Consider the following 57,671-nt stretch of genomic DNA (forward strand, 5'->3'; position numbering starts at 1 on the left):
ATGGAGTCCAGACGGAAGCACATTGACCGTAAAACAACAACAGCGGTTGTTCAAGGAGCATAAAAACAAAAATCCCAAAATACAATACAGCAGGCCCAATTAGACCAGATGGCATCAAGCTGCATACCGCCAATTACCTTCGAAATCAGATACCTATAGGCTGTCATCCTAGTTGTTTCATAACAAATACGAACGATTATATGGTGTTAACCGATCGGAAATAGCTGATCGGTCTATATACAATTCCATCAAAAAAGGACCCTACACCAGTCTGTAAAAAAGAAAGACTACTTTTTATTGACTTTACTTTTCTTAAGCATGAACTCCTTTTTCTGTAGTTTCATGTTCAAAAACTCCACAAGAAGGGAAAATGCAATCGCAAAATAGAGGTACCCCTTAGGAATGGCCCCGATTTCCTGACCAAAGAATTTGGTATGACTCAAATGGGCAGCCTCGGCAATCAACATAAAACCGATGAGAATCAAAAAGGAAAGTGCCAATAATTGCATCGAAGGATGTTTATTGATGAATTCCCTAATGGGGTTTGCGAATACCATCATGATTATTATTGAAATTACCACGGCAATGACCATTAAAACCAAGGCATCCCCCGGTTTTTGACCTATACCGTTGGTCATCCCAACTGCCGTTAAAATGGAATCAATGGAAAATATGAAATCAATAACGATGATTTGCATGATCGCCTTGGATAAACTCGTAATGCTCTTTGCCTCTATAACATCCTTGTCGTGCTCCGGAAGCTCCACTTTTTCATGGATTTCCGAAGTACTTTTATACAACAGAAAGAGGCCTCCTGTAAAAAGGATAATGGCCTGCCCACTTATTTCCGAGGTAAACCACGAAAACTGGATATGATAAAATGAATTCTTCAACCCTATTAAAAAAGAAACAGCGAACAGAAGGGCGATACGCTGTACCATAGCCAACAACAACCCGATATTAGTGGCTTTCTGTTGACTTTTCTGCGGTAGTTTATTGGCAACGATCGATATGAATACGATGTTGTCGATACCCAAAACGATTTCCAAAAATGTGAGTGTCAACAATGCCACCCAGGCATCCGGACTTGTTAAAATTTCGAACATGGTTAGTTGGTTTTTATAGCTGTTCCCCTAGATTTTTTAGCGCTACCTACAATATTATATTCAAAGGTATAGGAATTATCGGTGGTAGTCAATATTTTCATGTGCACTGATTTTTCTTCCGCTTTATTTTTAGGATGCAACTTTTTTACGATGTATTCACAATCATTGATCCAACGTACCGAAGAGCTATCTACCTTGCCCTGAAAATAATCGACTTCCAAATCACCCTGTCGCACAAAAACCGTACTTACCTCTTGGTCGCCAATGGTCGATGTAAAAGTGAATTTACCATCTTTAAAGACCTTACAATCCCTTTGTGGTTGATAACAGGACGAAAGAAACAATAAGATCACCAGTGATGGGATAAGTCGTTTTTGCATGACCACAAATTAATGAATTTAGAATCAAAAAAACACCCCTACGAACGAATTAATATCGTTTTTTCCGATGGGTTTTACCCTTGATAGGATTTAAAACTACCGTCCTTATAAAAAATCACGATCCGATCAATGGCCTCTTCGGTCATAGGGGTTGGCGCCTCGACCTTTTCATCAGGAACAACAGATGCTGAAGCAGGAACAACTACTTTAGGGACAGGGGCAGCCACTTTAATCGATGATTTTTTAGACGCAGGGAATCTTCCTTCGCCTTTCAATACCCAATACAGATCTACTTCGGGAAAGGTATCGACCAACTTCATCACAAACTCCAAACTCGGTTTATTTCTACCCGATAATAAATGGGAAATACTAGAGCGCTGTACTTTGATACGATCGGCAAAACCGGATGCCGATAGGTCGTAATAGCGAAGAATTTCCTCCAACCGTTCAATAAAATTCTCAGAGTTTACCATTGTAATTAAATAGGGTTCAAAGGTACGTAAAAGCTGGCTGTTTCAATTACAATTGACATTTTTCTTTCTATAAAATATTAAATATTTACTTTATAAAAAGTTGTTTATAGTTTTGGTTTATAGGGTTTTAAAATAATTTCTAATAATTAATATCATTTAACCCCAATTCAGTTTACAATCGTATACAAACATATTACCTTTCTTTAAAAAATGAAGTTACAAATGTAAATTATATGTTTACAATTGTAAATTGTAAGGGTGTTACATTTGCACTCTTTCAAGAAGATAGCAATGAATGTATTTCAGATAGATTTTGATTCCATTAAAGAAGACGCCTTAAACGGAAGGTACATAACATACGACCATATAGCCCCTATCCTTAATTCGATTCCCACCGATTTTAAAGTCGAGAAAATTGGTGAATCGGTCAACAACCTTCCGATACACACCATCACATTCGGTAAGGGCCCCATTAAGATTTTGATGTGGTCCCAGATGCATGGAAATGAATCGACGACCACAAAGGCAATTTTCGATCTTATCAATTTTATCGATAAACATCCAACATACAGCGAGCCTATTTTGACATCGTGTACGATAAAGATCATTCCGATCCTGAATCCGGATGGGGCAAAATCCTATACCCGAATCAATGCCAACCAAGTTGACCTTAATAGGGATGCCCAAAATAGAACCCAGCCCGAAAGTAGGATCTTGCGTGGCTGTTACGATCAATTTAATCCTGATTTTTGTTTTAACCTACATGGGCAACGAACCATATTCAATGTCGGAAACACATCGAAACCGGCAACCGTTTCATTTTTGGCCCCCGCTTTTGATGAACAAAGGAATATATCCCCAACCCGGGAACAGAGTATGCGTTTGATTGCAGCCATGAACCAAGAGTTACAGGAATTGATTCCGGGACAGGTAGGGCGTTATGATGATGGCTTCAATAGCAACTGCGTTGGTGATACTTTTCAAATGCTCAATGTTCCTACAATTTTGTTCGAAGCCGGTCATTATAAAGATGATTATGCACGTGAAAAAACACGAAAATTTATTTTTATCGCCCTTTTAAAGGCCATAAATGTAATTTCAAGCGACACCGTGGGGGATTATGATCGGGAAGCCTATTTTGAAATTCCGGATAACAACAAGTTGTTTTATGATATCCTCATTTCCAATGCACACCTCCTCAACCCCGACAAATATGAAATTGGGGATTCCATAGGCATCCTTTACAAGGAAGTTCTTAATAATGAGACGGTTAATTTTATCCCCAGCGTAGAAAAGATTGGGAAAATCGAAAATTATTTTGGCCATAAAACCTATGATTGTGCCTCTAAAATTGACTTTTCCGACTTAAAATCGCAAAATTTCACAGCCCTACTTTAACCAAAATATTTAAACATAAGTTCCATAAAAGAATGTATAATTACATTTTTGTTAAAAAAAACCAACTTTTATTATGTTTAATTCCTTAATTACTTATTTTTGCATCAAATATTAAACAGCAATGACAAAAGTTAAGTTAGACGAAATAGACCACCAGATTTTGGATATGTTGATCGACAACACGAGAACCCCGTTCACCGATATAGCCAAAAAATTATTAATCTCGGCAGGTACTGTTCATGTGCGGGTAAAGAAAATGGAAGAAGCTGGCATTATACGCGGTTCCTCTTTGACTTTGGATTATGTTAAATTGGGATACGCCTTTATTGCTTACGTAGGGGTCTTCTTGGAAAAAACACATCAGACCAAATTTGTATTGGAGCGTTTGGAGCAAATTCCAAATGTAACCGTTGCCCATATAACGACGGGTAAGTTCAATATCTTTTGCAAGATAAGGGCCAAGGATACCACCCACGCCAAAAATATTATTTTCAAGATTGATGATATCGATGGAATCAGTAGGACTGAGACCATGATTTCACTTGAGGAAAGCATCAATGACAAAAGACGTTTGATGCATACCATTTTTAACGAATTGTAAAAACAGCATTGTTGAACGAATACGAATCCCAAAGACCATGGTTTTTGGGATTTTTTATTTTGCACCTATGAGAGTCAGTGAATTAAATCCAAAAGAGTACGGTTCTTTTTACAAAGTTTATTTAGATACCTTGGGCGATGTTGAATTGTACGATATCATGCAAAGTCAACTTTTGAACTTTCCTAAGTTCATGGAAAGTATTCCTACTGTAAAATTGGATTATGCCTATGCACCCGGTAAATGGACCATTAAGGAGGCGTTAGTGCATATTATGGATACCGAAAGGGTAATGCAATATAGGGCTTTGCGTTTTATGAGGGGAGACAGGACGCCACTGCCGGGTTTTGATCAGGATATCTTCGTTCCCAACTCCTTCGCAGCGCCACGGACGATTCAAGATATTATCCAGGAATATTCATGCATTCGCCAATCGACCATTGCCCTGTATACCAATATGGACAAAAAAGCGCTTAGCAATATCGGTACCGCAAGTAACGCCCCTATGAGCGTAGCGGCCTTGGGGTTTATAATCTGTGGACATCAAAAACACCACAGAAATGTTATCAGGGAAAGATACTTGAGCACCTTCGATTAGAGGTCTTCACTTAATTCTTCCTCGGAATGCAATCTCATTTCGCTGTCACCCATTTCATCTTCCACAATGGGCTCTTCCTTGGCATCAAGTTCTTTTTCCATGGTTTCGTCAAAGTTTGAAATGAAATGGGCAAGACTCTTACTTATTTTCACCAAATAAACGGCATCTTCCGTTTTCAATTCCACCGTTTCGATAATTTCTCCCCGAACGTTTTTAAAGGTTATGATATCTTCATCACCATAACCATCGGAATACGTTTGAATGAGTTTAGCGGTTAAATCGTGATCGAGTTTTTTGTAATCTATGAGTTTTCGTATCATAACAGTTTGGTTTATCGGTTCTACTTGCAATCAAATAATAACGTTACATCCAAACTATACAATAATTCAATGTGATCTACTAAAGAGTTGTAAACCAATCAATTTAGTATATGAATCTTTCAATCTTTGTAGTAAGCGAAAGCCGCATTGTACAAATCATTGGGGATTTTAACATCGATCACCGGTTCCCCGATCGATTTCAATAACACAAAATTGATATTACCGTGTGTATTTTTCTTGTCGAATTTCAACATGGAAAGAATGGCCTTTATGTCTTCACCCGTAAAATCGACCTTTGGATATCTTTTTAAGAACGTCTTTTTGATATCTGCCAGATCTTCCAATGGCAATCCAGACAATTGATGGGAAAGATAAGCTTCCAAAATCATCCCAATAGCGATGGCTTCCCCATGCAATAAGGTTTTCTTAGCATCGTTTTCAAGAAAATACGACTCAACGGCATGACCAAGGGTATGGCCAAAATTCAAGATTTTTCTCAAATGTTGTTCCGTTGGATCCTTAAGCACCACTTCATTCTTAATAGAAACCGAAGTAACGATATCCTCATCGATATCTTCAAAGGTCTCCATAACCTTTAGTTCCTCCCAATAAGATATATCTTTAATGAGTCCGTGTTTCAACATTTCGGCAAAACCACTATGCAGCTGCCGCTCTTCCAAGGTTTTCAAAAACAAACTGGCGACCAAAACCATTTTCGGCTGATTGATTACGCCTATCTGGTTTTTCAAAGAACCCAAATCAACTCCGGTCTTGCCACCCACCGAAGCATCCACCATGGCCAATAATGTTGTTGGGATATTTATGAAATCGATCCCTCTTTTATACGTGGAAGCCACAAATCCCCCCAAATCGGTAACAACACCGCCACCGAGATTTATCAAAAGACTTTTTCGATCTGCATCCATCTCGGATAGGGCCAACCAAACCTGATTACAGGTCTCGATATTTTTATTTTCCTCCCCCGCTTTTATCGTAATCACATCAAAGGAGAACGCATCTGCCATCAGCTCTTTAAACACCGGCAAACAGTGAATTTCAGTGTTTTCGTCCACTAACACGAAAACCTTGGAATAGGTATTGACGGCCAGGTATTTATTTAACTCGGTAAACGCATTATCGTTAAAATGTACTGCATACGAAGTGGTGGTGATCGATTCCATAATGTTTATATCTAAAGCACAAAATAAACGTTATTTTTAATCATAGGAATACAAAATCTGTGATTATATTTGATCAGTTAAATTATTATATTAAATGGAGCGGATTTTTGAGGATACTTCAACGGCATTTGCCTTAAAATCGGATTCTGAATTAGAGAGAGCCTACTTTTTATTTAAGATGATTGCCAATGAACCCCTTGTTCGTATTGGTACCGCAATGACGAATTTTGCCATAAAAGCCCATCTGCCTGTTGACGGATTGATCCGTGCTACGGTGTTCGATCACTTTTGCGGCGGCGTAAACGAGCGCGATTGCATGCCTGTCGTCGATAAAATGTACGAAAAAGGTGTTTCTTCGGTACTTGATTATTCGGTTGAAGGTCAAGACGATGAAGACCCCTTGGATAATGCATTGAATAAAATTTTGGAAATCCTGGATTTCGTCAAACAAAAGGAGAGCATACCTTTTGCCGTATTCAAACCCACCGGCTACGGGCGTTTGGCTTTGTTCACCAAGATCACTGAAGGAAAAACATTGACCGGGAAGGAACAAGCGGAATGGGAAAGGGTCATCAATCGTTTTGACAAAACCTGTAAAAAGGCATACGATCTTGGGGTTTCCCTATTGATCGATGCGGAGGAAAGTTGGATGCAAGGTGCAGCGGACCAATTGGTCGAAGAAATGATGCGCAAATACAATAAGGAAAAAGCCATTGTTTACAATACATTGCAATTGTACCGTTGGGACCGAATGGATTACCTCAAAGCGCTTTATTCCCAAGCCCAAGAGGAAGGATTCAAAATCGGGGTAAAAACCGTTCGCGGGGCCTATCTGGAGAAGGAAAACGAACGTGCCGAGGAAATGGGGTACACATCCCCAATATGCCCGACCAAAAGTGCTACCGATGAAAATTACGATGCCTGTACCAAGTATATCGTAGATCGTTTGGATACCATCTCCCTATTTGCGGGTACCCATAACGAAGAAAGCAGTTATTACCTTATGGATTTAATGAAAAATAAGGGATTGGCGGTAAATGACGATAGGATTTGGTTTGGACAATTATATGGAATGAGTGACCATATCTCATTCAATTTGGCCGCTAAGGGCTATAATGTTGCCAAATACCTTCCGTTTGGACCTGTAAGGGATGTAATGCCCTACCTGATCCGCAGGGCAGAGGAGAATACTTCTGTGGCCGGACAGACCAGTCGCGAACTCAGCCTATTGAAAAAAGAACGAAAGCGTCGTAAAATCTGATCAAAAACGATTTAATATTCCACCTTTTCAATAATGGCACTATCGGTGCAATTACGCACCGTCATTTTTGAAGTTTTATCCTGTAGCTTCTGCTCAATGATATACGTCTTACAAGGTGTTGATTTGGTATCACTGTTTTTGAAGTCAACATCACCATGAAGCAGGAAATCCGAAATGGACAGCGAATCCAGCGCTTTATCTTTGATCATTCGTTCAACGTCCTTTGAATAGGAAATTTTTTTGGAGCGAATATCCTTTAAGGTCCTGCAGTTGGGTAAATAACAAAATTCAACTCCGGTTTCCTCCGATTTCTTCTTAAGGAAAAGGGTTAAAAAAACCAATCCGATAGAAAGCCCTATAAGATAGAAGCCCAAACGTTTTAAAAATGCCATGCTAATTCCCAATGGTTTTGAATAAGGCCGCAAGATAGGCTTTTGTTCATTTTTAATGCCGGTATCCCTTTAAAAGATCAAGAAATTAATGTCACTATATTGCAGGTCGAACCATTCGCCCACGGCCTTACTGGTAAGGATGCCATGATAAATATAGAGTCCGTTCCTCAATCCTTTATTAAAACGAAGTGAATTCTCCAATCCACCATCTTCGCCTAATTTCAACAGATAGGGGGTAAAAATATTACTGATTGAAATGGAGGCCGTCTTGGGGTAACGAGAGGGTATATTGGGAACACCGTAATGGATAACGCCATATTTTTCAATCGTCGGCCTATAGTGATCGGTGACCTCACTGGATTCGAAACAACCTCCCATATCAATACTCACATCTATAATGACCGCCCCTTTCTTCATATGTTCGACCATGGTATTGGATACGACGACCGGAGCCCTCTCTTTGCCACGTACCGCCCCTATGGCCACATCGCATCTTTTTAACGATTTTAAAAGATTTTTGGGTTGAATGGTAGATGTGTAGACGGTTTGACCCAGATTGGTCTGAATGTTACGGAGCTTCGTAATGGAATTATCAAATACCTTTACATTGGCTCCCAAGCCTATGGCCGATCTCGCAGCGAACTCGCCTACGGTCCCCGCACCGATAATCACCACTTCCACAGGGGGCACACCACTGATATTCCCGAACATGAGACCATTACCTTTGTTGGTCGCGGCCATCAGCTCAGCAGCTATCAAAACAGAGGAAATACCGGCAATTTCACTCAAGGAACGTACGGCGGGGTATTTCCCATCTTCATCCCTGATAAACTCAAAAGCAATGGCGGTTAACCGCTTTTTTGCCAATTCCTCAAAATAGGACTTCTGTTGTGTTTTTATCTGAAGGGCTGAAATTATCGTAGTCTGCGGATTCAGCATATCGATTTCTGAAAGGGTAGGGGGCTCCACCTTGAGTATAAGGGGACAACCAAATACTTTTTTTGCATCACTGGTTACCTCTGCCCCTGCATTGGTATAATCCATATCCGTAAAATTCGCCCCATTGCCTGCTCCTGACTCAATGAGCACACGATGACCATGGGCCGTTATGGCATTTACCGCATCGGGGGTTAGGCAAATCCGTTTTTCCTGGTATTGGTTTTCCTTGGGGATTCCAATAAAAAGTTCCCCTTTTTGTTTCAATACCTCCAAAGTCTCCTCCTGTGGTAGTAATTGTTGCTTGCTAAATGGAGAGGTGGGTTGATTCATATAATTTACTTCTTACCGCAAAAAAATGACGATTAAAGTAAATTTACAACTTTAAAATTAAAATAGTAACGGTTTTTATCGTGCGGATCGGCTTTAAGGCAATCATAGCCAACGACTTTGCCCTGCTTTTTTTCGGTGCATTTTCATGTTATCCATAATCGCGGTAAGGACCCTTTAAATTTGGCTCGTGTCCATAGTTTTGATTTCAATCTGTTTTTCCGCATCCACGGCCTTATGGACCTTTCTGTTTTCTTTTTCCTCCTGTTTCTTCTTTAAACTTTTGAGTTCGGCTTCCATGGCCTCTAAATCGATACCATGCACATATTTGTCATATAGCTTGATCCGTATAAAATAAACAATGGGAATAATGATCATCAAAATAGGGATCAACCACCAGATATTATCGGATTCCACAGTGTCATCGGAATCGAATAGCACTTCAAAAAGTTGAAAGGCATACATGGCTATCGGTATCAAGATGATATGATACCACCAGTTTTTGGCCGTCATAAACCAAATAATCATTAAATAAAGGGGGATGACCTTACTTGTAATAAACCAGACATACATGGAAACATCCCCAAATCCACCATCATCTATAGTGAATCCCAAAAACGAAATTGTCGCATCGGGTTCTTCAGGCAGAAAATCATAAATCTTGTAGAGAAATGGAGCTATTGCTATGAATAAAACAAAGATGGATTCAATGATTATTTTCTTTTTCGCCCGTTGTTTTGCCTTCAATTCTTTCATCATTTTTAAACAATCTATATGCCGCTAACGTAAAAATCCCTTAGATAGTATAAAAAAAGGGACAATCTACATTGTCCCTCGATAAACGGTTAAAAATCCGTATTAAATTTTCTTTGGAATTTTGGTTTTGTCTAAACCTTGTTCCATTCCAGGACCTTGATCGGCACTGGAACTTAATTCAACGGTAAAGGCAAGTAGTGCTACACAAGCCATCAAAGCGAAAAGTAGATTTCTCATTTTCATTTTAAAGGGTTTTTTAGTTAGGAACTTTTTTTAACAACAGATGCAATGTAGGAAAAAAAAACCAACCATGAAGTATTTCATCGTAAAAATCTTACATTTTACCCTAAAAAATGATCACTTTATCGAATACCCTGTCGTTTATCGAAAAATTACACTAAAAATTCGCCCCCTACGTTAGGAGCCTTTTTTAGTCGGGAAATGTGATCTTTCTGGTCCTTTCATCAACGAAATCAATGGTGACTTCGACCGTATCGGAGGGCAGAATGGAAGCTATTTTTTCGGCCCATTCCATAAAAACCCATACGTCTTGGTTCAAATAGTCCTCAATCCCCAGGTCATAGGCTTCATTTTCATCGTTTAAACGATAAAAATCAAAATGATAGGCCAATACCGCATCTTTGTCATCGTGATATTCATTGACGATCCCAAAGGTAGGACTGCTCGCTTCGCCCACACCGCCCAGTTCCTTTACAATGGCCTTTATCAACGTGGTTTTGCCGGCACCCATTTCCCCATGAAAACAAACGATTTTAGAAGGTAAGGATGCAATCAATTTTTTGGCAACTTCGTGAATTTGGTCTTCGGTATATGTTCGATTCATGTATGGGAATTATTTTGGTTCGAAAACAACAAAAGGAATAATCATTTCGTCTAATGACACTCCACCATGCTGATATGTATTGCGATAATAACTTACATAGTGGTTATAATTGTTGGGATAGGCAAAGAAGAGATCGTTTTTCGCAAATATGAACGAACTGCTCATATTGATACTGGGCAAATGTATATCAGCGGGGTTCTTGGCCTGCAGGACATCCTTATGCTCGTACGTTAAACTACGTCCTGTTTTATACCTAAGGTTTAAACTGGTCTCTTTATCCCCGATCACTTTGGAAGGTTGCTTTACATTAATGGTACCGTGATCGGTTGTTATAATCAATTTAAGTCCCATTTGCTGGGCTTGCTGTATAATTTCCAAAAGGGGGGAATTTTTAAACCAGCTATGTGTCAGGGAACGATAGGCCTTATTGTTCGAAGCCAATTCCTTGATCACTTCCATTTCCGTTTTTGAATGGGAAAGCATGTCCACGAAATTATAAACTATGACGGTGAGGTCATTATCTTTTTGGGATTTGAAGTTTTGTGACAATTGTTTGCCTTGTTTTAAACTACTTATCTTATGGTATTCCCATTTAAGATCCAATCCCAAGCGCTTTAACTGCGCTTCCAAAAACTTGTCCTCATAAAGGTTTTTACCGCCTTCCTCGGTATCGTTTTTCCACCATTCGGGAAATTTCTTTTCCATGGCCAACGGGGTAAGTCCGGAAAAAATCGCATTTCGGGCATATTGGGTAGCGGTAGGGAGTATGCTGGTGTAGGATGCTTCTTTGGTCTTTTTATAGAATGGGGTCACCGATCCTTCAAAAGCCAACCATTGGTCGTACCTTAAATTGTCTATGACCACCACTAAAGTAGGGGTGTCGATTATCTCGGGTTTGATCCATTTTCTAAACAGGCTATGGGACATTACCGGTCCGTCATCATCATTTAACCAATCCTCATAATGGCGATCGACAAATTTCCCGAATTGATTGTTGGCTTCGTTTTTTTGCGATTCCAAAATTTCGATCAACCCGGTATCCTCGATATTTTCCAGTCTCAGCTCCCAGTGGATCAATTTTCTATAAAGATCGACCCATTCCTCATACGAATTGACCATCGAAAGGTCCATGGCGATTTTCCTGAATTCCTGTTGGTAATCGGCCGTGGTGCGTTCAGAGACCAATCGGGAATGGTCCAAATTCTTCTTTAGGGATAATAATATTTGATTGGGGTTCACCGGTTTTATCAAATAATCGGCGATTTTGGAACCAATGGCTTCTTCCATGATAAGTTCTTCCTCGCTCTTGGTGATCATAACTACCGGAATTGAGGAATTGATCATTTTTATCTCGCTCAAGGTTTCCAAACCCGAGAGTCCCGGCATATGCTCATCCAAAAAGATAATATTTACAGGGGTGTTCCGTATCTCTTCCAAAGCCTCCTGTCCGCTTCTGCAAGTAACAACCTCATAATTCTTCTTTTCAAGAAATAGGATATGGGGTTTTAAAAGGTCGATTTCATCATCGACCCAAAGGATTGTTATCTTGTTCATAATTGGTTAACCGTATTTTTTGGCCAAAAAGAGTTTTTATCGAACACAACCAAGACCAACTTTGTTCTTAGCATCGGGCCATCCCCATTATATGCTGGGGTTATCATTTCAATTGTATAACTTTGATCTTTATTTAAAAAAAGCCATTTTGACAAATTCAAACAAGCTTAAAATTTTCAATGATCCAATTTACGGATTTATTAGAATTCCGAGTACCCTTATTTTCAATCTCATTGAAGAACCCTATTTTCAAAGGTTACGCAGAATATCCCAAATGGGCCTGTCGTATTTGGTCTACCCCGGAGCACACCATACGCGATTTCATCATGCGTTGGGCTGTATGCATTTAATGCAGCATGCCATTCAAGTACTTCGTTTTAAAGGTATTGAAATCACCAAAGAGGAAGAAGAGGGCTTACTGGTCGCCATTTTATTGCACGATATCGGCCACGGGCCTTTTTCACATGCTATGGAAAACAGTATCGCGGAAGGTATTTCCCATGAAGAGATTTCATTGCTTTTCATGAAGGAACTCAACCATAAGTTTAACGGAAGTTTAACGCTGGCCATTGCTATTTTCAAAGGGGATTATCACAAAAACTTTTTCCATCAATTAATGTCCAGCCAATTGGATATGGATCGAATGGACTATTTAAAACGGGATAGTTTTTATACCGGGGTAGCCGAAGGAAGTATCAATGCGGAACGATTGATCAGCATGCTCAATGTCGTTGACAATGAACTCGTCGTAGAGGAAAAAGGCATTTATTCCGTGGAAAAATTCCTTATGGCAAGGCGCTTTATGTATTGGCAGGTGTACTTACATAAAACGGGTTTGGCGGCAGAACAGCTCTTGATCCGTATTTTGAAAAGGGCCAAAGAGTTGTTGATACAAGGACAACGATTGGATTGCAGTGGGCCACTTTTGTATTTTATGGAAAACAAAGTGGATATGGAGGGTTTCACGGCAAAGAATTTACATCAATTTTCCCAACTTGATGATAGCGATATCCTTTCGGCCTTAAAACAATGGCAACACCATGAGGATTTCGTGCTTTCAAAATTAAGCGGAATGATCATCCATCGAAGGTTGCTGACCATCAAACTGAAAAACAAACCAATTGGCCCAAAAAAAATGCAGGAACAATTCGATAAAATCAAAAAGAATTGGGGGCTTTCGGATCATGAGACCACCTATTTCGTGTTTAACGGGGAAATTACGAACAGGGCCTATAATATAGACAAACAAAACATCAATATCCTTCGTAAAGACGGGAAACTCAAGGATGTCGCCAAAGCCTCGGATCACCTGAACCTTAAAACCCTCTCTAAAAAAGTAACAAAATATTATATCTGTTACCCCAAAGAATCAGTTTAACTATTTTTCTTACTTTTGTGCCCATGGTATTTACAGCAGGTCAGATTGCGGGAATTTTGGAGGGTGAGGTCGAAGGTAACCCCGAGATTTCCGTTCATAAACTGGCAAAGATAGAAGAGGGTGAGATAGGATCGTTGACGTTTTTGGCCAACCCAAAATACACGTCCTATATTTACACCACAAAAGCTTCGGTAACTATTGTGAACAAGGATTTTGTTCCTGAACAACAGATCGCGACCACCATGATCAAGGTGGATGATGCCTATGAATCCTTTTCTAGGCTGTTACAGTATTACAACGAGGTGAAAAACAACAAAATTGGCATAGAATCGCCTGTATACAAAGGGGATGACGTTACGTACGGAGCGGATTTTTATCTGGGTGCCTTTGCATATCTCGGCAATAATGTAACGATTGGCAACAACGTTAAAATCTACCCCAATGCCTTTATCGGCGATAATGTAAAGATCGATGACAATGTTACCATCTTTGCAGGGGCCAGGATATATTCCGAAACGGTAATCGGCAAAAATTGTATGATCCATAGCGGTGCAATCATCGGTGCCGACGGTTTTGGATATTCCCCGAACAAGGATGGGGAGTTCATCAGGGTTCCGCAAACAGGGAATGTTGTTTTAGAGGACAATGTCGATGTAGGTGCCGGCACCACCATTGACAGGGCCACTTTGGGGTCTACCCTTATACGAAAAGGAGTGAAATTGGATAATCAGATACAGATTGCCCATAATGTCGAAATTGGCGAAAATACGGTCATTGCTGCCCAAACGGGAATTGCGGGTTCTGCCAAAATCGGTAAAAATTGCATGATCGGTGGCCAAGTAGGTATTGTTGGCCATATCACCATCGGTAATAACGTAAAAATCCAGGCCCAGTCAGGTATCGGAAGAAACATTAAAGACAATGAGGTCTTGCAAGGGTCTCCATCATTGGCCTATGCCGATTTCAACAAGTCCTATGTCCATTTTAAGAACTTACCAAAGATTATAAAGAAAATTGAAAAACTCGAAAAAAAGATTGACGGTGATCACAACAACGAATAAACAAAGAACCATTGCAAAAGAGGTTACCCTAACCGGTGTCGGACTTCATACAGGAGAAGATGTTACTTTGAAGTTCGTTCCTGCACCTGAAAACCACGGTTATGCCTTTAAGCGGGTCGATTTAGAGGGGGAGCCTACGATAGAAGCCGATGCCAATTACGTCGTAAATACCCAAAGAGGCACCAATTTGGAAAAACGTGGTGTCAGGATCCAAACCTCAGAGCATGTATTGGCCGCTTTGGTGGGATTGGAAATCGATAATGTGCTGATAGAGCTTAACTCTCCCGAACCCCCTATTATGGACGGTTCTTCCAAATTTTTTGTCGAAGCCTTGGAAGAGGCCGGTATCGTTGAACAGGAAGCGGAAAGGGAGGAATACATCGTAAAGGATGTCATTTCCTATAAGGATGATGCCACCGGAAGCGAAATAACCATCATACCCTCCGACACCTATCAAATCACCGCTATGGTCGATTTTGGGACAAAGGTATTAGGTACGCAAAATGCCTATCTGCAGAAGCTATCCGATTTCAAGACCGAAATAGCCGATGCCCGTACCTTTAGTTTTCTGCATGAGTTGGAGGCACTTTTGGAACACGGATTGATCAAAGGGGGAGACCTTAATAATGCCATTGTCTATGTGGATAAGGAGATTTCGCCCGAAACCATGCATAAATTGGAGAAAGCCTTCAACAAGAAGAAACTTTCCGTAAAACCGAACGGAATCCTCGACAACCTTACCCTTCACCATCCGAATGAGGCTGCACGCCATAAATTACTCGATGTCATCGGGGATTTGGCATTGGCCGGTATCAGGATCCGGGGCAAGGTCATAGCGAACAAACCCGGCCATTTTGTGAATACCCAATTTGCGAAGAAATTGGCGAAAATCATAAAAATGGAAAAAAGGAACAATATCCCTAAATACGACCTTAGTCAGCCCCCTTTGATGGATATCCATCAGATTATGGCGATGCTGCCCCATAGACCTCCATTTTTATTGATCGATAGGATATTGGAATTATCCGATACGCATGTCGTGGGGATGAAGAACGTAACCATGAACGAACCTTTCTTCGTTGGTCATTTCCCGGGTGCGCCCGTAATGCCCGGCGTACTTCAGGTTGAAGCAATGGCCCAAACAGGAGGTATTCTGGTATTGAGTACGGTCCCGGACCCTGAGAATTACTTAACCTTGTTTATGAAAATAGACAAAGTCAAGTTCAAACAAAAAGTACTTCCCGGAGACACCCTTATTTTCCATTGTAGTTTAATAACCCCCATACGTAGGGGCATATGCCATATGCAAGCGTATGCTTATGCCAATGACAAATTGGTGTGTGAAGCAGAAATGATGGCTCAAATCGTAAAAAAGAGTTAATATGAACCAACCGCTTGCCTATATCCATCCCGGGGCGAAAATTGCTAAAAATGTAGTAGTCGAACCTTTTACCACAATACACAATAACGTGACCATAGGGGATGGAACCTGGATCGGATCCAATGTTACCATTATGGAAGGGGCACGAATCGGGAAAAATTGCAATATTTTTCCGGGTGCCGTCATCTCCGCCGCTCCCCAAGATTTGAAATATGAAGGGGAAGATACCGAAGTGATCATCGGTGACAATACAACGATCAGGGAATGTGCCACCATACACAAAGGCACTTCGGATAGAATGAAAACGGTCATCGGCAAGAATTGCCTGATAATGGCCTATTGCCATGTTGCCCATGACTGTATTGTTGGCGATAATTGCATATTTTCCAACAACTCCACTTTAGCCGGACATGTAACCATAGGGGACAATGTTATTTTAGCAGGCCTTGTGGCCGTGCATCAATTTGTTTCCATAGGCAGTCACGCTTTTGTAACCGGAGGTTCCTTGGTTCGTAAAGACGTACCTCCTTATGTTAAGGCGGCAAGGGAACCTTTGTCATATGTTGGCATCAATTCCGTAGGGCTGCGTAGAAGGGGGTATACCTCCGAAAAAATACGGGAAATCCAGAATATATATAGAATCCTATATCAAAAACATTACAATAATACCCAGGCCGTACAGATTATCGAGGCTGAAATGGAAGCAACCCCTGAAAGGGACGAGATCCTACAATTCATTAGGGATTCCCAACGAGGTATTATGAAAGGTTATTTCAGTACTAATTAATTTACAATATGGCATCTACATCAGATATTAGAAAAGGACTTTGTATAAAATACAATAACGATATATACAAGGTCATAGAGTTTTTACACGTAAAACCGGGAAAAGGTCCCGCTTTCGTAAGAACCAAACTCAAAAGTGTTACGACCGGAAAAGTAGTGGACAATACTTTTTCTGCAGGTCACAAGATCGAGGATGTTCGCGTTGAAACCCGATCTTATCAATATTTATATGCAGAAGGGGATACCTTCCACTTCATGAACACGGACGATTATAATCAGATCACTTTGGAAAAAAGTACCCTGGACGCCCCCGATTTATTGAAAGAAGGTGAAGTCGTCACCATTTTGTTCAATACCGAGGACAGCATGCCATTATCTGTGGATATGCCGACCAGCGTTATATTGGAAGTGACCCATGCTGAGCCAGGGGTTAAGGGCAATACCGCTACCAATGCCACGAAACCGGCAACGGTGGAAACCGGTGCAAGGGTGAATGTACCCCTGTTCATCAATGAAGGCGATAAGATCAAGATCGATACTGAAAAGGGTAATTACATGGAAAGGGTCAAGGAATAATCCCCATACCCATAACAACATATACCAAATCGTATGAGATTCCCTACGCCCCATTCCTTAGAACAAATTGCCACTATCATAGATATGCCCTTTGTCGGGGATGCCGATTTTCAGGTATTGGGCATGAATGAGATCCATGTGGTTCAACAAGGGGAAATTGTCTTTGTAGATCACCCAAAATATTACGATAAGGCTTTAAATTCAAAGGCTTCGGTCATTTTGATCAATAAAGATGTCGAATGCCCCAAAGGGAAAGCCCTATTGATTTCCGATGATCCTTTTCGGGATTTCAATAAATTATCGAAGTTTTTCAGACCGTTTATAAAAAGTTCTTCTTCCATATCAAAATCCGCCGAAATTGGTGAAGGTACCATTGTACAGCCCAATGTGTTCATCGGAAACAATGTGGTTATCGGTAAAAATTGCCTGATCCATTCCAATGTCAGTATTTATGATAATTGTATCATAGGGGACAATGTCTGTATCCATGCAGGTACCGTATTGGGGGCAGACGCTTTTTACTATAAAAATAGACCGGAAGGATTCGATAAATTGATTTCCTGTGGGCGTGTGGTCCTGGAAGACCATGTAGATATAGGGGCTCTTTGCACCATAGATAAAGGCGTAACCGGCGACACTACGATAGGAAAAGGCTCAAAACTCGACAACCAAGTCCATGTAGGCCATGATACCGTAATCGGAAAAAAATGTCTCATTGCCTCCCAAACCGGTATTGCCGGTTGTGTCATCATAGAGGATGAAGTCACCTTATGGGGCCAAGTAGGGACGAACAGTGGGATAACCATTGGGGCCAAGGCCGTTATCATGGGACAGACCGGAGTGACCAAGTCGGTCCCAGGAGGAAAGAGTTATTTTGGGACCCCTATTGAGGAATCAAGGGAAAAGCTGAAGCAATTGGCCTATGTGAAAAAAATTCCCGAAATAATAGAGAAATTAAAAGAATAACCATTGTATGGCTTTCTAAATAATTAACAAAGACATATTTTTGTTTGTATAATTTTAAAATAAATACTTAAATGAGCGTTCTAGTCAACAAAAACTCCAAAATTATAGTTCAAGGATTTACCGGAAGCGAAGGTACCTTCCACGCAGAACAGATGATAGCGTATGGCACAAATATCGTTGGCGGTGTAACTCCAGGTAAAGGAGGGCAAGAACACTTGGGAAAACCGGTTTTCAATACGGTACATGAGGCGGTCGAGAAGGTCAATGCCGACACGACCATCATATTCGTACCACCGGCTTTTGCCGCTGATGCGATCATGGAAGCGGCCAACGCCGGGATCAAGGTCATCATTACGATTACCGAAGGGATACCGGTAGCCGATATGGTAAAAGCCGCTGATTACATCAAGGATAAAGATTGCCGATTGGTAGGTCCTAACTGTCCTGGGGTAATCACACCGGAAGAAGCCAAAGTAGGTATCATGCCTGGTTTCGTATTCAAAAAAGGAAACATCGGTATTGTTTCCAAATCGGGAACATTAACTTATGAAGCTGCCGACCAGGTAGTTCGCCAAGGCTTGGGTATTACCACGGCCATCGGCATAGGCGGAGATCCCATTATCGGAACGACCACAAAAGAAGCCGTTGAATTATTGATCAACGATCCGGAAACGGAATGCGTTGTCATGATCGGTGAAATAGGGGGGCAATTAGAGGGTGATGCCGCAAAATGGTATAAAGAAAGTGGTAGTAAAAAACCCATCGTTGGTTTTATAGCCGGTGAAACGGCGCCTGCGGGAAGAACCATGGGCCATGCCGGTGCGATCGTAGGAGGAAGCGATGATACCGCCCAAGCCAAAAAAAGAATCATGAGGGAATGCGGGATCCATGTGGTCGATTCCCCAGCCGAAATCGGTATCAAGGTCAAGGAAGTAATGGCATAACCCTATTCAAAAGTCACCAAAAATACTAATGGTATACTCCCGATTATCCTGAAGTTCGTTCAGGATTATCGGGTTTTTTTTCGACTTTGGATAAACATAACCTATATTTGAAAATCAACAGCATAAAGAGAAATACCAAATGAAATTGTTAGACGGAAAAAACGTAATAATTACCGGGGCCAGTAGAGGAATTGGAAAAGGAATAGCACAAACCCTAGCCGATCATGGTGCCAATATAGCCTTTACTTTCAGTTCAAGTGAGGCACCGGCCTTGGAATTGGAGAAAGAATTGAACGCCAAAGGCGTAAAGGCCAAAGCGTACAAGAGTGATGCGGCAAGTTTTAAGGCTGCGGAAGAATTGGTTGCCCATGTTTTGGAAGATTTTGGTGGTATCGATGTTTTGATAAACAATGCAGGGATCACCAAAGACAATCTTTTGATTCGAATGGGTGAGGCCGATTTCGATGCCGTCCTGGAAACAAACCTAAAATCGGTCTTTAATATGACAAAGGCGGTACAGCGGACTTTTCTAAAACAAAGAAAAGGTTCCATCATCAACATGAGCAGTGTCGTAGGGGTCAAGGGAAATGCCGGACAATCGAATTATGCGGCGTCCAAAGCGGGCATGATCGGCTTTACGAAATCAATAGCTTTGGAATTGGGCTCTAGAAATATTCGTTGCAATGCAATTGCTCCGGGGTTCATTGAAACTGAAATGACCGAAAAATTGGATGAAAAAGTAGTTCAATCTTGGCGCGATGACATTCCTTTAAAAAGAGGAGGAACCCCTGAAGATATTGCAAATGCATGTTTGTTCCTTGCTTCAGACCTATCTTCTTACATAACCGGGGAGGTCTTACACGTAAATGGGGGAATGTTGACCTAAGAAAGGGTTGGCCATTTACCTGATATTTGCAAGAAATTTAAATTGATCGAAAATCATTGCACTGAACAACTTCTAGTGACGGAATAAATGCTTAAAACAACGGTACTTGCGATTATATTGGCTGCAGTAGCTGCTTTATTACTGGTATTTTTTCAATATTATCACAAATCAAAATTAAAAGGAAAGCTACGTTTAGGGCTTTCCTTTTTTCGTTTTTTAACTATATTCTGCACGTTCTTGCTTTTGGTGAATCCGAAATTTGTAAAAAAACGGCTATTCCTTGAAAAGTCAAACCTGATCGTTTTAGTCGATAATTCATCCTCCATCAAGAATACTTCGGGTATGGACCAGGTAGAGGCCACCTTAAAGGAACTGAAGGAATCGGAAGGATTGGCAGATAAATTCAATCTGACCTATTACATGTTCGGTAAAGAACCCCGCCTGTTAGACACCCTGGACTATAATGATAACGCTACCGACATTACCAAGGGAATCAAAACCTTACATACCATATACGGTCATTCAGAAAGTGCCGTAATTCTGTTAAGTGACGGCAACGCCACCTTGGGTGAGGATTACGAATACTATGGGGTAAAACAAAAATTCCCCGTTTTTCCGGTTGTTTTAGGGGATACTACCCAGTACGAAGATGTAAAGGTCGTTCAGGTCAACAGTAACAGATATGCTTTTTTAAAGAATAAGTTTCCTGTAGAGATCTTTGTTTCCTATGATGGGGATCGTGAGATGGATTCACGATTAAGGATAACCATGGATGGGGAAGCGGTCCATTCCCGGGAACTTACCCTTTCGAGCAGTAAAAATACCGAATCCCTTACGGTTTTACTGAATGCCGATTCCGTGGGTCCAAAGACCATTCAGGTGAGGTTAGATCCCTTGGAAAATGAAAAAAACGTAGTCAATAACAACAAAAATATCGTTGTTGAAGTCATTGATGAGAAAACCAATGTTACCATCGTCTCAGAGATTCTACATCCCGACATAGGCGCATTGAAAAAATCGATCGAAAGCAATGAACAGCGATCCGTGACGATCGTTAAGCCCAGTATCGATACAAAAAAGTTGAACGATTCCGACATACTGATACTTTACCAACCAACATCCTCATTCAGGGCAATCTATGATTATATTTCCAAAACCAACATTGCCATTTTCACGATAACAGGTCCCAAAACCAATTGGAATTTTCTTAATCGCGTTCAAAATGCGTATTCTAAAAATAGTTATGGACAATCCGAGGATATTTTCCCCTTGGTCAACAAAAGTTTCGTAAAATTCAGCGTCCCCGATCTTTCCTTTGAAAATTACCCTCCATTGGAAACCTACCTAGGGGAAACTATGATCATCAAAAACCACGACGTGTTACTCACCCAAAAAATCAAGGGAAACGATATCGGTGAACCTTTACTTGCCGTCTTGGACGATGGGAAAAGCAGGGAAGCCTTATTGTTCGGTGAAAACCTATGGAAATGGAGGGTGCAGGATTATCGGGATCACCAGAATTTCAACGATTTTGATGAATTGATGGGTAAGATTGTACTATACCTCTCCATGAACGAGACGAAGAACAGGCTCATTTTGAATTATGAGCCTTTTTACGATTATAGTACCAGTGCAAAAATTTCCGCCAATTATTTTGATGAGTCTTTTACGTTTGACCCCAATGCACGAATCACCTTAAAACTGACCTACAAAGAGGATGGGACAACCCAGGAATATCCTATGTTGCTCAAAGGAGGATACTACGAAGCCGATCTAAGCAATATGCCATCTGGGGAGTATGCCTTTACGGTCACGGTCATCGATGGGAACTTAACCAAATTAGGTAGTTTCAGTATCTTGGATTTTGATCTGGAACAACAGTTTACTTCAAGTGACCACCACAAGCTGATAAGACTGGCAAACGGTACGGGAGGAAAATCCTTTTACCCCTCGCAAACAAAGGCACTGATCGATGATTTATTAGGGGATGATAAATTCAATCCTATCCAAAAAAGCGATCAAAATGTCGTATCTTTGGTTGATTTCCGGTTTATACTGGCGATTCTGATTGCAGCGTTGGCTGCAGAATGGTTTATTAGAAAATATAACGGATTAACTTAAACAAACACAAATGGATAAATTACCTAAAATAGCGCTACCAGCGGTTTTTATATTGATCGTTTTGGTCATACTCATTTCAAAATCGGCCATCACCATTGACTCTGGGGAAGCGGGGGTCCTCTATAAGACTTTTGGAGGTGGTGTAGTCACCGATGAACCACCGTTGGGAGAAGGTTTTCATATTGTCGCGCCTTGGAACAAGGTATTTGTTTACGAAGTAAGACAGCAAGAAGTATATGAAAAAATGAAAGTGCTCTCAAGTAACGGTCTTGATATTCAATTGGAGGCCTCTACATGGTTTCAACCCAAATATGAATCATTGGGTAAATTGCACCAAGAAAAGAGCGAGATGTACAAAGAGCGTATCTTGCTACCTGCCATCCGGTCTGCAGCCCGTAGTGTGGTTGGTCGCTATACACCCGAACAACTTTACTCAAGTAAGCGTGATGCCATACAGGCTGAAATATATGAAGAAACCAAAAAAATCGTGGACGGACAATATATTCAGTTGAACGAAATTTTGGTGCGGGATGTAACCTTGCCTGCAACCATCAAGGAAGCCATTGAACGCAAACTAAAACAAGAACAAGAGTCCTTGGAATATGAGTTTAGATTGGTAACCGCTACAAAGGAAGCTGAAAAAGTACGGATCGAAGCCCAAGGTAAGGCCGATGCGAACAGGATCCTCAGCGCTTCATTAACCGATAAGATTTTGGAGGACAAGGGTATTGATGCCACTGTGGAGCTTGCTAAATCGCCCAATACAAAAATTGTTGTCGTTGGAAGTGGGGATAGAGGGCTGCCTTTGATTTTGGGCAATAATTGATATTTTGTTCCCAAATTCCCATAAGCCAAAAGAATTGTTGAAAATCGAACATTTCTTTTTGAGAATTGAAAATAAGTTATAATTTTACCACCGTAATGAAGAACAATAATACACATCATCATTTTTTCACTTGCTCTCAAGCGAGGTAAAGATGTATTGTAGTATTACAAAATATTTTAAAACCCGTTTGAGCAATCAAACGGGTTTTATTTTTAGAGCCTTTTTGATGGCTTGGACTTAACAAAAGAAAAAATGACAAAAATTAGAATCGCTATTCAAAAATCGGGTCGTTTAAATGAGGATTCCTTATTGATCCTAAAAAATTGTGGAATCTCCATAGACAATGGAAAAGACCAGCTAAAGGCATCCTCACGGAACTTTCCTATGGAAGTTTTTTACTTGAGAAACGGGGATATCCCCCAATACCTCAGGGATGGAGTGGTCGACATTGCCATAATCGGCGAGAATGTTCTGATAGAAAAAGGACATGATATTGATATTGCCACCAAATTGGGCTTTTCCAAATGCCGGGTGTCCTTGGCCGTACCAAAATCGGTCAAGTACGAATCCGTGAAAGATTTCGAAGGTAAACGTATCGCGACTTCATACCCCAATACCGTTCAAAAATACTTGGATGAAAAAGGCGTGAAAGCTGATTTACACATCATTAATGGCTCCGTTGAAATAGCCCCCAATATAGGTTTGGCCGATGGCATCTGCGATATTGTATCCAGTGGAAGTACCCTTTTTAAAAATAACCTGAAAGAGGTTGAGGTCATGCTGAAGAGTGAAGCCGTACTTGCAGTTTCCCAAAAGATCAGCGAGGAAAGAAAGGCCATATTGGAAAAATTACAATTTAGGATAAAATCCGTCTTACAGGCCCGGCAATCAAAATACGTCTTGTTGAACGCCCCCAACGACAATTTGGATGCCATTTTGGAATTGTTACCTGGAATGAGGAGTCCAACCGTATTGCCCCTTGCCGAAAAGGGGTGGAGCTCGGTGCACACCGTGATCAATAAGGATAAGTTTTGGGAGGTTATCGATGAATTGAAGCTCGCCGGGGCCGAAGGCATTTTAGTCTGCCCCATAGAGAAAATGGTGCTTTAACCTTTTGTATCAAAGGATCTTTCAAAAAGAAAAAAATGAACAAAAAATATAATCCCATTCGCAAAGATTGGAAGGAACTTCTAAAACGTCCTACACATACGGTTTCCGATATCGAAAGTACGGTCGATGAAATTTTCGCTGAAGTCCGTACTTCAGGGGATACGGTTCTTAAAAAGTACACCGATAAATTCGATAAGGTGTCCGTTGATACCCTGAAAGTCACCCAAGATGAAATTGATGGGGCAAGTTCCTTGGTCGAGGAAGATTTAAAACTCGCCATATCCATGGCAAAAAAGAACATTGAAACCTTTCACAAAGCCCAGAAAACCTCACGGGTAGAGGTAACCACGGCAAAAGGAGTGCGTTGCTGGCAAGAAAAAAGACCCATTCAAAAGGTGGGCCTATATATTCCAGGGGGATCTGCCCCTTTGTTTTCTACAATTTTGATGTTGGCAGTTCCTGCCAATATTGCCGGATGTCAGGAAATCGTTTTATGTACCCCGCCCAATGCGGAAGGAAAAATACACCCGGCCATTTTATATGCGGCCAAATTATGCGGCGTTACCCAAATATTCAAGGTTGGGGGCATACAGGCCATTGCGGGCATGACCTTTGGCACGGAAAGTATCCCACAAGTGTACAAGATTTTTGGCCCGGGAAACCAATATGTAACCGTTGCGAAACAAATCGCCACCAAACACGGGGTGGCCATTGATATGCCTGCAGGCCCCAGTGAACTGCTGGTCATGGCCGATAGCAGTGCCAATGCGGCTTTTGTTGCCTCCGATTTGTTGAGTCAGGCCGAACACGGGGCCGATAGTCAGGTCATACTGGTTACGACCAATAAAGCATTGTTACAAGCCGTTGAAGAAGAAGTTGAAAAGCAAATATCAAAATTACCCCGAAAAGCAATTGCCGAAAAAGCCATTGCCAACAGTAAGTTGATCTATGTTGAAGAAGCCCAAACAGCCATTGATTTGATCAATGAATATGGGCCTGAGCACTATATTCTCTGCGTTAGGGACGAAACTTCTTACCTAGACCAGATCATGAATGCAGGTTCTGTTTTCATCGGTAATTATACCCCTGAAAGTGCAGGGGACTACGCCTCCGGAACCAACCATACCTTACCGACAAATGGTTATGCAAAGCAATATAGCGGTGTTAACCTGGACAGTTTCATGAAAAGTATGACGTTCCAAAAAATATCTACGGAAGGTATTATCGAAATTGGAAAGACCATCGAAATCATGGCAGAGGCCGAAGGATTGCACGCCCATAAGAATGCCGTAACCCTACGTTTAAATAGCTTGAAGGAAAGAATTCAGAAATGACAAAATTCAATTTAAATACCCTTGTCAGGGAGAATATCAAAGGATTACAGCCCTATTCGTCCGCTAGGGATGAATATGTATCGGACGGGACCGAAATGATCTTCTTGGATGCCAATGAGAATCCGTTCGAAAATGATGTAAATAGATACCCAGACCCCCAACAGCGAAACCTTAAGGCCGTGTTGGCAAAGCAAAAAGGGGTCCAAGTAGACAACCTCTTGCTGGGCAACGGTAGTGATGAAGTCTTGGATTTGATATTCAGGGTTTTTTGTGAACCTAACGTCGATAACATTATTTCCCTGCCCCCCACTTATGGGATGTACAAGGTGCTTTCGGGAATCAACGCCATTGAAAATCGAGAGGTACTTTTGACCAAGGAATTTCAACTTGATGTCCCACAAATTTTGGATACGGTCGATAAGAACAGTAAGATCATCTTTATATGCTCTCCCAACAACCCTACAGGCAACAGCATTGATAAAAGTGATATATTGAAGCTGCTTAAAGGATTCAGTGGTTTGATCGTCATCGATGAGGCTTATATCGATTTTTCGGATAAGGAAAGTTGGTTAGGGCAATTGAATGAATTCCCTAACCTAATCGTAACCCAAACCCTATCCAAGGCATACGGACTCGCAGGGATACGTCTAGGACTCTGTTTTGCCTCTACGGAGATCATTACAGTAATGAACCGCATTAAACCGCCTTACAATGTAAACCAATTGACCCAAAAGCGGGCTTTGGAACAGGTCTTGAAAACAGAGGTTTTAAGTCATGAGGTAACACAGATCCTTAAGGAAAAAAAGCGTTTGACAAAAATCCTGTCCAATGTTGGATTTATTGATAAGGTATATCCTTCAGATGCTAATTTTGTACTTGTAAAGGTAGATGATGCCAATGCAAGGTATAAGCAACTACTGCAAAAAGGTGTAGTAGTAAGAAACAGGACCACGCAACCGCTTTGCGAAAATACCCTCCGTCTTACCGTAGGGACCAAAGAAGAGAATGAGAAATTGATAACCGCATTAAACGAAATCGCTTAATATGAAAAAAGTGTTGTTTATAGATAGGGATGGTACGATCATCAAAGAAACGGCAGACGAACAGATCGATGCCTTCGAAAAAATGGTTTTCTATCCCAAAGCCTTTACGTTCTTAGGGAAAATAGCCAAGGAATTGGATTATGAATTGGTAATGATCACCAATCAGGACGGATTGGGTACCGACGTTTTTCCTGAAGAAACCTTTTGGCCCGTGCATAACTTCATCCTTAAATCATTTGAGAATGAGGGGGTGTTTTTCGACAAGGTGTTTCTGGACCGTACATTTCCCCATGAGAATGCCGATACCCGAAAACCCGGTACCGGATTGCTGACCGAATATTTTTCCGAAGAATACGATTTGGCAAATTCCTTTGTGATCGGTGATCGGTTAACCGATATGGAACTGGCCAAAAACCTCGGCTCCAAAGGCATTTTCATAAATGATGACACCAATTTGGGGACCGATGAGATTTCGGTCAAACGAGAGGAGCTAAATAGTGTGATCGCCCTTGAAAACAATGACTGGGAAAAGATATACGAGTTTTTGAAACTTAATGATCGGACCGCGGAAATTACACGAAAGACCCATGAAACCGATATCCATATCAAGGTGAATCTCGATGGCACGGGCATGGGTAATATAGATACGGGCCTTTCGTTCTTTGACCATATGTTGGACCAATTGGCCAGACACGGACAAATGGATCTGGATATTAAGGTAAATGGCGATCTTGAAGTAGATGAGCACCATACCATAGAGGATACGGCCATTGCCCTTGGGGAAGTATTCCATAAAGCATTGGGCAACAAATTAGGTATTGAACGCTATGGTTTCTGCTTGCCCATGGACGATTGTTTGGCCCAGGTGGCCATAGATTTCGGGGGTCGAAACTGGTTGGTATGGGATACGGAATTCAAAAGGGAAATGATCGGGAAAATGCCCACGGAAATGTTCTTTCACTTTTTTAAATCGTTTACCGATGGCGCAAAGGCCAACCTGAATGTCAAAGCGGAAGGACAAAATGAACACCATAAAATAGAAGCCATTTTCAAGGCTTTCGCAAAAGCACTGAAAATGGCCGTTAAACGGGATGTGGAAAAAATGGTGTTGCCGAGTACGAAAGGAGTTCTATAAAGAACAATCTTCGTACGCTAACTTTTTACTTAAATTTATGAAAATTGTAATTATCAATTACGGGGCCGGGAATATACAAAGCATCAAATTTGCCTTTAAACGATTGGGATATGATGCCATCTTGACCAACGACGTGGAAGAAATAAAAAATGCCGATAAGGTTATTTTTCCTGGGGTAGGCGAGGCAAGTAGTGCCATGAAAATGCTTAGGGAAAGTGGTTTGGATACCTTGATTCCCAATCTGAAGCAGCCCGTTCTGGGTATTTGTCTGGGAATGCAGTTGATGTGCCATTCTTCGGAAGAAGGGGATACCAAAGGTTTGGGTATTTTCGATTGCGATGTAGTCCGTTTCCCGAATCAAGTCAAAGTTCCCCAGATTGGGTGGAATGCCATCACGGAATTGAAAACCGACCTGTTCAAGGATATTGTTAAGACAGCGTACATTTATATGGTACATAGCTATTATGCCCCCATCTGTAAAGAAACCATTGCCACGTCCGATTACGGACTTTCCTACAGTGCGGCATTGGCGAAGGACAATTTTTATGGGGTACAGTTCCATCCCGAAAAAAGTAGTACCGTAGGGGAAAGAATATTAAGGAATTTTTTACAATTATAAGATGCGAATCATACCTGCCATCGATATTATCGAAGGAAAATGCGTTAGACTCTCCAAAGGGGATTACAGTACGAAAAAGATATACAACGAAAATCCGTTGGAGATTGCCAAGGAGTTCGAGGCCCATGGCATCGAATACCTCCATTTGGTAGATTTGGATGGGGCAAAATCACACCATATCGTAAACCACAAGGTTTTGGAGCAACTAGCAACCAAAACCCATTTGAAAATAGATTTTGGAGGTGGATTGAAAAGTGATGAGGATTTAAGGATAGCCTTTGAAAGTGGTGCCAATCAAATAACCGGGGGAAGTATAGCGGTCAAGGACAAGGACACTTTTCTGTCCTGGTTAGCACGTTACGGTGCCGAGAAAATAATCCTCGGAGCCGATGCCATGAATGAAAAAGTTGCTGTTTCAGGCTGGTTGGAAGAGTCTAAAGAAGATCTGGTGCCTTTTATTCAATCGTATCAAAACAAGGGAATTGAATATGTTATTTGTACCGATATCAGTAAAGATGGCATGTTGGCCGGGCCTTCATTTGAATTGTACAAAAAAATACTGAACGATGCCCCTGATCTTAAATTGATCGCGTCTGGAGGTATTTCAACCTTTGATGAGCTTCCAAGATTGGCGGAAATCGGCTGTGAAGGTACGATAATAGGGAAGGCCATTTATGAAAACAGGATCAGCTTAAAACAATTGGAAGAGTATATCTTAACTACGTGATTATGGAAGAGATCATCATAGAGGAATTTGTTCAGAATTCACTGTATCGTCTGGATGAAAGTACCCGAATGAACACCATTTCGCTACAGCAACTTTCAGAGGAAGATATTTGGAAACGCCCTAATGGATCCCTCAATAGTGTTGGTAATTTACTATTGCATCTATGCGGTAACATAACCCAATATGTCATCTCCTCTTTGGGCGGACAGGAAGATGTGCGCGAAAGGGATTTGGAATTCGAAACACGATCGGGCTACTCGAAATCAGAGCTATTGGAAAAATTAAATGAAACCGTGGAAAAAGCCAAACGGATCATCAATGATACCAAAATTGAGCAGTTTATACGGAAACGGGATGTACAAGGGTACTATTTTTCAGGAATTGGGGTAGTATTGCATGCAGTGGAACATTATTCCTACCACACCGGTCAAATCGCTTTCTATACCAAGCTATTGAAGAATACGGATTTGGGATTTTATGATGGGCAGGATTTGAACCTCAAAAATGAATAGGGATAACGGCATTGAAACCCGTCCTTAAAACTGGCCGAGCATGGCCAATATGGAATATTATTAACGAAATACGACAAAAGTGCTTACAAAAAGAATCATACCTTGTCTCGATATAAAGAATGGCAGAACGGTCAAAGGAATTAATTTTGTGGACCTTCGCGATGCGGGTGACCCTGTGGAACTGGCGGAAATCTATGCGAAAGAAGGGGCGGATGAATTGGTTTTTTTAGACATTTCGGCTACCGAGGAACGTAGAAAAACTTTGGCAGACCTGGTCTATCATGTAGCGGAAAAAGTAAACATCCCTTTTACCGTTGGGGGAGGTATTTCTTCCGTTGAGGATGTGGATGTGTTGCTTCACAATGGGGCCGATAAGGTATCCATTAACTCTTCGGCGGTCAAGAATCCACAATTGATCAACGACTTGGTGGCCAAATTCGGTTCACAATGTATTGTGGTGGCCATAGATGCAAAGGTCATCGATGGGGAGTGGATCGTGCATTTAGTAGGGGGCAAGGTCCCTACAGAAATTAAACTGTTCGATTGGGCCAAGGAAGTAGAGGAACGTGGTGCCGGTGAAATCCTATTTACTTCCATGAACCATGACGGTACCAAAAACGGTTTTGCCAATGAAGCTTTGGCCAGATTGTCAACAGAATTGAACATTCCCATTATAGCTTCCGGAGGTGCCGGAAACATCCAGCATTTCGCTGATACATTTATTGATGGAAAAGCGGATGCAGCTCTTGCGGCAAGTGTTTTCCACTTTAAGGAAATAGAAATAAAAGATTTAAAAAAGGAACTCCGTACCCAAGGAATCCCAGTAAGATTATAAAAATTCAGAATTTGGACAATGCAATTGTTCGAAACGTTTAAAACATACAAAATGGATATTGATTTCAATAAAAACAACGACGGACTAGTTCCTGCAATCATTCAAGATACGAACACCAAAAACGTCTTGATGTTGGGTTATATGAACAAAGAAGCTTATGAAAAAACCTTAGAGACCAAAAAGGTTACGTTTTACAGTAGGACCAAAGGCCGTTTATGGACCAAAGGCGAGGAAAGCGGTAACTTCCTTAATTTGGTTGACATTAAGAATGATTGTGACCAAGATACCTTATTGATACGTGTAAATCCCGTTGGACCGACCTGTCATAAAGGTACCGACACCTGCTGGAACGAAGGCAATGAGCAAGAATTCGGCTTTTTAAGCCAACTGGAAGCGGTCATAACCCAACGAAGAAAGGCTGCCGACGGCAGTAAATCATATGTAGCCTCCCTATTTGAAAAAGGCATCAATAAAATAGCCCAAAAAGTAGGGGAAGAAGCTGTTGAAGTGGTCATAGAGGCCAAAGACGATAACGAAGACCTGTTTTTAAATGAGAGTGCAGATCTTCTGTTCCATTATTTGATATTGTTACAGGCAAAAGGGTATGCCCTGAATGATATTGTTGAGGTATTGAAGGGCAGGCACTAAAGACTCCCCGTACTATTGATGTTCGACCACAGTATCGACTTCATGGTCGGATGCTGCCCAAAGATCAAGGATGGTAATCAGTTCCTGCGTATTTAAGTATACCTTTTTACTGTAATACCGTCCTCTATCCCAATCTACGGGATCAGCTGCTTTTTCGGCATCAACGGCAATATCGAGAATCAATTCGGTGGCATTCTTACAGTCGCAGTTTTCCATGTTGTCCACAATTTTTTCGTAAGATTCAAAGGTTTTTCCCGAATAATAAACCTGATGGTCAAAATTGTGGGCTTTTAATGCCTTTTTGGAATGGGACAGTGCATAGGTGGCTAAATTGTACACTCCAGAACAATCGTCATTCTTTTCAGGGGAAATAACCGATATGGCGAAAAGGATACTAATCAATAAGTTGTTCATTCTATGAAGTCTTAAAAATTTACTCCTAATTGAACGATGTATACTTTTTATTATTGTATTTTTTTGGTTATAACCGTTAAAATCATATGCTATCGAAATAGTAGGGAAGAAATGATCGACTTCCGATCTCGGAAAACCGTTCATTGATTGCCCCTTAGGTTATATTAAGGCAAACCTAAAACCATGTCCCAAATGGGGCCTATGCGTTAAGCTTTTCTAAAAACAATTTAACTTCTTTCGAAATAACCTAATTTTATAATATGGCTATGAATTTAAGAAAAGGGTTTCGTTTTACTGCCTACGACGCACCTGAGCAATCCCCATTTGATAAACTCTTCGAAATCTTCCAAGAGTTGATTACCCATACTTCGGGGGATGTGGATGAGGCGCTGGATTGGCTTCGCGAATTGGATAAGGAATACGGACTTACCGATGCGGATTATACCATTGACGATTTTATTGAGGACCTTAAAGCAAAAGGGTTCTTAAGAGAGGAATTCGAAGATGGAGGTGGTGAAGGGGATGGAGAAGATGCCAAAGGTAACCTCTCGATTACCGCAAAAATGGAACGTATTATTCGAAAGCGTGCATTGGACCAGATCTTTGGCAAATTAAAACGCAAAGGAGCCGGTAACCATAGAACCAACAAAGCCGGACAAGGGGATGAACATACCGGGGATTTTCGGGAATATAGATATGGGGACGGATTGGAACATATATCCATGACCGAGAGTTTGAAAAATGCACAGATCAATAATGGTATTGGGGATTTTTCATTGACAGAACAGGATTTGGTTGTTGAGGACACCCACTTCAAGGCACAAATGAGTACGGTATTGATGATCGATATTAGCCATAGTATGATCCTCTACGGTGAAGACCGTATTACCCCGGCGAAAAAAGTAGCGATGGCCTTGGCCGAGTTGATCACCACCCGCTATCCGAAAGATACCTTGGATATATTGGTATTTGGCAACGATGCCTGGCCAATTGCCATAAAAGATCTGCCCTATTTAAAAGTGGGGCCTTATCATACCAATACCGTAGCCGGATTACAATTGGCTATGGATATGTTACGAAGAAAACGAAATACGAACAAACAGATTTTCATGATCACCGACGGCAAGCCCAGTTGTTTACGACTGCCCGACGGAACCTACTATAAAAACAGTGTGGGACTCGATGATCATATTGTTGAGAAATGCTATAATATGGCAAGTCAGGCCAGGAAACTGCATATTCCCATTACCACTTTCATGATTGCGCAAGATCCTTACCTGAGGCAATTTGTAAGGCATTTTACCGAGGCCAACAAAGGCAAGGCATTCTTTACCGGATTGTCCGATTTGGGTGAAATGATCTTTGAGGATTATGAGGCCAATAGAAAAAAGAAATTGAAGGGATAAAATGTCATTTACCGTTATCGTGTAATTAAAAATCAAAAAAATCAGTCAACATTGAATAAGGAAAAGATCACAACATTAGGAGCGTTAAAAAAAGCTGGTTATATAACCAAGAGCATCAAAGATGAACTTCGCGATAATCTTCGTGATAAGATCAAAAATGGGGAAGAATCCTTTCAAGGGGTCTGGGGCTATGAAAATTCGGTGATCCCTGAATTGGAGCGCGCCATTTTATCGCGACACAACATTAATTTACTGGGGCTTAGAGGACAAGCCAAGACGAGATTGGCCCGCCTGATGGTGAATCTTCTAGACGAATGGATCCCCGTCATCAAAGGTTCGGAAATCAATGATGACCCTTTAAACCCCATATCGCGTTATGCCATGGAATTGATCAAGGAACATGGTGATAACACCCCGATCGATTGGTTGCACCGCAATGATCGGTTTTATGAGAAGTTGGCTACCCCCGATGTAACCGTGGCCGATTTGATCGGTGATGTCGACCCCATAAAAGCGGCCAACCTTAAGCTTTCGTATGCAGATGATCGCGTCATCCATTTTGGTATGATCCCTAGGGCCAACCGTTGTATTTTCGTCATCAATGAATTGCCCGATCTTCAATCGAGGATACAAGTTTCACTATTCAATATTTTGGAGGAAGGCGATATTCAAATCAGGGGATTTAAAATCAGGATGCCCCTTGACCTACAATTTGTGTTCACCGCGAATCCTGAGGATTACACCAACCGGGGTAGTATTGTAACCCCATTGAAAGATAGGATCGGTTCCCAGATCTTGACCCATTACCCGGAGGACATTCCGACAGCAAGGAAAATAACGGAACAGGAATCCAACTTGGACAAAAGGCAGACGGAGACCGTTTATGTACCGGAGATCGCCAAGGATTTATTGGAGCAGATTAGTTTCGAAGCCCGAAGTAGTGAATATGTAGATGCAAAAAGTGGGGTTAGCGCAAGGACCAGCATTACCGCATTTGAAAATTTGTTGAGTACGGCGGAACGTAGGGCCCTACTGGCCGGAGCGGATAAAACAACCCTAAGGTTAAGCGACTTTATGGGGGTAATTCCCGCATTGACGGGAAAAATCGAATTGGTCTATGAAGGAGAGCAGGAGGGGGCCGGTGGCGTGGCAGCCATTTTAATCGATGAAGCGGTTAAATCCTTATTTCCAACCTATTTTCCCGAAATCAAAAAATTGGAACGAAAGGATGCGGAAGGTCCTTATGACGAATTGATCAGCTGGTTTTTTCAAGGGGATGGCTTTGAGCTTTTGGATGAATTCACAGATACGGAATACAAAAGGGCGCTTGATGATGTATCCCCGCTTCATCAATTGATCAAGGAACATTGCCCTGAAATTCCCAAAGAAGACAGCTACTTCCTAAAGGAATTACTGCTTTGGGGATTGGTGGCCCATAAAAAATTAAGTAAGTATCGGTTCTCTGAAGGCTTTCAATTCAAGGATCTTTATGGAAACTACATTAGTGGGCTTTAAGGCTATAAAGATTTCCTAATATAAAAAGCCTTCTATGTTAGAAGGCTTTTTATATTCATGACTTTACATAATCTTTTATACTTGATAAGCGGGCAATTGAAAAATAAACGAACTTCCTCCGGTAGGTTTGCTCAATACCGTTATGGTCGTATCATGAAGGTCCATAATTTTCTTCACTATGGCCAGTCCTAAACCATGACCTTGTTTTTTGGGGCTTGTGGCCACTTGCTTGTAGCGATCGAAAATAAAAGGTTGATCGCTTAAAGGAATCCCGGTTCCCGTATCCCGAATACTGATTTCCACTTGGTCGTTTTTAGGATTGAGAGAAAGTGTCACTTTACCACCTGATGGCGTGTATTTTATGGCATTTTCCAAAAGATTCTGCAATGCCCGTTCAACTAGGCCTACATCTGCAAAAACCATGGCATTATTTTCTGCTTTGTTCAATTGCAGATCAATTTGTTTCCGTTCTGCCAAAACCTTGAATTTAGCGATAAGATCATGTGATAATTCGGTGATGGAAAATGGTTCTTTAATGGGAGTGATCTGTTCAGCTTCCAACTTGGAGTATTCGAACAATTGATTGATCAATTTGGATAGTTTGTCCACATTGTCATAGGTGATTTGAAGATATTCCTGCTTTTCCTCTTCAGTTAGGGAATCCTTCTTCATTTGCATGGTTTCAATATACCCCTTTAAAATGGCCAAAGGTGTCCTAAGATCATGGGAAACATTAGCGATAAGTTCTCTCCTTAATAAATCCACCGACTTCATCTTGTCCATATTCTCAACAATGGAATCGGCCATTTGGTTGAATGCATTTGCAAACACCTCTATATCAGAATCTTTTGGGTTTTCAATCCTAGCCTCTAGATCGCCTTCCTGAAATCTTTTGACCGTACTGGTCATAAGCCTAAGGTTCTTGGTAAGAAACCATATGCTTAAATAGCCTATTATTCCGGCAAAAAGAATGGCGAGTATAAATCCCCCAATGCCCAGATTGGAATAATAACGACCTAGCAAGGTCTCGCTTACCTGTTGTAGTTTTTGGCCGGCCAATACGATATATACATAGCCTTCTTTCCCATTCACATTATATGGTGCCGCCGAAAATATATTTTTTTCATCGCGGTTTCTGGGATCGTCCCCAAGAATATGTTCCTCCCCATTTGTGGCGATAAAGGATTCAATAGGACCAAGTGATACATGTTTGGTCTCGGAACCGTCATCATGGTCTAAAACAACGGAATATAGAATGTCTCCTTTTTTATCCAATAAATAAACCTCTATACTTCGGTTTACCGCCATCATATCGTGCATTAGATCTCCGAAAAGTGCTTTGTTCACACTACCGTCCTCCAAGAATGGGGAGGCATTCTGAAACTTCTCCTCAATTAGGTGTTCCGCTAAACTGGCATTGATCTTTTGAATGGTAGCCTCACTATGTACATTACTGAAATAACCGGTTATAAAAATGTACGAAGTTCCTATTATCGCGATTAATACAATAAATGCCAGCCATAATTTCTTGACCAATCTTGGTGTTAAAGTTTTATCGGTATTCATTCTATAATCTCTTCATTAAATTTATATCCAACACCCCAAGTAGTCAAAATAAAAGTAGGATTTGCCATATCGGATTCGATTTTTGCCCGCAACCTATTTATATGTGAATTAACGGTATGCTCGTATCCTTCAAAATTATAACCCCATATCATATTCAATAATTCAGAACGGGTATAATTACGGCCGGGATTGGAAGCCATGAGTACCAAAAGTTCAAATTCCTTTGGGCTAAGCTCAATTTTTTTTCCGTTTAAAATGACCTTTCGTTTGTCAACGTCTATTTTTAAACCTTCTGCAATGATTGAGGATGTATCTTTTTCCTTGATTTCCTTTATATCGACCCTTCGCAGAACCGCCTTTACCCTTGCAAGTAATTCACGAATACTAAACGGTTTGGTAATGTAATCATCCGCACCGATTTCCAATCCAAGTACCCTGTCTATCTCCTCCGATTTGGCGGTTAACATTATTATGGGGGTATTTTTAACCGCCCTAAGTTTTTTACAGATTTCGACACCATCCATCGAAGGCAAGGTGAGGTCCAATAGAATCATATCGTAGTCATTCTCTAGGGCCATTTGAAGTCCTAATTCCCCATCCATCGCTTTGGATGTCTTATAAATTAAATCGGTTAGATGAATCTCCAATAATTTAATTATCTCGGGATCATCTTCTATTATTAAAATATTTTTCATAATTGTATTTACGAATAAAACCAAAAGTTATCACATAAATATCACAGCAAACCAATTTAATCCGAAAACAATTGTTTGTCGTTAAAATATAATGATTAATCGAAACCTTTACCCCTGAAATAGTTGAATTCTACAGGCATTCCTTACATTAGACAAGTAGAAACGTGTCTAATTTTTCTTGAAAATATTTTTAACCGTGATCAATTTGTGATAGTCGTATATAAAAAGTTTACTCTTCTGTGATCCATCCGTAACATATTCTGTATTAGTTTGTTGCATAACTAAAAAACAGAAGAAATGAAAAAATTAAACCTTACGTATGCGTTGATAATGATATCGGTTGTACTGATTTCATCATGTAGTGTAAATGATGATGATGGCGATGAACCACGAAATTCCTCAATTTCCTTGAATATGGATGGATTGGAGGATTTAGGCCCAGATTTTCTATATGAAGGTTGGATAATCGTAGATGGTGCCCCGGTAAGTACAGGAACCTTTTCCGTAAACTCCAACGGTGATCTCTCCCAAACTTCTTTTGAATTGGATGCAACGACTTTGGCCAGTGCAACAAAATTCGTGCTTTCCATTGAACCAAACCCAGACCCCTCGACCGACCCAGCCGACACTAAGTTGTTCGTAGGTGATTTCAATGGTGATTCTGCTACATTGGGTACTGGTACCGTAGCTTCTTCATTTGATATGATTGAAGGTAAATTCATTGTTGCCACACCAACAGGTACAGGGGCAGAGGAGGAAAAATACAGTGGTATATGGTTTTTGGACAATAGTAGTGGAAGTGCGGTGAATGGTTTGGAATTACCTACTTTGGAACCAGGATGGAAATACGAAGGGTGGGTCGTTATGGATGGCACTCCTGTAACAACCGGCACATTCACTTCTGTGACAGGGAGTGATGATGCAAGTCCGTTCAGTGGCACTAACCCAGGTCCACCATTCCCTGGAGAGGACTTCTTGGTAAATGCTCCGGATGGACTTATGTTCCCTACCGATATAAGGGGTAAGGTAGCCGTAATAAGTATTGAACCTTATCCGGACAATAGTACCGCACCATTTATTTTAAAACCCTTGGCTGGAATGATTCCGGCAGATGCCATGGACGTACAGGAAATAAGTAGTAACGTTTCAAGTAGTTTTCCAACAGGCACGGTAACGAGATAAAACCTACAGAATCAATAAAAAAAGCTCCTTGGATTATTTCAAGGAACTTTTTTTATTGCTATTATAAACGGACTATTCCCAATAATCAATTCGATCATGGATCTTATTGAAATCATAGTCGCCAACAAGCGCTTTTCTGTGCCCGAAAGTAACCAAGGTCAATACAAGGTGTATGACATATAAAGTCGTTATCAATATTCCTATAGGTATGAAGGTATCGGGAATAACGTTACTTTCATAATCACTATAACTCATTAAAATACCAACGGTTTCCACCAATTTATAAATATATATCAGAAAGATGGCGTAGAGGGTGAATTCCAAATTGCGCATTTGGGGATCCCCTATTTCCTTTTCATGTATTTTAAACCTTAAGGCATACAAAAACGTAAAATGTACAAGGGTCAACAAAGGCAGGATATAGTTATCGATTTTAAAAAAATAGAATCTATTGGTATACAGCCCATAAAAATTAAATACATTCAATAAAAGCAGTACAATTACAGCAAGAACAATAGTTCTTTTCCACGACAAAAATCGCGATATAAATTTCATATCAATTTCAGTTTCTAGGATACAGGGGAACCTGGTTTCTTCTAGAACAAAACGATTTTGGTGTAATGGATATTTAAATTAATCGATGAACGGCATTTAATGTTGACAACATTAAAAAAAGTGTGGTCAAAAAAGGATTGGTATCCTGACCGCTCCCCAACATTGGTAGTTTTATCAACTGATCCACCCCTTTTTTTGGGCCGATGTTGCAAACCATACCAACCCAACACCTATCAGGATCAACACGATTGGCATCGCCAAACCTTGGCCAGGCCCGTAAACTTCAACGGCATTGGTCATAAAAAATGAATACCCCATTTGCACCAATATCCCCAGAAGGGAAATTACGAAAACGGGTTTTGCCCATTTCTTACGCACTAATAAACCAATACAACCCAACACACCCCCCCAAACGGCAAATGCGAAGGCGGCTGTGGCCCATGCAGGGGTATTTTCCATCAAAGTTACCTGTTCTGCGGTCATGGTAGCTTTTAATTCATCGGTTATAAAAGCCTGACTTAAATAGGCCATGGCTCCCAGTAAATTCCAAATAAGCGCTATGATACTTACGATCCAATACCAAACGGGCACTTTGACTTTCTCGGTACTCATTCTTACAATATGTTTAAATTCGACCTAAAAAAGGTACAAAATTTAATGCAATAGTAATTAACCTGTACTTTTAGGTGAAATTTTCCTTTTATGCAACGAGAGCGTTTTTATTATTTGATCAATCTCCAATATTTAGGTTTCAGGTTCAGTGGTTGGCAAAAACAACCCCAACAAAAAACCATTGAAGGAATGGTTTTAAAAACCTTGAAATTCATAATGCCCGATGTCAGATTTAAAATATTGGGGGCAGGGCGTACCGATGCCAAAGTATCGGCCTTGGATGCTGCATTCGAACTTTTTGTGGATGATTCCCCAATTGAAGATCTTGATACCTTTTTAAAACTTTTCAACAGCAACTTGCCCTCCGACATCCGTGCTACTGGGATCAAATCGGTAGATGGGTCATTCAATATTATCAAGGATCCCAAGCTAAAGGAATATGTGTATCTCTTTTCCTTTGGTACCAAAAACCATCCGTTCAGTGCCCCGTATATCACCAATATTTTGGAAAATCTTGATATCGAAACCATGAAAAAGGCCGCTACTTATTTTGTAGGCACACATGATTTCACATCCTATACGGTTAAAACCCAAAAAAACCCACATAAATTGAGGACTATAGAAACATGTGAGATCCGGGAAAACACCATTCTTAAAGCCAATTTTTTTCCTAAAACCTCATATGCGCTCCACATTAGGGGAAAAGGGTTCATGCGCTATCAAATCCGAATGATCATGGGCGCTTTGATCCAATTGGGAAAAGGGGAATTGACTTTGACCGATATCGAGAATTCATTGATTGCACCGGGGAAGGAACTCATGACCTCCGTTGCACCGGGATCGGGCCTTCTTCTGAAAAATATCGATTTCGATTGATCCATAGACCTTCATTTGTTTTAGTATCTTTATATAAATAACCGCATATGGCCAAGAAGAAGGACGTTCAAAAAAGACATTTCCGAAAGCACAAAAAAGTTGGAAAAGCCCCTGGAACCATTACCTATATGGGAAATAGGGAGGCTATTGAAACTAAAGTAACCATTATTGAATATACCGATAACCTACATAAAATCCATTATCCCGGTGACATTGAACAAATCGTGGCCCATAAGGACACCCCGACAACATCCTGGGTCAATGTCGTTGGTTTGAACGATGAATCCTTTATTGAAAAGGTTGGTCACCATTTTGGTCTGAATACCTTGATATTGGAAGATATCGTAAACACCCAGCAACGACCAAAAATCGATGAATACGAAAATTATATTTTCGGCACGTTCAGGATGTTGTATATCAATGATAAGAATGAACTGGTGGGCGAACATGTGGCCCTTGTTTTAATGCAGAACTGTGTATTGGTTTTTCAAGAACTCGATTTTGATGTATTCAACGGGGTACGGGAAAGGATCAATGCCAAGTCTGGTAGGATACGGACAAAGGATTCCGATTATTTGTTTTTTGCCTTACTGGATTCCATTATCGACAATTACTTTGTTGTTTTGGAAAATGTGGGCCATAAAATAGAAGCTCTGGAAGATGATTTGTATGAAAATCCGACCCCTGAGGTAGCCCATAACATTCAACAATTGAAAAAAGAGGTTCTTAAAATTCGACAATGGATTTATCCTGTCAAGGAAATAGTCAATAGATTGATCGATTCGGAAAGCACTTTATTAAGCAAGGACACCAAGTTCTTTTTAAGGGATGCCCTAGACCATTCTTACGAAATCAACGAAAGCCTACAGATCTATCGCGAGATGGCCATGAGCTTGATGGAAATGTACATGAGCAATATGAGTAACAAAATGAACGAGGTAATGAAAGTGCTTACCATTATGTCGGCCATATTCATCCCCATGACTTTTATTGCCGGGGTCTATGGCATGAATTTCGTTCATATCCCCGAATTACAATGGGAAAACGGTTACTTCCTGGTTTGGGGGCTTATGATCCTCATTTTTATAGGGATGCTTATATTTTTCAAAAAGAAGAAGTGGATTTAAGACAATCACAACCCTACCCGCTATTCGAATAAATCCGAGGAAAGATATCTATCGCCCCGATCGCAAATTATGGAAACAATGGTGCCTTTTTCCAAAGTTTCGGCCAATTTCAACGCTGCTACCGTGGCACCGCCACTGCTCATCCCGGCGAAAATACCTTCTTCCTTGGCAAGTCTTCTGGCCATTTCCTGGGCTTCCCCAGTACTCACCTCAATGATTTGATCTACTTTTTTGGCATCGAATATCCGTGGTAAATAGGCCTCGGGCCATTTGCGTATGCCTGGAATGCTCGAATCATCGGTTGGCTGAACCCCAACAATCCGGACCGCTTGGTTTTGTTCCTTTAAAAAACTTGATGTCCCCATTATCGTACCGGTAGTTCCCATTGAAGAAACGAAATGGGTAATTTCCCCATGGGTATCCCTCCAAATTTCAGGACCGGTTGTTTTATAGTGAGCCTTCCAATTGTCTTCATTGGCAAATTGATCCAACATAAAAAATCCTTCTTCCTTCACTTTAGCCTCTGCATAATCCCTAGCGCCTTCAATACCCACCTCGGTAGGGGTCAAGGTTACCTTTGCCCCATAGGCCCGCATGGTCTGCACCCGTTCTTTGGTCGAGTTTTCCGGCATGACCAACTCAATACCCAAACCGTATATACCCGCTATCATCGCCAAGGCAATTCCCGTATTGCCACTTGTGGCTTCAATAAGTTTGGAATCTTTGGAAATCGTACCTCTTTCGAGTCCGGACCTGATCATGTTGAATGCTGCCCGATCCTTTACACTGCCACCTGGATTGTGGCCCTCCATTTTAAAAAGAAGCTTCACATTTGGATTTGTATTTAGGGCTTGGGATACTATTAAAGGGGTATTCCCAATGGTATCGAATATGTTCTTAGGCATTTGTTTCGGTTTTGATTTTTATTTCCGGGGTATGAAAAACTTTTGAATTAGGGGGTACCGATTCCGTTACCCATGCATTACCTCCAATGATGCTATTGGCACCGATTACGGTATCACCACCAAGTATCGTGGCACTTGCATAAATAGTAACATTGTCCTCAATGGTTGGATGCCTTTTGGTCTGTTTTAAATCTTTGGCGACGTATAATGCCCCAAGGGTAACCCCTTGATATATCTTTACATTGTTCTTGATTACGGCCGATTCCCCAATGACTACCCCAGTAGCATGGTCTATAAAAAACGACTTGCCAATTACGGCTCCGGGATTAATATCCACCCCGGTCTTACCATGGGCATACTCGGTCATGAGTCTTGGTACCAAAGGAAAGCCTATTTTGTATAATTCATGGGCCAACCGATATATGGCAATCGCATAAAAACCCGGGTAGGCCATATACACTTCTTCGATCGACATTGTCGCAGGGTCACATTCAACGATGGCCTCGGCATCCAAATTCAAACTTTCAAGTACGACCGGTAACGTTTCCAAATAGCTTTTCCAGACTTTATTACATGGTTCTTTGCATTCCCAACAAGCTATTTCGGCCAATTCCTTAAAATCCGATTTCAAGATTTCCAAGTTCCCTTCAACCGGTGTATCCGTATCAAAAAGGGTATAAAAAAGCCTATTGGTAAAAACCTCAACCTTTTCCTTCAAAGCAAACCTAAGATTAGGCTGTTTCTTGTGTTGCTTTATTTTATCGATTATCGTCTTTGTGTCCATTTGGCATTCATTTCAAGTTCTAAATTAAACATTATTTTAAAAGGAGTTTGTACCATATGGTTAACTTTAGCTAAAAATCACCTCAGATAAGTCTTATGGAAAACGCAGTAATTACCAAAGAATTGTTTTTATTTTTAAAGGAGTTGGACCAAAACAATACCCGGGAATGGTTTACGGAAAACAAAGACCGATTTAAAGCACTGGAATCCAGCGTTAAGGATTTTTTCACTGCGGTCATGGAGAAAATGAAACTGCACGACGATATTGAAAGGATGAAAATGTTCCGTATATACAGGGACGTTCGTTTTTCAAAGGACAAGACCCCCTACAAAACACATTTTGCCGGTTCGTATGCGAGGGCAGGGGCCAGGTTACGGGGCGGATACTATATCCAGATAACACCTGGGGACAGTTTTATTGCCACTGGATTTTGGAATCCGGAAAAAGAGGACCTCCTGCGCATACGGAAAGAATTGGAACTGGATGCCGAAGAATTCAAAGCGGTCATAAACAATGAAAAATTTACCGAAGTATGGGGTCATCTGATAGGGGAAGAACTGAAAACGGCCCCAAAAGGATTTGATAAAGCCCATCCGGACATTGATCTAATTCGAAAGAAACAATTCATTTTTATCAGGAAATTTTCAGATAAAGAAGTGCTTTCCAAGGATTTTGCCATAAAGATCGATGAATCCTTTAAGGCCATTAGACCTTATTTTGACCTTATGAGCGATATTCTTACAACCAATCTGAACGGGGAATCGCTATTGGACTAATTCTTGGATTTCAAAGATCTGGATTTGATTTTTAAGGCGCTCGATGACCATATGCATCATACGTTTATTCAGGGCCGAGGAGTTCTTGATATATGCATCATATTCTTCAACCGTAAATTGGCCGATAATCATCCCTTTAAGGGAATTCCTGAATTTTATATCCTTTTGGATGGTGTTTTCGATATAACCCAATTTATTTTCCAAGCTCAACCCATAATACCTGTTTTTATGTTTGGTAATATAATTCTGGAAAGCAGCAAGTAAAAGATCGTTCTGCATTTTAATAACGGGTCTCATGGTCTTGTTCTGGAATTGCTCGTCAGAACTCATGGAGGAATTTACTTTGGCCGAAGAAATTTGGGGACGTATGCGTAAAAGATAATGGGATCTATCATTCATAATACGAAGTTTTATTAAAGGTACTGGAATAGTTAAATCGGACGAACCCTCACTATTTTAGTTTTTAACGAGGTTATGAACAAAAAAACCATGGGTAAAAAGGCCCATGGTTTTTTTCTAACTTACATGATCTTAATTACTTTCCAAAAACTCCTCAAAGGTCTTTACTGCAAACCCTTCTTTGGTTTTGAACCTTTTCTTCAATTTCATGAAATCGGATTTGGCCGTTTCAAATCGTTCGGAAATGACCTCTAAGTTCTCGATTTCAGATTTTGTCGGTTTGTCATAGCTGTTGGCCAACTTACTGTAGAGATCGGCCATTTTCTCCCGTAATTGAGGTTCTGCAGAGCCTACGTAATTATCCCCTGTTGTGATGACCAAAGTCTTTTTAAGGTCCTGTAATTTGGCCACTATCTTAGAATTCCCATCCCTTTCCGCTGCAGCGCTCATTTCGTCGAGTTCATAAACCAAATAGGCCAATTCTTGGGTCATATCATACATTTTCATGGTTGTCTGATTCTTGAATTCCCTTTCTTCCGGTGTCAACCGGGACTTTTCATCATAAACCAATTCAAAGATATGTTCAAAGGTTTCCTTTCCTTTGGTCATAACGGCTTTATAGTTACCTGCAGGAACCGTGGGAGAGGTAAAACCTCCAAAAGAAAAAGTCTTTCCCTTGGCTACTTTGGGTTGCTTGATCTTCCCGGCCCAATTAACGATGTTGATTCCCTTTGATTTGCCGGGACCCAGTTCAAAAATGGTATTACCCTCCAGATCCTGGATTTCCATCTTCATTTTCCCAAACGTATGCCTCTTTTTTAGGTAATACTTTATTTGGGCATCTGTCGTCTTATTGCGGCCTACAAATTGGGTTTCTGTACCAAAACTTCCGGAAAAATTGCTTTTTTCATTAATTACCGTAGGTTTACTGGCAAAGAAATGAACATTTTTATCAAGAACTTCGTCATTGATTTCCCTTAAGGGGGAGATATCATCGATAATGATGACACCGCGGCCATGGGTCCCCATCACCAAATCATTGGTTTCTTTTTGCAAATCAATAAAATGAACTGCTACTGATGGCATATTATTCGTGAATTTCTTCCAATTCTTACCCCCATCCGTCGTAATATAAAGTCCGAATTCCGTTCCTAAAAACAACAAATCAGGATTAACATGGTCTTCTTGGATATTCCGCACAAAACCAACGATATCATCGGTAATGATACTTGTCCATGTTTTTCCGAAATCAGTGGTCTTATAGGTATACGGATTCATATCATTTTGGGTATGGCCCTCAAAAACGGCATACGCCGTACCTTTATCGAAAACACTGGCTTCAATATGGTAGGTCCATGTGTTTTTAGGGAGTCCTGAAATATTGCCTACGGTGTTCGTCCATGTTTTACCACCATCTTGGGTTACTTGTACATTTCCATCGTCAGTGCCTACCCAGATAACATTTTCATCAAGCGGGGATTCCGCAATCGTAAATATCGTGGTATGGTTTTCAGCCCCTGAATTGTCTTTTGATAAACCTCCGGAATTTTCCTGGGTTTGTTTGGAGGGATCGTTCGTGGTCAAGTCTGGAGAAATAATCGTCCAAGTATCTCCCATATCTTCCGACTTATGCAAAAACTGACTACCCATATAAAACCGATCGGGTTGGTGCTCACTTATGGCCATAGGGGCATTCCAATTGAACCGAAGTTTCCCAATACCCTTGGATGGAAGGGGTTGAATGGTTTTGATCAAACTTCTATCCACATCAAAACGCCAAACATTCTCCGCCCCTTGCATTTCTGAATAAATAATGTTTTTAGTAGGATGCTTCAAAACCCGAAATCCATCACCAAACCCGACGGAATTCCAGTCCCTTGCCTCCACACCGCCTGGGGAAGAGGAGGGACCATACCAAGAACCATTATCCTGAAGCCCTCCGTATACATTATATGGGGATTCATTGTCTACACTAATATGGTAAAATTGCGAAAGGGGCAGATTTTCCACTATTTCCATATTGGTTCCGCCATCCCAGGAACGATAAACCCCTCCATCAGTACCTACGAACATGATATCCGAATCCTTAATGCTGAAAGCTATGTCATGGATATCACTATGCATATTTCCAAGATTTTTGAACGTTTTACCACCGTCCCGTGATATCGAACCACTGAGTCCTCCTTTAACTACAACATTTTCATCCTTGGGGTCGACAACGATTCTTGAAAAATAAAAGGGTCTTACGGTAATCCCGAAATCATTGTTCAATTGTTTCCAGGAATTGCCCGCATCATCACTGCGGTACAACCCTTTACGTTCATCTTTTTCCGCTTCTATCACGGTGTACAGGACATTTGGATTCGATGGGGCCACGGCAATGCCCAACCTTCCCAATTTACCGGTAGGGAAACCATTATGGATCTTATTCCAACTAAAACCGCCATCGGTTGATTTATATAAGGCACTATTTTCACCACCAGACTCAAAACCCCATCCCGTTCGCCTAAATTCCCACATGGAAGCGTAGAGGACATTGGGGTCATTGGGATCCATTGCTAAATCCGCACAACCTGTTTTTGGATCTACATAAAGTAGTTTTTCCCATGTTACTCCGGCATCTTTTGATTTGTAGACCCCCCTTTCATCACTATCTCCCCATAGAGCCCCTAAAACACCTACATATATTTCATTTGAATTTTTTGGATTTACGACAATATTGACGATCCGTTCCGATTTATCAAATCCCAACTTTGTCCAGTTGGCACCACCATCAGTAGACTTATACAGGCCATCACCGACCGACACACTATTCCTGGTCCAAGTTTCCCCCGTGCCCACATATAGGGTATTATCAGGATCATTGGGATCCAAGGCAATCGCGCCAATAGATTGGCAATAATCGTCAAAAATCGGATTGAAAGTGGTACCGGCATCATTTGATTTCCATACACCCCCGCCGGCCGCACCGGCATAAATTATCCTACTATTGGTAGGGTGTACTTCAAGATCGTTAATTCGCCCGCTCATAAGGGCAGGACCAATGTGTCTGGCCGTCATATCACCGAACAAAGACTTTCCATCGCTATTCTTTTCTTGTGCAAGTATCGTATACGTGGCGATATGCCCCATAAAAATTACAAGCATTACTATTTTTTTCATAAGGAATGAATTTAAAGAATAAGACCCTTTGATCAAAGGGTCTTATTCTTAAGGTTTTGTATTTATTCTTCTTCTACAGCTATTTCCTCAGGAAATGCAAAAACGGCATCATCCACGGTTGGGTTTAGCTCGATACTTTCAATGGTCAAAGGACTTCCTGGTTGTCCTTTAACTCCTTGAGTCAATGAAAAGGCAAAATACAAACCATCAACCTCCTCATAATCGCTAAAGGTAATTTCTTGCACCATTCCTTTACCCGGTCCCGATTTAATTTCGGATTGAACGGCTATGGGGACAAAATTATCCGTATCGAAAAAATAGAAAGAAACATCCTCTTCTTCGTTACCATCAATGGTAACCGGCTCTTTCACCAATTTTATCTTAAAGGTCTCGGTACCGCTAATGGTTTCTTTTCCAAGCAATTCGACCGTATATCCTTTTTCTTTATAACCAATAAAAGCATCTGGAAAATCATTGGCATTCAATTTAAAATTTGCGGTTGCCTCTGCATCACTCTTTTCGGCTTTCATGGTCATGAAATTATGGCTCCATAATGTCTCACCATCAAAGACCCCCTGTTTTATTTCCTTCCCTTGAAAATTAATGGTCGTCATTTGCCGACCATCGCTCAATTGCAATACTTCCAAAGGGATTTCCATACCCTGTTGGCTTATTTTCGCTATCATTTTCATTCCCTCCACACTTTTGAGTTTTTCAAGTCCACCGATATTTTCAAAATAGGTGTCCAGAATTTCATCAGCGGTCTGTGCGCTTAACGGAGCAATACAGGTGATGGCCAATACTGCAATACATAGTCTTAGTGTTTTCATTTTCAAGTTTTTGGATTAATTATCAGATTAGTATCAAATATAAAAGGATTGTTACATTATTCTATGAACTAATCTTCGATTAATAAGAATATTCTTGGTTTTTTCATAAAAGACGTATTATTATTTTAAATGAAGCACAAAAAAAAGGATAGCCCTTTAGTAAGAACTATCCTTTATTGGTTTCGACAAAGTCTTAAAAGACTGCCTTGTTTAAGCTGCTTCCTTACTTAGCTCAGCGGCCACGGCCTGTACCTCGTCCAATACCCTAAGTAGGTTACCACCCCAAAGTTTTTCTATTTCCTCTTCGGTATATCCTCTCTTTACAAGTTCTGCGGTTACATTCATGGTCTCCGAAGCATCGGACCATCCATCGATACCACCTCCTCCATCAAAATCAGAACTGATACCCACATGATCAATACCGATTAACTCAACCATATGATCGATATGGTTAACGAAATCAACCACATTTACATCTTCAGGGGCTTCACTATCTTTGGCTGCCAGTTCCTTTCCGATTTCCAAAACCTTGGGGTAATTGGCCATAAAGGCTTTTCTGTCGTCTGGACTCAATCCCCTGATTTCCGATCTTTCATACCATGGCAATCCAAGTGAATCGGCAACTTTCTTATAAACTTCCTTCATGTAGCCCGAACGCTTTTGGTTCTTTTCCGTATTCAGATAGGATCTGAAAGCAACGGTTTGTACCACGCCACCATTTTCTTTCATCATTAACAATTGATCATCGTCCAAGTTACGACTATGCCCACATAACGCCCTGGCCGAGGAATGTGACGCGATAATCGGAGCTTTGGATAATTCAATCATTTGAACCATCGCTTCTTTTGACGGGTGGGATATATCGATCATGATGCCCAATCGGTTCATTTCCTTGATCGCTTCTTTCCCTAATTCGCTTAAACCGTTATGAAGCCAAACGCTATCTTTTTCGCCAGTGTTCGAATCACTGAATTGGCTATGCCCATTATGGGCCAAAGAGATATAACGGGCACCTAGGTCATAGTACTTTTCAAATTCCAAAAGATCCTCCCCAATAGGGTAGGCATTCTCTACCCCGATCATGGCCACTTTTTTTCCGGAAGCAATGATCCTACGTACATCATCCGAAGTAAGGGCCAGTTCGATCTTATCCGGGGCAATTTCCTCACAAAGTTTATGTATGGCCTCAAACTTGGACATTGCATTGGCTTTTGCCTTGGCATAACCTTCGGCATTCAAGGAATCTTGTCCGGTATATACGATAAGCCATGTAACATCAAGACCGCCTTCTTCCATTTTTGGGATATTGATCTGTGTGGGCAAACGTTGGGTATAGTTGACGGAATCGGTAAAATTATCGACATTGATATCATTGTGGGTGTCGATCGTAATGACTTTCTCATGGATTTCCTTGATCTTGTCATTCATACTTAATTCAGTGGTTTTTTTGGCATTTTCACAAGCGAACAAACCAAAAAGGCACATTAGGTAAATTGGATATTTCATATGGATTATTTTTATACCTACAAATAAAAGAAATTGACAACAAAAAAAAACGAATTGGCAACAATTTATTGCAAAAAAATTAAGGAATATTGAGTTTTAGTGAGAATTATATATGTGTTTCTCCAATTTTCGTAAAAAAAATTCAAAAAAATCATTGATTGAAATTTGTAATCGATAACCCCCCAAACCCATTGAAAACCACTACGATACTATCGCACTTATCACAAATGGAAATGCTATTGAAGGAGTATTCCTATGAGGAATTGAACTCAAGGGAAAGCTTGGGATTGAAAAAGACTTTCCAAGCATTTAAAAACGAATTGGAAGAATCCCTGTTCGCCCCGAAACATCTTGAGAGCGTTATACATCAGGATCCTTCGTTCGACCGGATCGCTGTTCCGAAATGTGGCACAGGCCCGAATCCCAGCTCCATTTCCCTGAAATCAACTGTTGTTCCAAGCCTCCCCATATTCGACCTAAGCGAATTTAAGGAAGAAAGTAGGGGTGACTATATATATTTAGTTGAATTGGTGCGTCTGTTCAAACAGAATGTGACGGAGTTCATTGGGGCTTATAGTGTTCATCTGAACAATGCCGATTGGGAAAACCTTGCTTTTTCCGCACGGAAAATCAAAGCGGGTTTGTCTATGGTACAAGCCGATTCCTTACTGGGGTGTCTTAAAAAACTTGATGAATTCCTGCATTCATACAATTCCCCCGATATAAATCAATTGCAAGCATTGAAAAAACGCTTTATTCAGGAATATGTGCGCGTTGAAGCGGCCATTTCGGCCGAATTGGCCTTGATGGGAAAGGAAGAACAATAGAAGATTTACTTTTCTTTTTATCTGGACCCAAATGCCTAGGAGGGAAATACAGGATAACATCCTCATCAAGAACGAAAAATCATGGTCTTACCGCCAATAGGGTTTCGATTTAAACGAAAACGAATTTGGGCCATGGAATTCGGTTTACTCCATAAATCTTAAAACATCGATGAAATGCAACAATGATTTGCGTTGAAGTACACGTTGCCATAAAAATTGGAATTTTGACAACAGAATTAAATTGTTTCACCACAATTTATTGTAAGATGTACTCGTTATGAATATGTTTACTGTATAAATATTTAACCAAATCACCTGCTACTGGCAGGATAAACCTTAACCATATGTTATACGACACCTACGGGGAAGAGTATTTGGCCTTCCTACAAGATTTAAATGAAATACTGAGTTTAAACGAATTAGTGGAATTGGATTATATGTAACCTATTCTTGAACCTTAAAAACCCCCAAAACTATGGCAAATCAAAATGCAGACAACACGGCTTACTTGAATTTTATCGAAAATTTAAATGAGATTTTATTAGAAGTCAACATAAACAAACTTAGCTTTTAATATCATAATTGGTAAAATAAAAGAGTCCTGATGGCATCATCAGGACTCTTTTTATTTTATGGCTAAACGATGAACACAATTATCCCAAATAAGTTTTCAACAACTTACTTCGGGATTGGTGCCGCAACTTCCTTATCGCCTTTTCCCTGATCTGTCTGACACGCTCCCGCGTAAGATCAAAGGTTTGTCCTATTTCTGCCAATGTCATCGACGGTTGCTCACCGATACCATAATATAGTTTTACCACATCGGCCTCTCTAGGGGATAAGGTTTCCAACGCCCTATTGATCTCTGTATTCAACGATTGTTGCAACAGTAATTTATCCGGTTTTGGCGATTCGCCTGAACGCAACACATCATAAAGATTGGAATCTTCCCCTTCACGTAGTGGGGCATCCATAGACACATGTCTACCCGAATTCTTAAGCGACTGTTTTACCTCCGATACCGTCATCTCCAGTTCTTTGGCAATTTCTTCTGCCGAAGGCGGACGTTCATGGGCCTGTTCCAAATAAGAAAAGGTCTTTTTGATCTTATTTATGGAACCGATCTTGTTCAATGGGAGACGAACCACACGGGATTGTTCTGCCAAGGCTTGTAAAATGGATTGGCGGATCCACCAAACGGCATAGGAAATGAATTTGAACCCTCGGGTTTCATCAAAACGTTTTGCTGCCTTAACAAGGCCCAAATTACCCTCATTGATCAAATCGGGCAATTTCAATCCTTGATTTTGATATTGCTTGGCTACCGACACTACAAAACGCAAATTGGCCGTAGTCAATTTTTCAAGGGCAACCTGATCCCCTTTCCGGATACGTTGCGCCAATTCCACTTCTTCCTGTGCGTTTATTAATTCAATCTTACTGATATCCTGCAGGTATTTATCCAGTGATTTGGATTCCCTATTCGTTACCTGCTTGATGATCTTTAGTTGCCTCATGTGTGTTTATCGTATTTTAATTGAACAATCTCGAAACATTCATAATACGTTAATATTCTGTCTTTTCCAAAAGATATCCGGAATGTTATACATTATTTATGAGTACTTCATGATTTTACCATGGAAGGTATGGGCATATTATAATTCCTTGACGTACTTTTGAAACACAAGGGATATAAGTGGTACTATGAGTAAAAGAGCGCTTAAAAAATATTTGTCGGATCTTAAAAAGAAGGAGCTCGAAGAGCAGCTGATGGATCTTTATATCCGATTTCCTGTCGTAAAGGAATACTATGATTTCATTTTTAATCCGAAAGAGGAAAAAATAGTACAAATGGCCAAGGCAAAGATATCCAACGAGTATTTCCCGTTAAAGAGAAAAAGGCCCAAAGCAAGGCGCTCCGTGGCCCAAAAATATATAAAGCATTTCAAGACCTTAGGGGTCGAGCCCCATTTAATCGCGGATCTTATGCTGTACAACCTCGAAATTGCCCAAACTTTTTCGATGGACCGCAATGTACCCGAATCTTTTTATAAGAGCATGCTCAATTCCTTTAACGAAATGGCCCAATTCGTATCGGTAAACGGATTGGTACCCAATTTTAAGGAACGGATCGTAAAGGTCTATTATTTTACACAGGAAAACCATTGGAGTTACCAAGAAGGCTTCACAAGAGGCCTTGATATTTTAGATTGATATGGCAATAGTAGTTATCAGACAGGACGATAAGATCGATGATTGGAAAGAAGCATTACAACTTTATGCACCACAAATCGCGGTATACGATTATCGGGAAGAACACCCTCGGGAAGCTGTAAAAATGGCCGTGGTCTGGAAACATCCCCCAGGTAGCCTTCAAGGCTATCCTAACCTGGAATGCATTTCTTCCAGCGGTGCAGGGGTCGATTTTTTGTTCGAGGATGATCGATTACCCAAACACCTTCCCATAACACGTGTGGTGGACGAATACTTGTCCAAAGACATGTCTGAACATGTTATTGCTTTGATATTCAGCCTCCTTAAAAACTTATATCATTATAAGGTCGATCAATTCAATAAAATTTGGAAACCCGTGGGCTATAAGCGTATTTCGGATCTTACGATCGGGATAATGGGCCTTGGGGCCTTGGGGTCCGTATTGGCCAAGGATTTGGTTCGATTTGGTTTCAAGGTACGGGGATGGTCAAGTTCAGAAAAAAATATCCAAGGTGTTGAAACCTTTACCGGACCTGCTGGCCGGACCGCCTTTTTGGAAGCCACTCAGATCTTAGTGTGTCTTTTACCTTTGACCGATGATACCAAAGGAATCCTCAATGCCGGACTATTCCGGCAATTACCCAAAGGGGCCTATTTGATCAATGTCGCCCGGGGAGGACATTTAGTGGATGGGGATCTTTTGGAAATGCTTGATAATGGCCATCTTTCAGGTGCCGCTTTGGATGTATACCACCAAGAACCCTTATCGTTGGAACATCCTTTTTGGGAACATCCCAAGGTTCATATGACCCCGCATTATGCCAGTGTCTCCGAAACCATTTCTGTAGTGCCCCAGATCGTAGAGAATTACAGAAGATTGGCCAGTGGGGAAGAGCTCTTGAATCTGGTATCGGAAGATAAAAAGTATTGAATGGACCTTGAATGTGACGTCCTTATCCTCGATGTGGATGATTCTCTCGATACAGTGTATGGAGGTAGTCTTACAATAAACATAAAAGTACCCTAGCAGGGGTAATGGGATTACCCGGTCATTCCGTGTCTTCGGATTAAACATGACCGTTCTTCAAAAAAGCCGAATTCAAAACCTAAGAATCCTATTATGGGAAGAAGTGTTGAAACCACTTCTTACAATCACTTAAGTATTATGCATTTACGAAACCTTATCCATATTTTTCAAGGATTTGTACCCTTAAAATTTCGTACAGGTTTTTATTTCTGCTAATTTTGCAAAATTCGGGTTTACGCAAAGACCGACTAAAAAGAATTGTAAAAAACCACAATACGATCGTTTGGAAGTACAAAAAAACATAAAGGAAAAGACGCTTTACGACTATCAGGAAGAAGATCTGAACAAGATTTTCAACCATCTGGAAGAATCGCCGGACAATGCCAATCTACTCTACCAATTGCCCACGGGTGGGGGTAAGACCGTGGTTTTTTCTGAAATTGCAAAACGTTATATCTCCAAGAATAAAAAGAAAGTCGTTGTCCTGACACACCGTATTGAACTTAGTCAGCAAACATCGCGCATGCTGAAGGGTTTCGGTGTCAAGAATAAGATCATCAATAGCGAGGTCAAGGAACTTAGGGACCAAAATGATTATATGTGCTTCGTTGCCATGGTCGAGACCTTGAACAACCGATTACAAGATGAAAAGATAGAAATCAACAACATCGGCCTTGTTATCATTGATGAGGCGCATTACAATTCCTTCCGAAAGCTTTTCAAATATTTTGAACATGCCGTCATTTTAGGGGTTACGGCAACTCCGTTAAGTTCCAATATCAAACTTCCGATGAAGGATAACTATCAGAAGTTGATAGTGGGGGAATCCATTTCTTCCTTGATCAATAAGAAGTTTTTGGCGAAGGCCAATATGTATAATTACGATGTAAGCCTTCAAGGATTGAAATTGGGTATCAACGGGGATTATACGGTAAAATCCTCCGATGAACTTTATGGGAACCAAAGCATGCTAGGTAAGCTTTTGAATGCCTATAATGAGATTTCCAAAGGTAAGAAGACCCTTATTTTCAATAATGGGATCAATACATCCATCTATGTGTATGAGACCTTTAAAAAAGCCGGACTCCCCATTCGTCATTTGGACAATAAAAATACCGCATCGGAACGTAAAGAAATTTTACAATGGTTTTCGGAAACTCCCGATGCCATTCTAACCTCGGTAAGTATCCTGACCACGGGTTTTGACGAACCTACGGTCGAAACCATTATCCTCAATAGGGCCACCCGTTCATTAACCTTATATTTTCAAATGATCGGACGTGGTTCACGAGTGCTGCCCAATAAAGAGGAGTTCACCGTTGTCGATCTGGGGAACAATGTAGCACGATTTGGATTGTGGAATGCCCCGATCGATTGGCAGGAAATTTTCCATTTCCCGGATTTCTATCTGGAGAACATCAAGAATGATGAGGAAATCGAACGGGAATTCGTTTATGAAATGCCCCCCGAACTACGGGCCCAATTTGCCAATTCCGACAATATCAGTTTTGATGTAAAGGCCGTGTACAAAGAGGTTTTCGCCCAAGGTTTGAAATCCAAGGAGGTTTTGGAAAGAAGCATTGAACAACACGCCCAAATATGTGTGGAGAATTCCGAGGATGTTTTTGATGCGAGGATCTTGGCAAAGTCCTTAAAAGAAGAGATAGCTTACCGCGTTCGCCTTTATTCGTACTGCATTATGAACAATACCAAAAACTATAAGGAGTGGTTGGAAGAGGATTATGAACGTAAATTACGCTCAAGGATCTCAAAAATGTTCGCCGAAAAAATGTAAGAGAGTAAGGTGGTGCCATATCGCTGTACTTACATAACCAAATTATCGCATACGATCTGTGAAAAACGAAACATGAGGTATTCGTCATAAGAATGGATGGATCGCTTCTTGTGATAGGCAAGAGCGAATCACCTATAAGCTAGGTTATCATTACATTTATAGCATTATTTTAATGTGGACAATGCAAAAGAAACCCCTTTTGATCATCGGTTACAATTGGCCCGAGCCCAACACAACGGCCGCCGGATGCCGAATGCTCCAATTGATCCGGTTTTTCCTGACCCAAGACTACAAGATCACATTTGCCAGTACAGCGGCAAAAAGTACATTCAGTATATCTTTGGATGAATTGGGCGTTTCCTCTAAATGCATATTCCTGAACGACTCCGGCTTTGATGCGTTTATATCCGATTTAAATCCCGAAATCGTACTTTTCGACCGGTTTTTGACCGAAGAGCAATTTGGTTGGCGGGTCGCGGAATTCGCTCCCAACGCCCTACGAATATTGGATACCGAAGACCTGCATTCCCTCCGTACCGTACGACAGGAATGTTTTAAAAAACACATGGACTTCAATACGGCTAAATGGCTTCAAAGCGATGTCACCCAGCGTGAGGTCGCTTCGATCTATCGTTGCGACCTTTCCCTGATCATTTCAAGCCATGAAATGGAACTATTACAAAATACGATTAAAATAGATAAGGGGTTATTACTGCACCTTCCCTTTCAGTTGGAAAAAATCACCGAACAGCAAATGGCGAAATTGCCCCCTTTTGCCACACGCAAAGATTTTATCTGTATCGGTAACGGTAGGCACGCCCCGAATGTAGATGCCGTGGTATGGCTAAAAAAAGAAATATGGCCTTTGATCAGGAAACGGATGCCCAAAGCCGATCTACATATCTATGGTAATTATATGCCACAACAGGTTCGGGAAATGCACGACCCAAAATCCGGTTTTTATATTGAAGGCTGGGCCAAAAGTGTTGAAACCGTTATGCAACAACACCGGGTAAACTTGGCCCCCTTGCGCTTTGGTGCGGGAATCAAAGGAAAACTGATCGACGCAATACGCTTTGGTACGCCCAGTGTAACTACACCAATAGGGGCAGAGGGCATGCATGACGGTGTACCTTGGAATGGCCATATTGCAGATACTGCCAAAGAAATCGCCAAATGTGCCGTCGCAATGTACACTAATGAATCGGAATGGTTACAGGCCCAACAGAATGGATTTAGGATCATTGAAAAAATCTACCACAAAGAATCCCTCAATAAAACTTTGGGCAATACACTTAATGCACTTCAATCCAATTTGGAACCCCATAGGACAAACAATTTTATCGGTGCCATGTTAAGGCATCATACTATGGCAAGCACCACATATCTATCCAAATGGATCGAGGAAAAGAATAAATAACAACTTTTCGACCTCTGAACTACCGTTTAAATACCCCTTTTTTCGGTAAGCTGTTTTTGGGGTGCTTCCCGTTTACCGAGGGAATTTTACACTTCATCCCAATTGTTGTCAAATAACGATAAATAGGGACGTTCAGCGAATTGCAACCCCTCAAAATACACTTGTTACGGTTATCATTATATAACAAAACAAGTCATGAAAGCAATCGTAACCATCATCTTCATCATCTTCTTCGGAATCACTGCCCAAGCCCAAAACAACACTAAAGAGATTCAGGCCGAAACTATTGAAATGACGATCGCTACCGCTACCGATACCAAAAACGAGGTTAAGACCGAAACTACGACTCAAGTGGCCCGTCTTTACAAATTCAAAAACTCCAGGGTTAAGAAAGCCCTTTCTTTTTCCACAAAAAGAAACAAAGCCAAAATGGCTTAATAAACTCTCTAGGTATTTCAATACTTTTTGACCTGCTTTTGTTATTCCGAACTTAGATAACATCCATATAAAACTTTGAAAACAGCTATAATTAGAGCTAAAAGGACTTGGTTAGGGTCTTGGAACACCGTTTAAATACCCCTTTTTTCGGTAAGCTGTTTTTGAGGTGCTTCCCGTTTACCGAGGGAATTTTACACTTCATCCCAATTGTTGTCAAATAACGATAAATAGGGACGTTCAGCGAATTGCAACCCCTCAAAATACACTTGTTACGGTTATCATTATATAACAAAACAAGTCATGAAAGCAATCGTAACCATCATCTTCATCATCTTCTTCGGAATCACTGCCCAAGCCCAAAACAACACTAAAGAGATTCAGGCCGAAACTATTGAAATGACGATCGCTACCGCTACCGATACCAAAAACGAGGTTAAGACCGAAACTACGACTCAAGTGGCCCGTCTTTACAAATTCAAAAACTCCAGGGTTAAGAAAGCCCTTTCTTTTTCCACAAAAAGAAACAAAGCCAAAATGGCTTAAGAAGGTTAAAGCAAATAATATTGTTGAAATACCTTTAAAATTAATTTATGTCGATTTCAAAAGCCAAGGGAACCTAATTACT

Annotated in this window: 60 protein-coding genes (1 of these 60 cut by a window edge); 37 read left to right on the forward strand and 23 right to left on the reverse strand. The window is 40.8% G+C overall.

Annotated features, from left to right (window positions below):
* A protein-coding gene (locus tag PHU20_RS00830) for a sterol desaturase family protein (RefSeq protein ID WP_274823435.1) crosses the window boundary here: on the forward strand, nucleotides 1–103 show its 3' portion. It extends 854 nt beyond the left edge of the window; only the last 103 of its 957 coding nucleotides appear in the window; its start codon lies beyond the left edge, outside the window; it ends in the stop codon at nucleotides 101–103.
* Nucleotides 104–287: 184 nt separating this feature from the next.
* Here the strand turns inward: PHU20_RS00830 and PHU20_RS00835 are convergent, their stop codons facing one another.
* The 3 genes from PHU20_RS00835 to PHU20_RS00845 form a co-directional block, all read right to left on the reverse strand.
* On the reverse strand, nucleotides 288–1,106 hold the full coding sequence (locus tag PHU20_RS00835) for a TerC family protein (RefSeq protein WP_274823436.1): 819 nt from the start codon (nucleotides 1,104–1,106) through the stop codon (nucleotides 288–290).
* A gap of 2 nt (nucleotides 1,107–1,108) precedes the next feature.
* Complete coding sequence (locus PHU20_RS00840; protein ID WP_274823437.1) at nucleotides 1,109–1,486, reverse strand: DNA topoisomerase IV; 378 nt, start codon at nucleotides 1,484–1,486, stop codon at nucleotides 1,109–1,111.
* Nucleotides 1,487–1,560: 74 nt separating this feature from the next.
* Complete coding sequence (locus PHU20_RS00845) at nucleotides 1,561–1,959, reverse strand: helix-turn-helix domain-containing protein (RefSeq protein WP_274823438.1); 399 nt, start codon at nucleotides 1,957–1,959, stop codon at nucleotides 1,561–1,563.
* A gap of 291 nt (nucleotides 1,960–2,250) precedes the next feature.
* On the opposite strand from PHU20_RS00845, the gene PHU20_RS00850 reads away from it, so the two are divergent.
* From PHU20_RS00850 to PHU20_RS00860, 3 genes are all read left to right on the forward strand, one after another.
* Nucleotides 2,251–3,357: a M14 family metallopeptidase gene (locus PHU20_RS00850; protein ID WP_274823439.1), complete on the forward strand. Its 1,107-nt coding sequence runs from the start codon at nucleotides 2,251–2,253 to the stop codon at nucleotides 3,355–3,357.
* Nucleotides 3,358–3,478: 121 nt separating this feature from the next.
* The gene (locus PHU20_RS00855) at nucleotides 3,479–3,958 is read left to right on the forward strand and encodes an Lrp/AsnC family transcriptional regulator (RefSeq protein ID WP_274823440.1); all 480 of its coding nucleotides are present in this window, start codon (nucleotides 3,479–3,481) and stop codon (nucleotides 3,956–3,958) included.
* Nucleotides 3,959–4,025: 67 nt separating this feature from the next.
* Entirely contained in the window at nucleotides 4,026–4,553 is a 528-nt protein-coding gene (locus PHU20_RS00860) for a DinB family protein (protein WP_274823441.1), read from the forward strand.
* Here PHU20_RS00860 and PHU20_RS00865 read toward each other — a convergent pair.
* Entirely contained in the window at nucleotides 4,550–4,873 is a 324-nt protein-coding gene (locus tag PHU20_RS00865; RefSeq protein WP_274823442.1) for a hypothetical protein, read from the reverse strand. The genes PHU20_RS00860 and PHU20_RS00865 overlap by 4 nt on opposite strands.
* Before the next feature lie 119 nt (nucleotides 4,874–4,992).
* The gene (gene aroB / locus PHU20_RS00870; protein ID WP_274823443.1) at nucleotides 4,993–6,054 is read right to left on the reverse strand and encodes a 3-dehydroquinate synthase; all 1,062 of its coding nucleotides are present in this window, start codon (nucleotides 6,052–6,054) and stop codon (nucleotides 4,993–4,995) included.
* 94 nt (nucleotides 6,055–6,148) lie between these two features.
* Between aroB and PHU20_RS00875 the strand changes: the two genes are divergently transcribed.
* Entirely contained in the window at nucleotides 6,149–7,315 is a 1,167-nt protein-coding gene (locus PHU20_RS00875; RefSeq protein WP_274823444.1) for a proline dehydrogenase family protein, read from the forward strand.
* 11 nt (nucleotides 7,316–7,326) lie between these two features.
* Here PHU20_RS00875 and PHU20_RS00880 read toward each other — a convergent pair whose 3' ends face one another.
* The 6 genes from PHU20_RS00880 to porX all read right to left on the reverse strand — a co-directional run bounded on the left by PHU20_RS00880 (nucleotide 7,327) and on the right by porX (nucleotide 12,127).
* Nucleotides 7,327–7,707 (reverse strand): DUF4258 domain-containing protein, encoded by a 381-nt coding sequence (locus tag PHU20_RS00880; protein WP_274823445.1) that lies wholly within the window; start codon nucleotides 7,705–7,707, stop codon nucleotides 7,327–7,329.
* A gap of 69 nt (nucleotides 7,708–7,776) precedes the next feature.
* The gene (locus PHU20_RS00885; RefSeq protein ID WP_274823446.1) at nucleotides 7,777–8,976 is read right to left on the reverse strand and encodes an alanine dehydrogenase; all 1,200 of its coding nucleotides are present in this window, start codon (nucleotides 8,974–8,976) and stop codon (nucleotides 7,777–7,779) included.
* A gap of 174 nt (nucleotides 8,977–9,150) precedes the next feature.
* Complete coding sequence (locus PHU20_RS00890) at nucleotides 9,151–9,732, reverse strand: hypothetical protein (RefSeq protein ID WP_274823447.1); 582 nt, start codon at nucleotides 9,730–9,732, stop codon at nucleotides 9,151–9,153.
* A 99-nt stretch (nucleotides 9,733–9,831) separates the two neighbouring features.
* On the reverse strand, nucleotides 9,832–9,972 hold the full coding sequence (locus PHU20_RS00895; protein ID WP_274823448.1) for a hypothetical protein: 141 nt from the start codon (nucleotides 9,970–9,972) through the stop codon (nucleotides 9,832–9,834).
* A 187-nt stretch (nucleotides 9,973–10,159) separates the two neighbouring features.
* A complete protein-coding gene (gene tsaE, locus PHU20_RS00900) occupies nucleotides 10,160–10,573 on the reverse strand; it encodes a tRNA (adenosine(37)-N6)-threonylcarbamoyltransferase complex ATPase subunit type 1 TsaE (RefSeq protein ID WP_274823449.1) in 414 nt (137 codons plus the stop codon).
* Between the two features lie 9 nt (nucleotides 10,574–10,582).
* Nucleotides 10,583–12,127, reverse strand: coding sequence for a T9SS response regulator signal transducer PorX (gene porX / locus PHU20_RS00905; RefSeq protein ID WP_274823450.1), 1,545 nt, complete (start codon nucleotides 12,125–12,127; stop codon nucleotides 10,583–10,585).
* Between the two features lie 148 nt (nucleotides 12,128–12,275).
* On the opposite strand from porX, the gene PHU20_RS00910 reads away from it, so the two are divergent.
* The 19 genes from PHU20_RS00910 (at nucleotide 12,276) to hisIE (ending at nucleotide 31,015) form a co-directional block, all read left to right on the forward strand.
* Nucleotides 12,276–13,505, forward strand: a complete 1,230-nt coding sequence (locus tag PHU20_RS00910; RefSeq protein WP_274823451.1) for an HD domain-containing protein — start codon at nucleotides 12,276–12,278, stop codon at nucleotides 13,503–13,505.
* Nucleotides 13,506–13,528: 23 nt separating this feature from the next.
* Nucleotides 13,529–14,566 (forward strand): UDP-3-O-(3-hydroxymyristoyl)glucosamine N-acyltransferase, encoded by a 1,038-nt coding sequence (gene lpxD, locus PHU20_RS00915; RefSeq protein WP_274823452.1) that lies wholly within the window; start codon nucleotides 13,529–13,531, stop codon nucleotides 14,564–14,566.
* Entirely contained in the window at nucleotides 14,541–15,947 is a 1,407-nt protein-coding gene (locus PHU20_RS00920) for a bifunctional UDP-3-O-[3-hydroxymyristoyl] N-acetylglucosamine deacetylase/3-hydroxyacyl-ACP dehydratase (RefSeq protein WP_420828666.1), read from the forward strand. Before lpxD ends, PHU20_RS00920 begins: the two co-directional genes overlap by 26 nt.
* A 1-nt stretch (nucleotide 15,948) precedes the next feature.
* Entirely contained in the window at nucleotides 15,949–16,734 is a 786-nt protein-coding gene (gene lpxA, locus PHU20_RS00925) for an acyl-ACP--UDP-N-acetylglucosamine O-acyltransferase (protein WP_274823454.1), read from the forward strand.
* A gap of 8 nt (nucleotides 16,735–16,742) precedes the next feature.
* Nucleotides 16,743–17,309, forward strand: a complete 567-nt coding sequence (efp, locus tag PHU20_RS00930) for an elongation factor P (RefSeq protein ID WP_274823455.1) — start codon at nucleotides 16,743–16,745, stop codon at nucleotides 17,307–17,309.
* Between the two features lie 33 nt (nucleotides 17,310–17,342).
* Entirely contained in the window at nucleotides 17,343–18,275 is a 933-nt protein-coding gene (locus PHU20_RS00935; protein ID WP_274823456.1) for a UDP-3-O-(3-hydroxymyristoyl)glucosamine N-acyltransferase, read from the forward strand.
* A gap of 71 nt (nucleotides 18,276–18,346) precedes the next feature.
* A complete protein-coding gene (sucD, locus tag PHU20_RS00940) occupies nucleotides 18,347–19,219 on the forward strand; it encodes a succinate--CoA ligase subunit alpha (protein ID WP_274823457.1) in 873 nt (290 codons plus the stop codon).
* Between the two features lie 139 nt (nucleotides 19,220–19,358).
* Nucleotides 19,359–20,105, forward strand: coding sequence for a 3-oxoacyl-[acyl-carrier-protein] reductase (gene fabG, locus PHU20_RS00945; RefSeq protein WP_274823458.1), 747 nt, complete (start codon nucleotides 19,359–19,361; stop codon nucleotides 20,103–20,105).
* Between the two features lie 342 nt (nucleotides 20,106–20,447).
* Entirely contained in the window at nucleotides 20,448–22,226 is a 1,779-nt protein-coding gene (locus PHU20_RS00950) for a VWA domain-containing protein (RefSeq protein ID WP_274823459.1), read from the forward strand.
* Nucleotides 22,227–22,236: 10 nt separating this feature from the next.
* Nucleotides 22,237–23,052, forward strand: coding sequence for a prohibitin family protein (locus PHU20_RS00955; RefSeq protein ID WP_274823460.1), 816 nt, complete (start codon nucleotides 22,237–22,239; stop codon nucleotides 23,050–23,052).
* Nucleotides 23,053–23,304: 252 nt separating this feature from the next.
* Nucleotides 23,305–24,162 carry an ATP phosphoribosyltransferase gene (gene hisG, locus PHU20_RS00960; protein WP_274823461.1) on the forward strand — a complete coding sequence of 286 codons (858 nt, stop codon included), beginning with the start codon at nucleotides 23,305–23,307 and terminating at the stop codon, nucleotides 24,160–24,162.
* A gap of 35 nt (nucleotides 24,163–24,197) precedes the next feature.
* The gene (hisD, locus tag PHU20_RS00965) at nucleotides 24,198–25,496 is read left to right on the forward strand and encodes a histidinol dehydrogenase (protein ID WP_274823462.1); all 1,299 of its coding nucleotides are present in this window, start codon (nucleotides 24,198–24,200) and stop codon (nucleotides 25,494–25,496) included.
* Nucleotides 25,493–26,539 (forward strand): histidinol-phosphate transaminase, encoded by a 1,047-nt coding sequence (gene hisC / locus PHU20_RS00970; RefSeq protein WP_274823463.1) that lies wholly within the window; start codon nucleotides 25,493–25,495, stop codon nucleotides 26,537–26,539. Before hisD ends, hisC begins: the two co-directional genes overlap by 4 nt.
* Before the next feature lies 1 nt (nucleotide 26,540).
* The gene (gene hisB / locus PHU20_RS00975) at nucleotides 26,541–27,674 is read left to right on the forward strand and encodes a bifunctional histidinol-phosphatase/imidazoleglycerol-phosphate dehydratase HisB (RefSeq protein ID WP_274823464.1); all 1,134 of its coding nucleotides are present in this window, start codon (nucleotides 26,541–26,543) and stop codon (nucleotides 27,672–27,674) included.
* 37 nt (nucleotides 27,675–27,711) lie between these two features.
* Nucleotides 27,712–28,293: an imidazole glycerol phosphate synthase subunit HisH gene (gene hisH, locus PHU20_RS00980; RefSeq protein WP_274823465.1), complete on the forward strand. Its 582-nt coding sequence runs from the start codon at nucleotides 27,712–27,714 to the stop codon at nucleotides 28,291–28,293.
* A 1-nt stretch (nucleotide 28,294) separates the two neighbouring features.
* Nucleotides 28,295–29,020, forward strand: coding sequence for a 1-(5-phosphoribosyl)-5-[(5-phosphoribosylamino)methylideneamino]imidazole-4-carboxamide isomerase (gene hisA, locus PHU20_RS00985; RefSeq protein WP_274823466.1), 726 nt, complete (start codon nucleotides 28,295–28,297; stop codon nucleotides 29,018–29,020).
* A gap of 2 nt (nucleotides 29,021–29,022) precedes the next feature.
* Complete coding sequence (locus PHU20_RS00990) at nucleotides 29,023–29,532, forward strand: DinB family protein (RefSeq protein WP_274823467.1); 510 nt, start codon at nucleotides 29,023–29,025, stop codon at nucleotides 29,530–29,532.
* Between the two features lie 79 nt (nucleotides 29,533–29,611).
* Complete coding sequence (hisF, locus tag PHU20_RS00995; RefSeq protein WP_274823468.1) at nucleotides 29,612–30,367, forward strand: imidazole glycerol phosphate synthase subunit HisF; 756 nt, start codon at nucleotides 29,612–29,614, stop codon at nucleotides 30,365–30,367.
* Nucleotides 30,368–30,418: 51 nt separating this feature from the next.
* A complete protein-coding gene (gene hisIE / locus PHU20_RS01000) occupies nucleotides 30,419–31,015 on the forward strand; it encodes a bifunctional phosphoribosyl-AMP cyclohydrolase/phosphoribosyl-ATP diphosphatase HisIE (protein WP_274823469.1) in 597 nt (198 codons plus the stop codon).
* A gap of 12 nt (nucleotides 31,016–31,027) precedes the next feature.
* On the opposite strand, the gene PHU20_RS01005 is transcribed toward hisIE, so the two are convergent.
* Nucleotides 31,028–31,429, reverse strand: coding sequence for a hypothetical protein (locus PHU20_RS01005; RefSeq protein WP_274823470.1), 402 nt, complete (start codon nucleotides 31,427–31,429; stop codon nucleotides 31,028–31,030).
* Between the two features lie 260 nt (nucleotides 31,430–31,689).
* Between PHU20_RS01005 and PHU20_RS01010 the strand changes: the two genes are divergently transcribed.
* Nucleotides 31,690–32,835: a vWA domain-containing protein gene (locus PHU20_RS01010; protein ID WP_274823471.1), complete on the forward strand. Its 1,146-nt coding sequence runs from the start codon at nucleotides 31,690–31,692 to the stop codon at nucleotides 32,833–32,835.
* A gap of 51 nt (nucleotides 32,836–32,886) precedes the next feature.
* Nucleotides 32,887–34,350, forward strand: a complete 1,464-nt coding sequence (locus tag PHU20_RS01015; RefSeq protein ID WP_274823472.1) for an AAA family ATPase — start codon at nucleotides 32,887–32,889, stop codon at nucleotides 34,348–34,350.
* A 75-nt stretch (nucleotides 34,351–34,425) separates the two neighbouring features.
* Here the strand turns inward: PHU20_RS01015 and PHU20_RS01020 are convergent, their stop codons facing one another.
* Nucleotides 34,426–35,916, reverse strand: a complete 1,491-nt coding sequence (locus tag PHU20_RS01020; RefSeq protein ID WP_274823473.1) for a sensor histidine kinase — start codon at nucleotides 35,914–35,916, stop codon at nucleotides 34,426–34,428.
* Nucleotides 35,913–36,611: a response regulator transcription factor gene (locus PHU20_RS01025; protein WP_274823474.1), complete on the reverse strand. Its 699-nt coding sequence runs from the start codon at nucleotides 36,609–36,611 to the stop codon at nucleotides 35,913–35,915. Before PHU20_RS01025 ends, PHU20_RS01020 begins: the two co-directional genes overlap by 4 nt.
* A gap of 297 nt (nucleotides 36,612–36,908) precedes the next feature.
* Here PHU20_RS01025 and PHU20_RS01030 point away from each other — a divergent pair, with 297 nt between their 5' ends.
* On the forward strand, nucleotides 36,909–37,793 hold the full coding sequence (locus PHU20_RS01030; RefSeq protein ID WP_274823475.1) for an anti-sigma factor: 885 nt from the start codon (nucleotides 36,909–36,911) through the stop codon (nucleotides 37,791–37,793).
* Nucleotides 37,794–37,865: 72 nt separating this feature from the next.
* On the opposite strand, the gene PHU20_RS01035 is transcribed toward PHU20_RS01030, so the two are convergent.
* Nucleotides 37,866–38,348, reverse strand: a complete 483-nt coding sequence (locus tag PHU20_RS01035; RefSeq protein WP_274823476.1) for a hypothetical protein — start codon at nucleotides 38,346–38,348, stop codon at nucleotides 37,866–37,868.
* A 174-nt stretch (nucleotides 38,349–38,522) separates the two neighbouring features.
* Nucleotides 38,523–38,960 carry a hypothetical protein gene (locus tag PHU20_RS01040; protein ID WP_274823477.1) on the reverse strand — a complete coding sequence of 146 codons (438 nt, stop codon included), beginning with the start codon at nucleotides 38,958–38,960 and terminating at the stop codon, nucleotides 38,523–38,525.
* Between the two features lie 90 nt (nucleotides 38,961–39,050).
* On the opposite strand from PHU20_RS01040, the gene truA reads away from it, so the two are divergent.
* Together truA and corA are read left to right on the forward strand one after the other, a co-directional pair.
* Entirely contained in the window at nucleotides 39,051–39,836 is a 786-nt protein-coding gene (gene truA / locus PHU20_RS01045; protein WP_274823478.1) for a tRNA pseudouridine(38-40) synthase TruA, read from the forward strand.
* Between the two features lie 47 nt (nucleotides 39,837–39,883).
* Complete coding sequence (gene corA, locus PHU20_RS01050) at nucleotides 39,884–40,963, forward strand: magnesium/cobalt transporter CorA (protein WP_274823479.1); 1,080 nt, start codon at nucleotides 39,884–39,886, stop codon at nucleotides 40,961–40,963.
* Nucleotides 40,964–40,983: 20 nt separating this feature from the next.
* Here the strand turns inward: corA and cysM are convergent, their stop codons facing one another.
* Both cysM and epsC read right to left on the reverse strand, forming a co-directional pair.
* Complete coding sequence (cysM, locus tag PHU20_RS01055; protein ID WP_274823480.1) at nucleotides 40,984–41,868, reverse strand: cysteine synthase CysM; 885 nt, start codon at nucleotides 41,866–41,868, stop codon at nucleotides 40,984–40,986.
* Nucleotides 41,861–42,652, reverse strand: a complete 792-nt coding sequence (gene epsC, locus PHU20_RS01060; RefSeq protein ID WP_274823481.1) for a serine O-acetyltransferase EpsC — start codon at nucleotides 42,650–42,652, stop codon at nucleotides 41,861–41,863. Before epsC ends, cysM begins: the two co-directional genes overlap by 8 nt.
* A 95-nt stretch (nucleotides 42,653–42,747) precedes the next feature.
* On the opposite strand from epsC, the gene PHU20_RS01065 reads away from it, so the two are divergent.
* Nucleotides 42,748–43,428, forward strand: a complete 681-nt coding sequence (locus tag PHU20_RS01065; protein ID WP_274823482.1) for a DUF2461 domain-containing protein — start codon at nucleotides 42,748–42,750, stop codon at nucleotides 43,426–43,428.
* Here PHU20_RS01065 and PHU20_RS01070 read toward each other — a convergent pair.
* The 4 genes from PHU20_RS01070 to PHU20_RS01085 form a co-directional block, all read right to left on the reverse strand.
* Nucleotides 43,417–43,827 carry a glyoxalase gene (locus tag PHU20_RS01070; RefSeq protein ID WP_274823483.1) on the reverse strand — a complete coding sequence of 137 codons (411 nt, stop codon included), beginning with the start codon at nucleotides 43,825–43,827 and terminating at the stop codon, nucleotides 43,417–43,419. The genes PHU20_RS01065 and PHU20_RS01070 overlap by 12 nt on opposite strands.
* Nucleotides 43,828–43,959: 132 nt before the next feature.
* Complete coding sequence (locus tag PHU20_RS01075) at nucleotides 43,960–46,989, reverse strand: WD40/YVTN/BNR-like repeat-containing protein (RefSeq protein WP_274823484.1); 3,030 nt, start codon at nucleotides 46,987–46,989, stop codon at nucleotides 43,960–43,962.
* A gap of 62 nt (nucleotides 46,990–47,051) precedes the next feature.
* Nucleotides 47,052–47,819, reverse strand: a complete 768-nt coding sequence (locus tag PHU20_RS01080) for an outer membrane lipoprotein-sorting protein (RefSeq protein WP_274823485.1) — start codon at nucleotides 47,817–47,819, stop codon at nucleotides 47,052–47,054.
* Nucleotides 47,820–48,029: 210 nt separating this feature from the next.
* A complete protein-coding gene (locus PHU20_RS01085) occupies nucleotides 48,030–49,325 on the reverse strand; it encodes a dipeptidase (RefSeq protein ID WP_274823486.1) in 1,296 nt (431 codons plus the stop codon).
* 158 nt (nucleotides 49,326–49,483) lie between these two features.
* Here PHU20_RS01085 and PHU20_RS01090 point away from each other — a divergent pair, with 158 nt between their 5' ends.
* On the forward strand, nucleotides 49,484–50,152 hold the full coding sequence (locus PHU20_RS01090; protein WP_274823487.1) for an Hpt domain-containing protein: 669 nt from the start codon (nucleotides 49,484–49,486) through the stop codon (nucleotides 50,150–50,152).
* Between the two features lie 653 nt (nucleotides 50,153–50,805).
* Here the strand turns inward: PHU20_RS01090 and PHU20_RS01095 are convergent.
* Entirely contained in the window at nucleotides 50,806–51,669 is an 864-nt protein-coding gene (locus PHU20_RS01095) for a sigma-70 family RNA polymerase sigma factor (RefSeq protein WP_274823488.1), read from the reverse strand.
* Between the two features lie 187 nt (nucleotides 51,670–51,856).
* Here PHU20_RS01095 and PHU20_RS01100 point away from each other — a divergent pair, with 187 nt between their 5' ends.
* The 6 genes from PHU20_RS01100 to PHU20_RS01125 all read left to right on the forward strand — a co-directional run bounded on the left by PHU20_RS01100 (nucleotide 51,857) and on the right by PHU20_RS01125 (nucleotide 57,589).
* Nucleotides 51,857–52,366 (forward strand): DUF6155 family protein, encoded by a 510-nt coding sequence (locus tag PHU20_RS01100; protein WP_274823489.1) that lies wholly within the window; start codon nucleotides 51,857–51,859, stop codon nucleotides 52,364–52,366.
* A 1-nt stretch (nucleotide 52,367) separates the two neighbouring features.
* Nucleotides 52,368–53,297 (forward strand): 2-hydroxyacid dehydrogenase, encoded by a 930-nt coding sequence (locus tag PHU20_RS01105; protein ID WP_274823490.1) that lies wholly within the window; start codon nucleotides 52,368–52,370, stop codon nucleotides 53,295–53,297.
* Nucleotides 53,298–53,676: 379 nt separating this feature from the next.
* Nucleotides 53,677–55,188 (forward strand): DEAD/DEAH box helicase, encoded by a 1,512-nt coding sequence (locus PHU20_RS01110; RefSeq protein ID WP_274823491.1) that lies wholly within the window; start codon nucleotides 53,677–53,679, stop codon nucleotides 55,186–55,188.
* A gap of 181 nt (nucleotides 55,189–55,369) precedes the next feature.
* The gene (locus PHU20_RS01115) at nucleotides 55,370–56,608 is read left to right on the forward strand and encodes a glycosyltransferase (RefSeq protein WP_274823492.1); all 1,239 of its coding nucleotides are present in this window, start codon (nucleotides 55,370–55,372) and stop codon (nucleotides 56,606–56,608) included.
* A 195-nt stretch (nucleotides 56,609–56,803) separates the two neighbouring features.
* Complete coding sequence (locus tag PHU20_RS01120; protein ID WP_274823493.1) at nucleotides 56,804–57,046, forward strand: hypothetical protein; 243 nt, start codon at nucleotides 56,804–56,806, stop codon at nucleotides 57,044–57,046.
* 300 nt (nucleotides 57,047–57,346) lie between these two features.
* Nucleotides 57,347–57,589, forward strand: a complete 243-nt coding sequence (locus PHU20_RS01125) for a hypothetical protein (RefSeq protein WP_274823493.1) — start codon at nucleotides 57,347–57,349, stop codon at nucleotides 57,587–57,589.
* Nucleotides 57,590–57,671 lie beyond the last annotated feature (82 nt).

The sequence above is a fragment of the Maribacter polysaccharolyticus genome (assembly GCF_028882255.1).
GTDB classification, from domain to species: Bacteria; Bacteroidota; Bacteroidia; order Flavobacteriales; family Flavobacteriaceae; genus Maribacter_A; species Maribacter_A polysaccharolyticus.

Bases quoted from the DNA above. Each gene is read 5' to 3' on its own strand.
- PHU20_RS01035 (WP_274823476.1), bottom strand. From the start codon at position 38,348: ATGAAATTTATATCGCGATTTTTGTCGTGGAAAAGAACTATTGTTCTT.
- cysM (WP_274823480.1), bottom strand. From the start codon at position 41,868: ATGCCTAAGAACATATTCGATACCATTGGGAATACCCCTTTAATAGTA.
- PHU20_RS00950 (WP_274823459.1), top strand. From the start codon at position 20,448: ATGGACCAGGTAGAGGCCACCTTAAAGGAACTGAAGGAATCGGAAGGA.
- PHU20_RS01125 (WP_274823493.1), top strand. From the start codon at position 57,347: ATGAAAGCAATCGTAACCATCATCTTCATCATCTTCTTCGGAATCACT.
- PHU20_RS01065 (WP_274823482.1), top strand. From the start codon at position 42,748: ATGGAAAACGCAGTAATTACCAAAGAATTGTTTTTATTTTTAAAGGAG.
- lpxD (WP_274823452.1), top strand. From the start codon at position 13,529: ATGGTATTTACAGCAGGTCAGATTGCGGGAATTTTGGAGGGTGAGGTC.
- hisG (WP_274823461.1), top strand. From the start codon at position 23,305: ATGACAAAAATTAGAATCGCTATTCAAAAATCGGGTCGTTTAAATGAG.
- PHU20_RS01025 (WP_274823474.1), bottom strand. From the start codon at position 36,611: ATGAAAAATATTTTAATAATAGAAGATGATCCCGAGATAATTAAATTA.
- PHU20_RS00890 (WP_274823447.1), bottom strand. From the start codon at position 9,732: ATGATGAAAGAATTGAAGGCAAAACAACGGGCGAAAAAGAAAATAATC.
- PHU20_RS00845 (WP_274823438.1), bottom strand. From the start codon at position 1,959: ATGGTAAACTCTGAGAATTTTATTGAACGGTTGGAGGAAATTCTTCGC.
- PHU20_RS00955 (WP_274823460.1), top strand. From the start codon at position 22,237: ATGGATAAATTACCTAAAATAGCGCTACCAGCGGTTTTTATATTGATC.
- PHU20_RS01100 (WP_274823489.1), top strand. From the start codon at position 51,857: ATGAGTAAAAGAGCGCTTAAAAAATATTTGTCGGATCTTAAAAAGAAG.
- PHU20_RS00885 (WP_274823446.1), bottom strand. From the start codon at position 8,976: ATGAATCAACCCACCTCTCCATTTAGCAAGCAACAATTACTACCACAG.
- PHU20_RS00875 (WP_274823444.1), top strand. From the start codon at position 6,149: ATGGAGCGGATTTTTGAGGATACTTCAACGGCATTTGCCTTAAAATCG.
- PHU20_RS01005 (WP_274823470.1), bottom strand. From the start codon at position 31,429: ATGAACAACTTATTGATTAGTATCCTTTTCGCCATATCGGTTATTTCC.
- PHU20_RS01020 (WP_274823473.1), bottom strand. From the start codon at position 35,916: ATGAATACCGATAAAACTTTAACACCAAGATTGGTCAAGAAATTATGG.
- PHU20_RS00865 (WP_274823442.1), bottom strand. From the start codon at position 4,873: ATGATACGAAAACTCATAGATTACAAAAAACTCGATCACGATTTAACC.
- PHU20_RS00935 (WP_274823456.1), top strand. From the start codon at position 17,343: ATGAGATTCCCTACGCCCCATTCCTTAGAACAAATTGCCACTATCATA.
- PHU20_RS00860 (WP_274823441.1), top strand. From the start codon at position 4,026: ATGAGAGTCAGTGAATTAAATCCAAAAGAGTACGGTTCTTTTTACAAA.
- hisH (WP_274823465.1), top strand. From the start codon at position 27,712: ATGAAAATTGTAATTATCAATTACGGGGCCGGGAATATACAAAGCATC.
- PHU20_RS01075 (WP_274823484.1), bottom strand. From the start codon at position 46,989: ATGAAAAAAATAGTAATGCTTGTAATTTTTATGGGGCATATCGCCACG.
- PHU20_RS01080 (WP_274823485.1), bottom strand. From the start codon at position 47,819: ATGAAAACACTAAGACTATGTATTGCAGTATTGGCCATCACCTGTATT.
- hisA (WP_274823466.1), top strand. From the start codon at position 28,295: ATGCGAATCATACCTGCCATCGATATTATCGAAGGAAAATGCGTTAGA.
- hisC (WP_274823463.1), top strand. From the start codon at position 25,493: ATGACAAAATTCAATTTAAATACCCTTGTCAGGGAGAATATCAAAGGA.
- PHU20_RS01120 (WP_274823493.1), top strand. From the start codon at position 56,804: ATGAAAGCAATCGTAACCATCATCTTCATCATCTTCTTCGGAATCACT.
- epsC (WP_274823481.1), bottom strand. From the start codon at position 42,652: ATGGACACAAAGACGATAATCGATAAAATAAAGCAACACAAGAAACAG.
- truA (WP_274823478.1), top strand. From the start codon at position 39,051: ATGCAACGAGAGCGTTTTTATTATTTGATCAATCTCCAATATTTAGGT.
- tsaE (WP_274823449.1), bottom strand. From the start codon at position 10,573: ATGAATCGAACATATACCGAAGACCAAATTCACGAAGTTGCCAAAAAA.
- PHU20_RS01040 (WP_274823477.1), bottom strand. From the start codon at position 38,960: ATGAGTACCGAGAAAGTCAAAGTGCCCGTTTGGTATTGGATCGTAAGT.
- hisD (WP_274823462.1), top strand. From the start codon at position 24,198: ATGAACAAAAAATATAATCCCATTCGCAAAGATTGGAAGGAACTTCTA.
- PHU20_RS00880 (WP_274823445.1), bottom strand. From the start codon at position 7,707: ATGGCATTTTTAAAACGTTTGGGCTTCTATCTTATAGGGCTTTCTATC.
- PHU20_RS00850 (WP_274823439.1), top strand. From the start codon at position 2,251: ATGAATGTATTTCAGATAGATTTTGATTCCATTAAAGAAGACGCCTTA.
- PHU20_RS01085 (WP_274823486.1), bottom strand. From the start codon at position 49,325: ATGAAATATCCAATTTACCTAATGTGCCTTTTTGGTTTGTTCGCTTGT.
- hisIE (WP_274823469.1), top strand. From the start codon at position 30,419: ATGGATATTGATTTCAATAAAAACAACGACGGACTAGTTCCTGCAATC.
- PHU20_RS00835 (WP_274823436.1), bottom strand. From the start codon at position 1,106: ATGTTCGAAATTTTAACAAGTCCGGATGCCTGGGTGGCATTGTTGACA.
- PHU20_RS00990 (WP_274823467.1), top strand. From the start codon at position 29,023: ATGGAAGAGATCATCATAGAGGAATTTGTTCAGAATTCACTGTATCGT.
- PHU20_RS01010 (WP_274823471.1), top strand. From the start codon at position 31,690: ATGGCTATGAATTTAAGAAAAGGGTTTCGTTTTACTGCCTACGACGCA.
- fabG (WP_274823458.1), top strand. From the start codon at position 19,359: ATGAAATTGTTAGACGGAAAAAACGTAATAATTACCGGGGCCAGTAGA.
- PHU20_RS00840 (WP_274823437.1), bottom strand. From the start codon at position 1,486: ATGCAAAAACGACTTATCCCATCACTGGTGATCTTATTGTTTCTTTCG.
- PHU20_RS00855 (WP_274823440.1), top strand. From the start codon at position 3,479: ATGACAAAAGTTAAGTTAGACGAAATAGACCACCAGATTTTGGATATG.
- PHU20_RS01030 (WP_274823475.1), top strand. From the start codon at position 36,909: ATGAAAAAATTAAACCTTACGTATGCGTTGATAATGATATCGGTTGTA.
- efp (WP_274823455.1), top strand. From the start codon at position 16,743: ATGGCATCTACATCAGATATTAGAAAAGGACTTTGTATAAAATACAAT.
- PHU20_RS01095 (WP_274823488.1), bottom strand. From the start codon at position 51,669: ATGAGGCAACTAAAGATCATCAAGCAGGTAACGAATAGGGAATCCAAA.
- PHU20_RS01070 (WP_274823483.1), bottom strand. From the start codon at position 43,827: ATGAATGATAGATCCCATTATCTTTTACGCATACGTCCCCAAATTTCT.
- lpxA (WP_274823454.1), top strand. From the start codon at position 15,949: ATGAACCAACCGCTTGCCTATATCCATCCCGGGGCGAAAATTGCTAAA.
- aroB (WP_274823443.1), bottom strand. From the start codon at position 6,054: ATGGAATCGATCACCACCACTTCGTATGCAGTACATTTTAACGATAAT.
- corA (WP_274823479.1), top strand. From the start codon at position 39,884: ATGGCCAAGAAGAAGGACGTTCAAAAAAGACATTTCCGAAAGCACAAA.
- sucD (WP_274823457.1), top strand. From the start codon at position 18,347: ATGAGCGTTCTAGTCAACAAAAACTCCAAAATTATAGTTCAAGGATTT.
- PHU20_RS00895 (WP_274823448.1), bottom strand. From the start codon at position 9,972: ATGAAAATGAGAAATCTACTTTTCGCTTTGATGGCTTGTGTAGCACTA.
- porX (WP_274823450.1), bottom strand. From the start codon at position 12,127: ATGAACAAGATAACAATCCTTTGGGTCGATGATGAAATCGACCTTTTA.
- hisB (WP_274823464.1), top strand. From the start codon at position 26,541: ATGAAAAAAGTGTTGTTTATAGATAGGGATGGTACGATCATCAAAGAA.
- PHU20_RS01105 (WP_274823490.1), top strand. From the start codon at position 52,368: ATGGCAATAGTAGTTATCAGACAGGACGATAAGATCGATGATTGGAAA.
- PHU20_RS01115 (WP_274823492.1), top strand. From the start codon at position 55,370: ATGCAAAAGAAACCCCTTTTGATCATCGGTTACAATTGGCCCGAGCCC.